Source organism: Rhizobium sp. SL86 (genome assembly GCF_026672545.1).
Taxonomy (GTDB): Bacteria; Pseudomonadota; Alphaproteobacteria; order Rhizobiales; family Rhizobiaceae; genus Neorhizobium.
Genome location: NZ_JAPPRJ010000005.1, coordinates 56,802 through 113,444, shown reverse-complemented (window position 1 = coordinate 113,444; position 56,643 = coordinate 56,802). Strand labels below are relative to the sequence as shown.

The 56,643-nt window shown below is 60.3% G+C and carries 54 protein-coding genes and 5 pseudogenes (2 of these 59 running past the window's edge); 39 read left to right on the top strand and 20 right to left on the bottom strand.

Features of this window, described 5'->3' with window-relative positions:
* The 7 genes and pseudogenes from OU993_RS18765 to OU993_RS18735 form a co-directional block, all read left to right on the top strand.
* Window positions 1-664: pseudogene (locus tag OU993_RS18765) on the top strand (ABC transporter substrate-binding protein); its annotated part reaches 17 nt to the left of the window's first position; the annotation flags it as partial.
* Window positions 665-795: 131 nt separating this feature from the next.
* Complete coding sequence (locus OU993_RS18760; protein WP_268160064.1) at window positions 796-1,548, top strand: FadR/GntR family transcriptional regulator; 753 nt, start codon at window positions 796-798, stop codon at window positions 1,546-1,548.
* A 67-nt stretch (window positions 1,549-1,615) separates the two neighbouring features.
* Window positions 1,616-1,945: a cupin domain-containing protein gene (locus OU993_RS18755; protein WP_268160062.1), complete on the top strand. Its 330-nt coding sequence runs from the start codon at window positions 1,616-1,618 to the stop codon at window positions 1,943-1,945.
* A gap of 176 nt (window positions 1,946-2,121) precedes the next feature.
* Complete coding sequence (locus OU993_RS18750; protein ID WP_268160061.1) at window positions 2,122-3,144, top strand: ABC transporter permease; 1,023 nt, start codon at window positions 2,122-2,124, stop codon at window positions 3,142-3,144.
* Window positions 3,144-4,028, top strand: a complete 885-nt coding sequence (locus OU993_RS18745) for an ABC transporter permease (protein WP_268160059.1) — start codon at window positions 3,144-3,146, stop codon at window positions 4,026-4,028. Before OU993_RS18750 ends, OU993_RS18745 begins: the two co-directional genes overlap by 1 nt.
* A 4-nt stretch (window positions 4,029-4,032) precedes the next feature.
* Entirely contained in the window at window positions 4,033-4,869 is an 837-nt protein-coding gene (locus tag OU993_RS18740) for an ABC transporter ATP-binding protein (protein WP_268160057.1), read from the top strand.
* The gene (locus tag OU993_RS18735) at window positions 4,869-5,630 is read left to right on the top strand and encodes an ABC transporter ATP-binding protein (RefSeq protein ID WP_268160055.1); all 762 of its coding nucleotides are present in this window, start codon (window positions 4,869-4,871) and stop codon (window positions 5,628-5,630) included. The genes OU993_RS18740 and OU993_RS18735 overlap by 1 nt, the downstream gene beginning before the upstream one ends.
* 22 nt (window positions 5,631-5,652) lie before the next feature.
* On the opposite strand, the gene OU993_RS18730 is transcribed toward OU993_RS18735, so the two are convergent.
* The 4 genes from OU993_RS18730 to OU993_RS18715 all read right to left on the bottom strand — a co-directional run bounded on the left by OU993_RS18730 (window position 5,653) and on the right by OU993_RS18715 (window position 9,807).
* On the bottom strand, window positions 5,653-6,186 hold the full coding sequence (locus OU993_RS18730) for a hypothetical protein (protein ID WP_268160054.1): 534 nt from the start codon (window positions 6,184-6,186) through the stop codon (window positions 5,653-5,655).
* A gap of 156 nt (window positions 6,187-6,342) precedes the next feature.
* Window positions 6,343-7,941, bottom strand: a complete 1,599-nt coding sequence (locus OU993_RS18725; RefSeq protein ID WP_268160052.1) for an ABC transporter substrate-binding protein — start codon at window positions 7,939-7,941, stop codon at window positions 6,343-6,345.
* Window positions 7,942-8,022: 81 nt separating this feature from the next.
* Window positions 8,023-8,652, bottom strand: coding sequence for an SGNH/GDSL hydrolase family protein (locus OU993_RS18720; protein ID WP_268160050.1), 630 nt, complete (start codon window positions 8,650-8,652; stop codon window positions 8,023-8,025).
* A gap of 6 nt (window positions 8,653-8,658) precedes the next feature.
* A complete protein-coding gene (locus OU993_RS18715) occupies window positions 8,659-9,807 on the bottom strand; it encodes a mandelate racemase family protein (RefSeq protein WP_268160048.1) in 1,149 nt (382 codons plus the stop codon).
* A gap of 393 nt (window positions 9,808-10,200) precedes the next feature.
* Between OU993_RS18715 and OU993_RS18710 the strand changes: the two genes are divergently transcribed.
* Window positions 10,201-11,229, top strand: coding sequence for a four-carbon acid sugar kinase family protein (locus OU993_RS18710; RefSeq protein WP_268160046.1), 1,029 nt, complete (start codon window positions 10,201-10,203; stop codon window positions 11,227-11,229).
* A 1-nt stretch (window position 11,230) separates the two neighbouring features.
* Entirely contained in the window at window positions 11,231-11,938 is a 708-nt protein-coding gene (locus OU993_RS18705; protein ID WP_268160045.1) for a FadR/GntR family transcriptional regulator, read from the top strand.
* A gap of 30 nt (window positions 11,939-11,968) precedes the next feature.
* Here OU993_RS18705 and OU993_RS18700 read toward each other — a convergent pair whose 3' ends face one another.
* From OU993_RS18700 to OU993_RS18690, 3 genes are read right to left on the bottom strand one after another with little or no spacing between them, the layout of a single operon-like run.
* Window positions 11,969-13,087, bottom strand: a complete 1,119-nt coding sequence (locus tag OU993_RS18700; RefSeq protein WP_268160043.1) for an iron-containing alcohol dehydrogenase — start codon at window positions 13,085-13,087, stop codon at window positions 11,969-11,971.
* A gap of 3 nt (window positions 13,088-13,090) precedes the next feature.
* Window positions 13,091-14,047, bottom strand: a complete 957-nt coding sequence (gene pdxA / locus OU993_RS18695; RefSeq protein WP_268160042.1) for a 4-hydroxythreonine-4-phosphate dehydrogenase PdxA — start codon at window positions 14,045-14,047, stop codon at window positions 13,091-13,093.
* Window positions 14,044-15,240, bottom strand: a complete 1,197-nt coding sequence (locus OU993_RS18690) for a sialidase family protein (protein ID WP_268160040.1) — start codon at window positions 15,238-15,240, stop codon at window positions 14,044-14,046. Before OU993_RS18690 ends, pdxA begins: the two co-directional genes overlap by 4 nt.
* Window positions 15,241-15,573: 333 nt before the next feature.
* On the opposite strand from OU993_RS18690, the gene OU993_RS18685 reads away from it, so the two are divergent.
* The 5 genes from OU993_RS18685 (at window position 15,574) to OU993_RS18665 (ending at window position 21,563) form a co-directional block, all read left to right on the top strand.
* Complete coding sequence (locus OU993_RS18685) at window positions 15,574-17,085, top strand: ABC transporter substrate-binding protein (RefSeq protein ID WP_268160039.1); 1,512 nt, start codon at window positions 15,574-15,576, stop codon at window positions 17,083-17,085.
* A 90-nt stretch (window positions 17,086-17,175) separates the two neighbouring features.
* Window positions 17,176-18,090, top strand: a complete 915-nt coding sequence (locus tag OU993_RS18680; protein ID WP_268160037.1) for an ABC transporter permease — start codon at window positions 17,176-17,178, stop codon at window positions 18,088-18,090.
* A 75-nt stretch (window positions 18,091-18,165) separates the two neighbouring features.
* The gene (locus OU993_RS18675) at window positions 18,166-19,032 is read left to right on the top strand and encodes an ABC transporter permease (RefSeq protein ID WP_442793008.1); all 867 of its coding nucleotides are present in this window, start codon (window positions 18,166-18,168) and stop codon (window positions 19,030-19,032) included.
* A complete protein-coding gene (locus tag OU993_RS18670; protein WP_268160033.1) occupies window positions 19,025-20,659 on the top strand; it encodes an ABC transporter ATP-binding protein in 1,635 nt (544 codons plus the stop codon). The genes OU993_RS18675 and OU993_RS18670 overlap by 8 nt, the downstream gene beginning before the upstream one ends.
* 4 nt (window positions 20,660-20,663) lie before the next feature.
* Complete coding sequence (locus OU993_RS18665) at window positions 20,664-21,563, top strand: dihydrodipicolinate synthase family protein (RefSeq protein WP_268160031.1); 900 nt, start codon at window positions 20,664-20,666, stop codon at window positions 21,561-21,563.
* Window positions 21,564-21,656: 93 nt separating this feature from the next.
* Here the strand turns inward: OU993_RS18665 and OU993_RS18660 are convergent.
* Window positions 21,657-21,833 (bottom strand): annotated as a pseudogene (locus OU993_RS18660) (transposase); the annotation flags it as partial.
* A gap of 240 nt (window positions 21,834-22,073) precedes the next feature.
* On the opposite strand from OU993_RS18660, the gene OU993_RS18655 reads away from it, so the two are divergent.
* The 5 genes and pseudogenes from OU993_RS18655 to OU993_RS18635 all read left to right on the top strand — a co-directional run bounded on the left by OU993_RS18655 (window position 22,074) and on the right by OU993_RS18635 (window position 25,637).
* Window positions 22,074-22,211, top strand: a complete 138-nt coding sequence (locus OU993_RS18655) for a hypothetical protein (protein WP_268160029.1) — start codon at window positions 22,074-22,076, stop codon at window positions 22,209-22,211.
* Window positions 22,212-22,359: 148 nt separating this feature from the next.
* Entirely contained in the window at window positions 22,360-23,073 is a 714-nt protein-coding gene (locus tag OU993_RS18650) for an IS6 family transposase (RefSeq protein ID WP_268160028.1), read from the top strand.
* Window positions 23,074-23,128: 55 nt separating this feature from the next.
* Window positions 23,129-23,923 (top strand): annotated as a pseudogene (locus tag OU993_RS18645) (L-idonate 5-dehydrogenase); the annotation flags it as partial.
* Window positions 23,924-23,950: 27 nt separating this feature from the next.
* Window positions 23,951-25,292, top strand: a pseudogene (gene gndA / locus OU993_RS18640) (NADP-dependent phosphogluconate dehydrogenase); the annotation flags it as partial.
* The gene (locus tag OU993_RS18635; protein WP_326493853.1) at window positions 25,278-25,637 is read left to right on the top strand and encodes a hypothetical protein; all 360 of its coding nucleotides are present in this window, start codon (window positions 25,278-25,280) and stop codon (window positions 25,635-25,637) included. The pseudogene gndA and the gene OU993_RS18635, both read left to right, overlap by 15 nt.
* A gap of 115 nt (window positions 25,638-25,752) precedes the next feature.
* On the opposite strand, the gene istB is transcribed toward OU993_RS18635, so the two are convergent.
* The 5 genes from istB to OU993_RS18610 form a co-directional block, all read right to left on the bottom strand.
* Window positions 25,753-26,511, bottom strand: coding sequence for an IS21-like element helper ATPase IstB (gene istB, locus OU993_RS18630; RefSeq protein ID WP_268160026.1), 759 nt, complete (start codon window positions 26,509-26,511; stop codon window positions 25,753-25,755).
* Window positions 26,508-28,004, bottom strand: coding sequence for an IS21 family transposase (gene istA / locus OU993_RS18625; RefSeq protein ID WP_268160024.1), 1,497 nt, complete (start codon window positions 28,002-28,004; stop codon window positions 26,508-26,510). The genes istB and istA overlap by 4 nt, the downstream gene beginning before the upstream one ends.
* A gap of 297 nt (window positions 28,005-28,301) precedes the next feature.
* Window positions 28,302-28,757: a periplasmic heavy metal sensor gene (locus OU993_RS18620; protein WP_268160022.1), complete on the bottom strand. Its 456-nt coding sequence runs from the start codon at window positions 28,755-28,757 to the stop codon at window positions 28,302-28,304.
* A 20-nt stretch (window positions 28,758-28,777) separates the two neighbouring features.
* Complete coding sequence (locus OU993_RS18615) at window positions 28,778-29,167, bottom strand: hypothetical protein (protein ID WP_268160020.1); 390 nt, start codon at window positions 29,165-29,167, stop codon at window positions 28,778-28,780.
* Entirely contained in the window at window positions 29,154-30,080 is a 927-nt protein-coding gene (locus OU993_RS18610) for a sigma-70 family RNA polymerase sigma factor (protein ID WP_268160019.1), read from the bottom strand. The genes OU993_RS18615 and OU993_RS18610 overlap by 14 nt, the downstream gene beginning before the upstream one ends.
* Here OU993_RS18610 and OU993_RS18605 point away from each other — a divergent pair.
* From OU993_RS18605 to OU993_RS18595, 3 genes are all read left to right on the top strand, one after another.
* Window positions 30,071-30,307, top strand: a complete 237-nt coding sequence (locus OU993_RS18605; RefSeq protein WP_268160017.1) for a hypothetical protein — start codon at window positions 30,071-30,073, stop codon at window positions 30,305-30,307. The two genes, OU993_RS18610 and OU993_RS18605, sit on opposite strands and share 10 nt — an antisense overlap.
* Window positions 30,300-30,938, top strand: coding sequence for a DedA family protein (locus OU993_RS18600; protein ID WP_268160015.1), 639 nt, complete (start codon window positions 30,300-30,302; stop codon window positions 30,936-30,938). The genes OU993_RS18605 and OU993_RS18600 overlap by 8 nt, the downstream gene beginning before the upstream one ends.
* Window positions 30,939-31,004: 66 nt before the next feature.
* Window positions 31,005-32,279 carry a PHB depolymerase family esterase gene (locus OU993_RS18595; RefSeq protein WP_268160013.1) on the top strand — a complete coding sequence of 425 codons (1,275 nt, stop codon included), beginning with the start codon at window positions 31,005-31,007 and terminating at the stop codon, window positions 32,277-32,279.
* 62 nt (window positions 32,280-32,341) lie between these two features.
* Here the strand turns inward: OU993_RS18595 and OU993_RS18590 are convergent, their stop codons facing one another.
* From OU993_RS18590 to OU993_RS18560, 7 genes are all read right to left on the bottom strand, one after another.
* A complete protein-coding gene (locus tag OU993_RS18590; RefSeq protein ID WP_268160012.1) occupies window positions 32,342-33,112 on the bottom strand; it encodes a hypothetical protein in 771 nt (256 codons plus the stop codon).
* A gap of 54 nt (window positions 33,113-33,166) precedes the next feature.
* A complete protein-coding gene (locus OU993_RS18585; RefSeq protein WP_268160010.1) occupies window positions 33,167-34,063 on the bottom strand; it encodes an alpha/beta hydrolase fold domain-containing protein in 897 nt (298 codons plus the stop codon).
* A gap of 100 nt (window positions 34,064-34,163) precedes the next feature.
* On the bottom strand, window positions 34,164-35,468 hold the full coding sequence (locus OU993_RS18580; protein WP_268160008.1) for a TRAP transporter large permease: 1,305 nt from the start codon (window positions 35,466-35,468) through the stop codon (window positions 34,164-34,166).
* Window positions 35,465-35,932, bottom strand: coding sequence for a TRAP transporter small permease (locus OU993_RS18575; protein WP_268160007.1), 468 nt, complete (start codon window positions 35,930-35,932; stop codon window positions 35,465-35,467). Before OU993_RS18575 ends, OU993_RS18580 begins: the two co-directional genes overlap by 4 nt.
* 42 nt (window positions 35,933-35,974) lie before the next feature.
* Window positions 35,975-36,955 carry a TRAP transporter substrate-binding protein gene (locus OU993_RS18570; RefSeq protein ID WP_268160005.1) on the bottom strand — a complete coding sequence of 327 codons (981 nt, stop codon included), beginning with the start codon at window positions 36,953-36,955 and terminating at the stop codon, window positions 35,975-35,977.
* Between the two features lie 90 nt (window positions 36,956-37,045).
* Entirely contained in the window at window positions 37,046-38,248 is a 1,203-nt protein-coding gene (locus tag OU993_RS18565; protein WP_268160003.1) for a LysR family transcriptional regulator, read from the bottom strand.
* Window positions 38,239-38,901: a DUF1932 domain-containing protein gene (locus tag OU993_RS18560; protein WP_268160001.1), complete on the bottom strand. Its 663-nt coding sequence runs from the start codon at window positions 38,899-38,901 to the stop codon at window positions 38,239-38,241. The genes OU993_RS18565 and OU993_RS18560 overlap by 10 nt, the downstream gene beginning before the upstream one ends.
* A gap of 380 nt (window positions 38,902-39,281) precedes the next feature.
* On the opposite strand from OU993_RS18560, the gene OU993_RS18555 reads away from it, so the two are divergent.
* The 17 genes and pseudogenes from OU993_RS18555 to OU993_RS18475 form a co-directional block, all read left to right on the top strand.
* Window positions 39,282-40,028: a PIG-L deacetylase family protein gene (locus OU993_RS18555; RefSeq protein ID WP_268160122.1), complete on the top strand. Its 747-nt coding sequence runs from the start codon at window positions 39,282-39,284 to the stop codon at window positions 40,026-40,028.
* A 49-nt stretch (window positions 40,029-40,077) separates the two neighbouring features.
* Window positions 40,078-41,040 (top strand): VOC family protein, encoded by a 963-nt coding sequence (locus OU993_RS18550; RefSeq protein ID WP_268160120.1) that lies wholly within the window; start codon window positions 40,078-40,080, stop codon window positions 41,038-41,040.
* A 2-nt stretch (window positions 41,041-41,042) separates the two neighbouring features.
* On the top strand, window positions 41,043-41,714 hold the full coding sequence (locus tag OU993_RS18545) for a 4-carboxy-4-hydroxy-2-oxoadipate aldolase/oxaloacetate decarboxylase (RefSeq protein WP_268159999.1): 672 nt from the start codon (window positions 41,043-41,045) through the stop codon (window positions 41,712-41,714).
* Window positions 41,707-42,774 carry a 4-oxalomesaconate tautomerase gene (locus OU993_RS18540; protein ID WP_268159997.1) on the top strand — a complete coding sequence of 356 codons (1,068 nt, stop codon included), beginning with the start codon at window positions 41,707-41,709 and terminating at the stop codon, window positions 42,772-42,774. Before OU993_RS18545 ends, OU993_RS18540 begins: the two co-directional genes overlap by 8 nt.
* 317 nt (window positions 42,775-43,091) lie before the next feature.
* The gene (locus OU993_RS18535) at window positions 43,092-43,730 is read left to right on the top strand and encodes a TetR/AcrR family transcriptional regulator (protein WP_268159995.1); all 639 of its coding nucleotides are present in this window, start codon (window positions 43,092-43,094) and stop codon (window positions 43,728-43,730) included.
* A 177-nt stretch (window positions 43,731-43,907) separates the two neighbouring features.
* Complete coding sequence (locus OU993_RS18530) at window positions 43,908-44,756, top strand: 3-keto-5-aminohexanoate cleavage protein (protein WP_268159993.1); 849 nt, start codon at window positions 43,908-43,910, stop codon at window positions 44,754-44,756.
* A gap of 31 nt (window positions 44,757-44,787) precedes the next feature.
* Entirely contained in the window at window positions 44,788-45,921 is a 1,134-nt protein-coding gene (locus OU993_RS18525; RefSeq protein WP_268159991.1) for an alpha/beta hydrolase family protein, read from the top strand.
* Window positions 45,922-45,937: 16 nt separating this feature from the next.
* Entirely contained in the window at window positions 45,938-46,249 is a 312-nt protein-coding gene (locus OU993_RS18520) for a subunit of meta cleavage enzyme (RefSeq protein ID WP_268159989.1), read from the top strand.
* Window positions 46,237-47,091 carry a 2,3-dihydroxyphenylpropionate 1,2-dioxygenase gene (locus OU993_RS18515; RefSeq protein ID WP_268159987.1) on the top strand — a complete coding sequence of 285 codons (855 nt, stop codon included), beginning with the start codon at window positions 46,237-46,239 and terminating at the stop codon, window positions 47,089-47,091. The genes OU993_RS18520 and OU993_RS18515 overlap by 13 nt, the downstream gene beginning before the upstream one ends.
* Window positions 47,084-48,208, top strand: a complete 1,125-nt coding sequence (locus OU993_RS18510; RefSeq protein ID WP_268159985.1) for an FAD-dependent monooxygenase — start codon at window positions 47,084-47,086, stop codon at window positions 48,206-48,208. Before OU993_RS18515 ends, OU993_RS18510 begins: the two co-directional genes overlap by 8 nt.
* Before the next feature lie 4 nt (window positions 48,209-48,212).
* Window positions 48,213-48,989 carry an alpha/beta fold hydrolase gene (locus tag OU993_RS18505; protein WP_268159983.1) on the top strand — a complete coding sequence of 259 codons (777 nt, stop codon included), beginning with the start codon at window positions 48,213-48,215 and terminating at the stop codon, window positions 48,987-48,989.
* A 46-nt stretch (window positions 48,990-49,035) separates the two neighbouring features.
* Complete coding sequence (locus OU993_RS18500) at window positions 49,036-51,387, top strand: xanthine dehydrogenase family protein molybdopterin-binding subunit (RefSeq protein ID WP_268159981.1); 2,352 nt, start codon at window positions 49,036-49,038, stop codon at window positions 51,385-51,387.
* Window positions 51,384-51,824: a CoxG family protein gene (locus OU993_RS18495; protein ID WP_268159979.1), complete on the top strand. Its 441-nt coding sequence runs from the start codon at window positions 51,384-51,386 to the stop codon at window positions 51,822-51,824. The genes OU993_RS18500 and OU993_RS18495 overlap by 4 nt, the downstream gene beginning before the upstream one ends.
* A 26-nt stretch (window positions 51,825-51,850) precedes the next feature.
* On the top strand, window positions 51,851-52,336 hold the full coding sequence (locus OU993_RS18490; protein ID WP_268159977.1) for a (2Fe-2S)-binding protein: 486 nt from the start codon (window positions 51,851-51,853) through the stop codon (window positions 52,334-52,336).
* Window positions 52,337-52,355: 19 nt separating this feature from the next.
* Window positions 52,356-53,156, top strand: coding sequence for an FAD binding domain-containing protein (locus OU993_RS18485; protein ID WP_268160118.1), 801 nt, complete (start codon window positions 52,356-52,358; stop codon window positions 53,154-53,156).
* A gap of 70 nt (window positions 53,157-53,226) precedes the next feature.
* Window positions 53,227-54,498, top strand: a complete 1,272-nt coding sequence (locus OU993_RS18480) for an MFS transporter (protein ID WP_268159975.1) — start codon at window positions 53,227-53,229, stop codon at window positions 54,496-54,498.
* A gap of 673 nt (window positions 54,499-55,171) precedes the next feature.
* Window positions 55,172-56,643: pseudogene (locus OU993_RS18475) on the top strand (ISL3 family transposase); it runs 213 nt beyond the window's last position.

Genomic DNA, 56,643 nt, shown 5'->3' with positions numbered 1-56,643 from the left:
CTTCACCACGCCCTATAACGAAAAGCAGGCGAGCTATTCCTTGGAAGCAAGTGCTGCGATGAAGGGGGATCCGGAAGCCCTTTATCTCGTCAGCACGCCAGTGGACGGTGCGACGATCCACTGTGCCTGGCTGTCCGGCGGCGGAGCGGCTAAGTTTCTGCTGAACGACGGCATGAACTCGAAGGATTTCATCGACAGCGTCGGCGCGCAGTACCTGAACGATGCCTATGGCACCTCTTCCGGGACGCGGCCGACGAAATCGACGGAATATTTCAACGGCGCCTATGAGAAGTTCTCCGGTGGCATTTCTCCGTCTGCGCCGGCTGCCGACCGCTCGTATGATGCCGGTGCCATCGTGGCACTCGCCATTGCCAAGGCTGGCAAGGCCGACAAGGCAGCCATCAAGGCCGCAATCCCGGAAGTGGTGGCGCCGGGCGGCGAGCCGATCTATGCCCGCAAGGCAGAGTTCGAAAAGGCGCTGAAACTGATCAAGGATGGCAAGCCGATCAAGTATGAAGGCGTGATCGGCCCCGTTTCCTTCGACAAGTACGGCGACATCACCGGTCCCTTCCGCCTGTGGAAGATCAAGGATGGTGAAGTCACCACGATCGGCCAGATGGAAGCTGATGCCGTGTCGAAGCTGAAGGCGTCACTCGCGCCCTGACGCCGCGACAACGGACCCGGTGCCCCGTCGCACAAGACGGCAGGGCACCATCTTCATGTTGCACAACCTCTTGGCAGTCTGCTGCGAACTGGCTACACTTACCAGACAACTATCAGTCCGGTGGAGATGGAATGGCAAGCGACGCCCAAGCAGAGGTCCAGCAGGGGCAGTCTCTTGCATCGAAGATCAGTTCGGCTCTTCGTCATGATCTCATTTCGGGGGTGTTTCGCCCCGGAGACAGGCTGCCCAGCGAAAGCACGCTGACGCGCGAATACTCCGTCAGCCGTACCGTTGTGCGCGAGGCCATCGCCATTCTCCGCGCCGATGGGCTGGTCGAAGCGCGCAAGGGCGCCGGCGTTTTTGCGCTCGAAATCCGTCGCGAAGCGGATCGTCCGTTCAACGACCTAGCCACGCAGCGCATCTCGTCCGTCATCGAACTTCTGGAACTGAGAACGGTCTTCGAGGTCGAATCGGCCGCGCTTGCGGCCCTTCGTCGCTCTGCAGCGCAGATCGAGGAGATCTACGAGGCGCATCGCATCGTCGCGCAGTGTCTGAAGGACGGTGCGCCAACGCGCGACGCCGACTTCAATCTGCATCTCGCCATCGCAGAGGCCACGCAGAATCGCCGTTTCCCTGAGTTCTTGCAGTTGATCCGCACCGGCATCATTCCACGCGGCGACCTGCAGGGAGAGGCACCCGGTTCGCGGCCCAAGGACTATAACCTGCATCTGCAGGAGGAGCACGGCCTGATTGTTGATGCCATTATCGAGGGCGACGCGGATGCTGCACGCGTCCACATGAAGGCGCACCTGCGCGGAAGCCTGGAACGATACAAGGCACTGCTCAGGAGCCAGCGTGCGGAGCGAGCACCCCAACCAGCATGATCGATACCCTTGTCAGATAGATTTCCGAGCATGTATGATGCCATCATCATTCATGCAGGAGACTTTCATGTCATTGCCCATTTTTCCCGCCGCCACACCCGATCCCGGCGTCACCCGCCGCATTCTGGCCGAGAACCCGGACCTGATGGTTGTCTCGTTCCGTTTCGAGACTGGCGCTAAGGGCAAGCTTCACAGCCATCCGCATGTGCAATCCACCTTTGTGGCAAGTGGGCGCTTCGAGTTCTTTCGCGATGGTGTGACCTATCATCTCAAGCCCGGCGACAGTCTCGTCATCCCAGGCGGTGTCGAGCACGGCTGTTGCTGCTTGGAAAGCGGCGAATTGATCGACAATTTTACGCCTCGCCGCGACGATTTTCTGGCCGCTGCCGCAACCTGAGCGTCGGCACAGGTGAAACCGGCCTGGCGCTCCGCTTGTCAGGGCGCAAGCGCCGCCCGGTGTCGGATTGAGAAAGGCAGGCTTGACACTCCACTCGGCCTGTGACAGGTTCCGGATAGTTGTCTGACAGGACGGGAGCCTGTCGTCGCCTCGCTGCGGTCGCGTCTGGAGGAACCATGTCATTGCCTCGCCTGCGTCTTGCCGGTGCTGCCGGCCAGCTCGGCAGTATCGCCGTTACCCTTCTCGGCCTGTTGATGCTGACCTTCTTCATCGGCCGGTTGATGCCGGCCGATCCGGTCCGCGCAATCGTCGGGGAAGATGCCACGCGAGAAACCTATGAGCAGGTCTACACCTCGCTTGGCCTGGACCGACCGCTCTACGAGCAGTTCGTCTATTACCTCGGTGATGTGCTGACTGGGGACTTTGGCACTTCGATCCGCACCGGCCAGCCAGTGATCGAGGACATCCTGCACGTCATGCCCGCCACCATCGAACTGGCCACCTTCGCCATCTTTATCGGCGCCACGCTCGGCGTGTCTATGGGCGTGCTGGCGGCTGTCAACAAGGATCGCTGGCCGGATCATGTGGTGCGTGTGTTGAGCCTGTTTGGCCATTCCATGCCGATTTTCTGGACCGGCATGATCGCACTCATCGTGTTCTATGCGCATCTGGGGCTGGTCGGCGGCAGCGGTCGCATGGACCAGTTCTACATAGGCCTCGTCGACGATCGCACCGGCTTTCTGCTGGTCGACAGCCTCCTGGCCGGCGAGATGGATGTCTTCTGGTCAGCCCTCAACCACCTGATCTTGCCGGCGGCGCTGCTCGGTTATTCCTCCTCCGCCTATATCACGCGCATGACCCGCAGCTTCATGCTGGACCAACTCGGCCAGGAATATGTGACCACAGCCCGGGTCAAAGGCCTGTCCCGGCATCAAACCATCTGGCTGCACGCCTTTGGCAACATCCGGGTGCAGCTGGTCACGATCATCGCGCTCGCTTACGGGTCTCTGCTCGAAGGTGCCGTGCTCATCGAAACGGTCTTCGCCTGGCCGGGTTTTGGCCAGTACCTGACGAGCAACCTGATCATCGGTGACATGAACGCCGTGATGACCTGCGTGCTGATTGTCGGCGTCATCTTCATCGGGCTCAATCTTCTGTCCGACATCCTCTACCGCATCTTTGACCCCAGGACACGCTGATGACTGCTGATACGCACCCACGCAGCATGCCCGGCTGGCTGATCGCCCCGAAAAACATCCTCGTCTTCCTGCTGCGCAGCCCCACATCCGCCTTTGGGCTCGCCGTGCTCGCCCTCCTGATTTTGACGGCGATCTTTGCGCCTCTGTTGGCCACGCACGATCCTTATGTCCAGGCGCTCGGCAATGTGCTGAAGCCGCCGGGTGACGGACATCTCTTCGGCACCGACGAGCTCGGCCGCGACATCTTCAGCCGATTGGTCTACGGCGCGCGCATCACGCTCACCATCATCTTTCTGGTGTCGATCGTCGTCGGGCCGATTGGTCTCGTCATCGGCACCTCGGCCGGCTACCTGGGCGGCAAGTTCGATACGGTGATGATGCGCATCACCGATATCTTCCTATCCTTTCCAAGCCTCATCCTGTCGCTCGCCTTCGTGGCCGCCCTTGGTCCCAGCCTCAACAACGCGATCATCGCGATTGCACTCACCTCCTGGCCGCCGATCGCGCGTCTGGCCCGCGCCGAGGCGATGACCTTCCGCAATGCCGATTACATCGCCGCGGCCCGCCTTCAGGGTGCCTCTGCCACCCGCATCATCGTTAAGTCGATCATGCCGATGTGCCTGCCCTCCGTGCTGATCCGCCTGACCCTCAACATGGCGACCGTCATCCTGACCGCCGCGGGTCTCGGCTTTCTCGGCCTCGGCGCCCAGCCACCCATGCCGGAATGGGGCGCCATGATTGCCACAGGCCGCCGTTATATGCTCGACAGCTGGTGGCTTGTCACCTTCCCAGGGGTCTCGATCCTGTCGGTCAGCCTGGCCTTCAACCTGCTCGGGGATGGGCTGCGTGATGCGCTCGATCCCAAACAGATGAACCGGAGGTAGGTTGATGGAAAAGACCATTCTGGACGTCCGGAACCTTCGCATCCGCTATGGCGGATCACCCGTCGAAGCGGTTCGCGGCGTCTCCTTCACGCTCGGGCGCGAACGGCTCGGCATTGTCGGCGAATCCGGTTCCGGCAAATCCACCGTGGGGCGGGCAATGCTGCGCCTTCTGCCGGGAGCAACCATCACCGCGGACATGCTTCGTTTTGAAGAGACGGACCTTCTCGCGCTGAGCGAAAAGGAGATGCTAAAGGTGCGCGGTCGTCGCATGTCGATGATCCTGCAGGATCCGAAGTTCTCGTTGAACCCGATCCGCCGGGTCGGCGATCAGGTGGCTGAGACCTATCTGCGCCACTTCCAATGCAGCCGCCGCGAGGCGCATGACAAGGCGGTCGCCATGCTGGAGGCGGTGAAGATCCGCGATCCGGAACGAGTGTTCCGGCAATATCCGCACGAAATTTCCGGCGGCATGGGCCAGCGGGTGATGATCGCCATGATGCTGCTTGCCGATCCCGACCTGGTGATTGCCGACGAGCCGACCTCGGCGCTCGATGTGACGGTGCGCCTGCAGGTTCTCAACATTCTGGATGGCCTCGTGCGGGACCGTGGGATTGGTTTGATCATGATCAGCCATGACCTCAACCTCGTGCGCAATTTCTGTGATCGCGTGTTGATCATGTATGCCGGTAAAGTGGTCGAGACCCTGAAAGCCAGTGATCTCGACCATGCGCAACATCCCTACACGCAAGGACTTCTGGCGGCCCAGCCACGCATCGGCGGCACACGCCAGCCGCTTGCCGTGCTGGACCGCAAACCTGAATGGCTGGAGGAGAGTCTCTGATGTCCGTTTCCGTCGATGTGTGCGATCTCTCGATCAGCTTTGGAAGCGGTGCCACAGCCGTCAAGGTCCTGCCCGGCGTCTCCTTCAGCGTCAGGAGCGGGGAGTGCTTCGGGCTTGTGGGCGAATCCGGCTCCGGTAAGTCGACCGTGCTTCGTTGCGTGTCGATGCTGACCGATTTCTGGAAGGGCGAGGTTATGATCGACGGACGCTCGGTGCGCGACCTCCCGCTCATCGAGCGGTGCCGCACGCTGCAGATGGTGTTCCAGGACCCTTATGGCTCTCTGCATCCGCGCCAGTCCGTTCGTACGGTTCTGAATGAACCGCTGGTCATCCACAAGCTCGGCGATCGGGAAGAGCGCATGCGGCGTGCCATCACCGATGTCGGTTTGCCGGTCTCGTTCCTGGACCGGTTTCCGCATCAGCTGTCGGGTGGACAGCGCCAGCGCGTTGCGATCGCACGCGCGCTGATCCTCGAACCTTCCCTGCTGCTTCTGGATGAACCGACCTCGGCGCTCGACGTCTCGGTGCAGGCGGAAATCCTCAACTTGCTGCAGCGTTTGCGCGCAGAACGCGGTTTCACCTATATCATGGTGACCCATGATCTCGCGGTGGTCGACCACATGTGCGACCGGTTTGCCGTCATGCTGCGCGGTGAAGTGACCGAGATCCTTCCGCATGAGGCGATCGCCACCAACGGGGCAACTCACCCCTACGCCCGCGAACTGATCGGTGCCTCGCTGGAATACGAGGGCGTGCGCTGAAAAACGCGCCGCAGCCATGGGCTCAAAGGCTGTCGCTGGCAGCAAAAGGTTCCAGTTCCGCGTCAAAAGGAACCTCGACCACGTTATTGAAGATCGCCGTTGCCAGCATGATCCCTGCCAGGGCGACGAGATCGACCAGAATTTTGGCCTCATACCTCACCTTGAGATCGGTCCAGATCTCCGGCGGGATGGCGCGGGAATTGCGCACGATCGCCCGGCCAAACCGGTCCAGTAACCGGTCCACTTCACGCATTTCGAGCGCATCCGGATCGGCTCCGGACAGTGTGATGGCGCGGCGGAAGAAGGTCACCGCGATCTTCGAGCCGGCGTCCTCCGAAATGGCGCGGCAGAACACCTGGATCGCGCGATCATCCACATGCGGCAGCAGTTCTGCCCGCAGCGTGAACCATTCCGCATAGATGCGATGCGCCTGCGGCGAATGAAGCAGCGTGCGCTTCATGTTCGTCATGCGGCCGCGCAGGCGCAGTTCCTCGTCGTGCGCATCACGAATGGCCTGCGACGCGCCGTCATAGTCGATCATCGGAATGTGCGACATTGAAAATCCTGCCGGTTCAATCGGTGCAGAGACTAATCGCTCCGGCGTTTGTCGCAAGGCAACCGGCAGAAGGAAAGGTGCGGTATCAACACGAAAAGGGGCGCGTGTTGCCACGCACCCCTCTCGTGAACCGCCGCGGAGGAGGATATCGGCGGTCTATCGGGCTTTCGTCACGCCTTCGAAGCGCGACAGCCAGGGGCTGACGATCATGCCTTTCACATCGCTGCGGAAGGCTGCCGTATCGATGACCTCCGAGAAGGGCTGGATCGGCATGACAAGCTCGTCCATGTAGGCCTGGAGCTCCTCGTAGAGCTTGGTCTGCTTGGCGGGGTCGCGCTCCACCAGAGCCGTCTCGATCATCTTGTTCAGTTTCTCGTCGTAGAAACTCGTGCGCCAGCTCTGGTAGTTGGTGAGCTTCGCCTCGTCCGAATTGTTGGGATTGTAGGCCATGGAACGAAGGTTGTTGTCCGGATGCGGCTGCTGGCCACCGCCGCCGCGCCCCACGAGAAGCTCGAACTTGCGCTCGCGCATGGCGCCATAGATCTGGTCGCCCGAACCGCTGATCAGGTTCGCCTTGATGCCGGCCTGGGCAAGCGTGTTCTGGATCGCGGTTGCCGCCTTCAGGAAAGGGTCTTCCGACAGGACGCGCAACGTTGTCTCAAAGCCGTTGGGATACCCCGCTTCCGCCAGAAGCGCCTTCGCCTTGGCAATGTCGAGCCTATAACCCTGGTTCGGCAACGATCCCATGACGCCGGTGCTGAGGGAGCGCTGGTGCAGCTTGCCGTAGAACGGCATCACCGCCTGATCCAGCCCCTTGTAATCGATCAGATACCTCAGCGCTTCGCGCACCTTCTTGTTGGCGAAACGCTCGTCCTTCATCGAGACGGCCAGATAATAGAAGCCTGAGCCGGGGACGGATTCGATGGAAATCGCATTGTCTGTCTCCAGCGCCTTCAAGTCCGGCGCTTGCAGCGAATAGGCGACGTCGATGTCGCCCTTCTCGATCATCAGGCGCTGTGACTGGGATTCCGGCAGGTGTCGCATCAGGACGCGGCGCATGGCAGGCTTTTCACCCCAATAGCCGTCGTTACGGGTGAGGATGATGAACTCGTTGGACTTCCACTGTGTCAGCGTGAACGGGCCGGAACCCGCAGAATTGGTGGTAAGCCAGGCGCCGCCGAGATCGCCATCCTTTTCATTCTGAAGTGCGGTCTTGCTGTCGATGATCGAGCCCGGGCCGTTCTGGGCGAGGATCATCAGGAGCAGGTTCGGATCATCGGCGCCCGGCAGGTTGAGAACGAAGGTATGGGCATCCTCAACGACAAAGTGCTTATCGGCGGCTTCCAGCTTGAAGCCGCGCGTCTTGAGGAACGAGGACTGGGCGAGATTGCGCACCAGCAGGCGCTTCAGGCTCCAGGCGACATCCTGTGCAGTCACCGGATTGCCGGAGGCAAACTTGGCATCCTTGCGCAGATGGAAGCGGATCGACTTGCGGTCTTCGGAGATCTCCCACTTTTCCGCCAGCCGCGGCTGAATGCTGCGGTCCTCAGGCGAAAGCATCACCAGGGTATCGTAGACATTGTTCAGGACCTGCACTGTCTCACGGCCGGTAATGGCGGCGGGATCAAGCGTCAGGATATTGCTCATGGTGGTCGCTACCACCAACTGATCCTTCGGCGTTTCGGCCAAGGCGACCTGCGGCGAAACGCTCGCCAGCAGCGCAACAAAGGCTGCGGATATGAGAAACGACTTCATGCTTCCTCCCTTTCGGCCCCATTCCAGCATGGCGGCCAGTGACGTAATGAACCGGGCTCCTTCTCCTCGAGGAGGACCGGATCAGGCAAAAATGGTCCTGACTGGCGCAGCAAGCGCCTTCCCGATGGCCTGCGTGTCCTCGGCACTCAAGTGAACGCCATCGATCGGCGAGGCCTGCGCGACAGTGCCCGCATCGAAAAACGCATGGCCAAGTTCTGCCGCGAGTGCTTCGTAGAGCGGGGCAAGCCGAGCAGATTCTGTGATCCTGCGACCGGCGGCCGGCGTGCCGGAAGGACCGGCCACGCACGGTGGCGGCGCCACGATCAACAATCGCGGGATGGCCGTCCTCGGTTTGTAGGGGAAGGTCTCGACGATCTGAGCCAGCCGGCGCATGCCCGAGACGGCTGGTTCCGCCTGTCCCCCAAAGACCGGCTTCAGATCATTGGTGCCGAGCATGATGATGACGAGGTCGAGTGGCATATGGCTGGCGAGGGCGACCTGAAGCGCCTTGGCACCGTTGCGGCAACTCGGGCCGGTATGATCGTCGTAGCAGGTAGTGCGCCCGCCGAGCCCTTCGCCGATGACGCGTACCTCGCCGCCAAGCTCCCGTCCCAGAACGTCCGGCCAGCGAAATTCTGGCGGATGCCGAAGGGCCGTGGCCGGATCGGCGCCCCAGGTCAGACTGTCCCCAAAGGCCAGGATCGTTTTCATGGCACGTCATCCGATCCGGTTGTTCTCGATGAAGTCGAAGTCGATCTCCTCGCCGAGACCTGGTCGGTCCGGTACATGCACGTAGCCATCGGCATCCATCGGGTCGGATAGAGATTTCAGGTAATCGTGGCCGTCATCGTATTCTAGGAAGGGATGCAGCAGGCCGCGCTCGTACCAGCGGCAGTTCTTGGAGGCGGCGACCACATGCAGGTTCATGGCGGTATTGCCGTGCACCTCGCAGTCCATGCCGAAACATTCCGCCATGCGCATGGTCTTCAGTGCCGGCGTGATGCCGCCGACATCGTTGACGCCGGTGCGCAGGATATCGCAGGCGCCTGCCTTCACCCATTCGGCGCGGTGCCAGTGTTTGCCGGCCGCACTTTCCGGACCGACCACCGGAATGTCGAGATTATCCGCCAGCCATTTGTAGGAGGACATGGACTGCTCATCCATCGGCTCCTCGATCCAGTCGAAGCCGAGCTTTTCCAGCCCGCGGCCAAGCGCCAGCGCATCGGTGCGCGAATACCAGTGGAAGGCATCGATCATCAGCCGGATATCGGGCCCGACGGCCTCACGAACCGCAGCGCAGGCCTTCAGGTCCATCTTCACATCCGGTGCCCAGCTAACCGGCGGCATCCAGGTGTGCAGCTTGATGCCTTTGTAACCGCGCTTGACGAGCGTCTCGGCAAAGCGGCCGTAATCCTCCGGTGTCGCAAGCCCGCCTTCCAACTCATCGCCACACATGATCGACCCGTAAGCAAGGACCTTGTCGCGATAGGCTCCGATCAACTTGTATACAGGTGTGTCGAGCGCGCGTCCGGCCAGATCCCACAATGCGCAATCGACGACGGCGAGCGTGCGGTCGGTCAGCTGCGCCGCCGAACCGCGCTGCCAGTGGGCAAGATCCTGCCACAGCCGCTCGCGATCCCTGTGATCCTCGCCGATCAGAACCTTCTTGACGAATTTTTCGATGACATGCGGACGGACGATTTCCGGCGCCGTAAAGGAATGACCTTCGTGTCCGTCTTCTGTTCGAATGGTCAGCAGGGCCTGTTCGACCTGATGCGGCGGGCCGGGATGTGCATGGCCGGCGCTGTCAGAATGACGGCGCGTGGTGGTGCGGAACCGCCGCACGGAGACATCGGTAATGATCATCGGTATTCCTATTTGCCTACCAGGACAGCAGAGCGATACATGTCAGATAAGTTTAATCATTATCCTGGTATCTTGTCAAATCTGTAATACAGATAATGCCGGATAAGGCTGTGCCGAAGAGGTTTCGTTGTGTGTTGGCTGACGAAGTGGATTGCGTCGCGCTGCCTGCCAAGGAAGTTCCTTGGATAGAAGGCGCTCACCTACGTCTGTCATTGCTCTGTTGCGTAGCCTGAGAGACGTACTTCATGCGTCGAAACCGATGTCTGTGTCGCAGACTTCGGGTGTTTTTTCCAATCTTTCACGGCGCATAATTTGCAATCAGTTGGAATTATCAAATTGAAAAATAGAATTTTTCTCGGTAGTAATAGATAACAACAAAGTTGAGGATGAAGCGTGCTTTGCATTCTGGCCGATGATCTGACGGGTGCGCTCGACTCCGCAGCGCCGTTCGCCGATCGCGGGCTGCGCACCGAAGTCGCGTTGACGCCTAAAGGGCAAACGTCGGCACTGGCCGAGCGCCCCGATGTTTTATCTGTGGATCTGGCCTGTCGCGAGAAAACGGAGCAGGAAACGCGTTCAGTTGCGGCAGATGCCATTCGCGCGCTGCCGGCGGGCACGAGGCTCCTCATCAAGATCGATTCCCGTCTCAAAGGACATGTGCCGGCTCTGCTGGATGTCGTGCCCTTTGCCCAGGCGCTGGTTGCGCCAGCCATCCCGGAGTTCAATCGCGTCGTCCGCAACGGTGCCGTCTGCGGTTTCGGCGTGGACACTCCCATCAACATCGCGACTTCGCTTGGTCGCCACGCCGTCAAATGCCTTATTCCGGATACGGTATCCCAGGCGGACATGGATGAAGCTGTCGCACAGGGCGATCAAGCGGGTGTTGATCTCTTGGTCGGTGCACGCGGTCTTGCTGAAGCGCTTGCGAAAACGTGGAGTGGCAGACAACAGCGAGCTGCGGCGGAAATCCCCGCAGGACGGGCCCTTTTTGTCATCGGCTCGCGCGATCCCATCACGCTGCAGCAGATAGATCACCTAACCAAGGCGGCGGACATCGATGATCGTCGTGCCGAAAATGGGTGCCTGACGAATATTGCGAAGATCGCGGATAGGGTCACTCTTGTTCGAGTTGTCGAGGGGCAGGGCACCTGTTCGGCGGAGGAAGTTTCCCGTCGACTCGCTGACGGCGTTGTGCCGCGGCTGACCGATCAGGTGGAGACTTTGCTCCTGTGTGGCGGCGCCACAGCCGAAGCGGTTCTGCACCGGATGGGCATCCATCGGTTGCGCCTGCTTGGGGAGTGCCTGCCGGGCCTCGGTCTTGCGCAGAGCGGCAGGCACTGCATCATTGCAAAATCAGGCGGTTTCGGGCAACCGAATACGCTGACGGACATCGCAACGACAATTCTCGGGAAGACGGACTGAGATGGGGCTGACAGACGGTGCGGCGCGCAAGGCGCTGCCGGATATCGTGTTCGAGCGGATGCACCGGGCGATCAAGTCCGGCGCCTACAAGCCCGACGAGCGCCTGCCCACCGAGCACGACCTGGCTGCCGAATTCGAAGTTTCGCGCCCCGTCATTCGGGAGGCTCTCCGACGTCTGCGCGATCAGGGTCTGATCTATTCGAGACGCGGTGCGGGCAGTTTCGTGCGGGCTCTCGGGTTGAAGGAGCCACTCGGCTTCGGCCAACTGGAGAACGTGGCTGACCTGCTGAACTGCTACGAGTTCCGCCTGACGTTGGAACCGGCCGCTGCGGCATCCGCAGCGCTGCGTCACGATGGCGGGAACCTTCTTGCCATCCGCCATGCGCTGGAACTGTTGCGCGATGCCACGAACCGTCAGTCACACCGGGAAGACGCCGACTACCAATTTCATCTGGCGATCGCCCGTGCTGCGCAAAACAATTATTTCTATACCGCGATGGAAGCCCTCAAGGACCACATTGCTGTGGGCATGAAGTTTCATGGTGCTTCGGTCAAACGAGAAGCGTCCGGCCTGTCGCGTGTCTTCGCGGAGCACGAAGCGATTGCCGAAGCCATTGCGGCTCGCGAGCCGGAGAGGGCGCGCCAGTTGATGCACGATCATCTGACCGGATCGCGCGAACGTCTCTTCCAGTCGCCGCCGCGGGACTGATGCCGCGGCGACGCGGGGCGTCATCCGCCTTCAGAAAGCAGCCTCATAGATTGCGACGACATCGTCGAGCGACATGTCGATGGGATTGTTATCCATGAGACGGCGAATGGCGTGGGCATCGGCGGCAAAACGCGAAATGTCGCTTCTCTGTGCGCCGTGGCTGGACAATGCCATCTCGATGCCAAGGTTCGTGCAGTAGCCGTAGGCGGCTTCCCGAAGCCTTTGCTGGTTCAGGTCACTGCCGAAGCCGAGCGCCTGTGCGATCTCCGCCGTCTTGCCCGGCACGGCTGGCTGGTTGAACGACAGCACGTGCGGAAAGACGATGGCGTTCGCCAGGCCGTGCGGAAGATGCAGCAGCGTGCCGAGCGGATAGGCGATGGCATGACCTGCCGCCGTGTTGACCGGGCCGAGACAGATGCCGCCGTAGTAGGAGGCGAGCATCATACCCTCACGCGCTTCCGTATCGCTGCCGTCGTTGACTGCGCGGGCAAGGTAACGCCCGACCAGTTGGATCCCCATCCGGGCAAACCCGTCGATCATGGGGTGTGCGCGGCGATTGGTGAAGGCCTCCACACAATGCGCCATGGCATCGACACCGGTTGCCGCGGTCACGGCAGGCGGAACCGAATAGGTCAATTCCGGGTCCAGAACCGCCAGATCCGCAATCAGGTGCGGGCTCTCGACGGCGATCTTGCTGCCCTTGGCGGGATAGGTGATCAAAGAGCGGATACCGGCCTCCGATCCGGTTCCGGCTGTCGTTGCCACTTGCGCCAGGCGGGTGGTACGGCCTGTCACGCGGTTCGGGCCGGCCACTTCGGTAAGTGTCTGCTGGCTATCCCAAAGTGCTGCGACGAGTTTCGCCACATCCATCACGGAGCCGCCGCCAAGCCCGACGACGAGATCAGGCTTCTCCGCGCGCGCAGCCGAGAGGGCGGCGTCGAGGGTCGCGATATCCGGTTCGCCAGGAATGGCGTCAAAGATGCGGATGCGGCCAGAGAGTTGCAACCGTTCGACGAAAGCCGCCGTGATTGGTGTGGCAATCACCAGCGTCGTGCCGACATCGCCTGCCCAGGACCCGACAGTTGCAACGGTGCCCGCGCCGATGGCAAGCTGACGAGGCTGATGAATGGTGATCGGAACGATGGCCATTGGTTACTCCTTGCCGTCTCGACCGGCGACCAGTCTGCGCGCATACGCAATGGCAGACAGCATGTTGCCATGGTTGGCGATTCCCTTGCCGGCAATATCGAAGGCCGTGCCATGATCGACGGAAGTGCGGTCGATCGGCAGGTCTACCGAGACGTTGACGGCGGTATCGAAGGCGACCAGCTTGATCGGGATGTGTCCCTGGTCGTGATACTGGGCAACCACAAGGTCGAAGGCGCCGGAATAGGCGCGGTGGAAGACGGTGTCGGCCGAAATCGGTCCGTGGACGTCGATGCCTTCTGCACGCGCGGCCGCGACCGCGGGTGCGATCTGATCATCGTCCTCAGTGCCGAACAGGCCGTTCTCGCCGCAATGCGGGTTGATGCCGGCAACGGCGATGCGCGGGCGCTCATAGCCGATACGCTTCAAATGCCGGTCGCCGGCCCGGATGGTAGCAAGCACACGATCAGTGGTGGCGCGCCGGATGGCCTCCTGCAGCGAAACATGTGTCGAGACATGGATGACCTTCAACCGGTCCGAAGCGAGCAGCATGTAGGCGGCGGAAGATCCGGTGAGGCTGCGCAGCATTCCGGTATGCCCGTCGTAATGATGGCCAGCCAGGTTCAGCGCCTCCTTGTTGATCGGAGCCGTGACGATGCAGCCGATCGAACCGGCTTCAGCATCCCGCACGGCCTTCTCAATGAAGCGGAAGGCTGCATCGCCGGCAACCGGAGACAGCGTTCCCCAAGCGATCGGCGCGCCCTCGACCGGGAGATCCACCACGTAAGGGGCAAGGTCGATGGAAACGCCGAGGGCCGAGCGGGCCGCCTCCAGCGTTTCGCGATTGCCGTAGATGCGGGTCAGCGCCCGCTCTTCATCCGGCATGTCCGACAGCGCACGTACCGTAATCTCCGGTCCGACGCCGCATGGATCACCCATGGTAATGCCGATGATCCTGCTCATGCCTGTCTCTCCTGTGCAGTGCTTGCCCAGCCGGGGGCAAGATGGACGTATTTGATCGCGCGTCTGTGGTAGGTATAGCTGATGTGAAGCCCGCCATCGGCATCTTCGAGCAGCCATGGATAGGACATTTCCTGATTGCGTCCATCCGTTGAATCATTCGACAGGCAGGTGCCCGGCCCGTTTTCGATCAGAATGCGGAGCGGGAAGCTCAGCCCGCCGTCTTCGGACAGGCAAACTGCAACCGGTGCTCGCGGCACGCCCCAGACCGGGATGCAGCCGCCGGTCGGATCAGCATCCGGGCGATCGTCGTCCACGCCGAGTTCGTCGTATAGCGATGCTCGTCTGTCGGCCGAGGCTGCCGCATTGACCGGATTGCAGATCATCGCGATCCGCCCATCATTCAATCGAATGACGGCGATCGAGGAATTGTTGTTCGGAACATCGGTCGGTTGCGGCGGCGACCAGGTGCGCCCGCCATCTATGCTGTCCGTCCGGTAGACGAAATCGGCTTGGCGGCGCCGAAAGAATGCCGCCTGCCGCTGTCCATCCAGCAAGATCGGGCTCATATGGACGCAGCCGATCGAGTGTGGCAGATCATTCAACATCCAGCTCTTTCCATCGTCCGACGAGACGCCGACGGCCGCTACGTCATGGCTTCCGTTCCACTTCTGGCCGGCTCGTTGCACGCAACGGAAGATCGGCAGGAGCCAGGCTCCATCATCTCGCAGCACCAGCGGCGCGCGGATGAAGCAGCCGCGAGGCAGGTCGAGATAACGGCCTTCGTCTGTCGTCAACCGCGTCGGGTCGGCGGGATCGCGGTGGACCTCCGCCATGCGGATGCGGCACTCATCCTGGTTGCCGGAGGGCTGGGAGGTGTGAAACAGAACCAGGCGACCATCCGGTGCGGAAAACAGAACCGGGTTCTGTTCCGAGTGCGCTGCATCGAAACTCAATTGCTGGGCCGGGCCCCAGGACTCTGCACCGGATGGGAGGATGCTTGCATAGATCGAGATGTCTGACTTTCCCTCCAGCGAACCGCCGAACCAGGCACAGAGCAGCGCGCCATCCTTTGTCGCATGCAGGAAGCTCGCGTGGTTCTGCACCATGGGCGATGGCAGAAGCGCTTCCCGGCGAGTTGCGCGCGCCGCATTGATCGCGCCGGTCATGCCGCTGGCTATGTCTTCAGGTGTCATAAGGCTCTCCTCTCACGGGCGAGGATTGCCGAATTTTCAAAGTTGTCAAGTTTTTATGATATTTTGTGCTCGGAAAAATGTCATTGAACATAAGAATAAACCATTGAAGTAAAACAATTTAATTCGGATTATAAATTTCTTTCGAGATCATGATTGGAAATAAATTGACAAACTTTGTCGGAAAGAAGATGGTTGCGCCATGAACCGCATGGCCGGTCGGCGGGGAGTCTGGGTCGGCCATCAGCACAAGCGGTCCGCGCGGCGCACCTCTTCAGGACATGGTGGTCTGCCGGTAGAACATGGCGATACGTCTCAACTTGGGAGGAGTATGACGTGACGAGATCCTTGATTTCTGGTGCCTTGATGGTTGGCGCCGCATTGTTGTCGAGCCTGTCGCCCGCGCTGGCGGGTTCCGGGCCGATTAAGATCGTGCTTCCCGAGGAGGCCGATCTTCTGGAACCCTGCATGGCGACCCGGTCCAATATCGGTCGTATCATCATGGAGAATGTCAGCGAGACGCTGACGGAACTGGATGTCCGCGGTAAGCAGGGGGTCATGCCGCGTCTTGCGGAAAAGTGGGAACAAAATTCAGATGGAAGCTGGCGCTTCCATCTGCGCAAGGGCGTCAAGTTCTCGGACGGTAGTGCGTTTGGTGCGAAGGACGTTAAGCACAGCATCGATCGCGTGATGAGTGACAAGGTGACTTGTGAGTCGAAGCGCTATTTCGGCGGCATGACGGTGAACGCTGCAGTCGTCGATGACAACACGATCGACATCAAGGTCAATCCGGTTCAGCCGATCCTGCCGCTGCTGATGTCGCTGGTGACGATCGTTCCGGAAAGCACGCCCATGCAGTTCGTGCGCGAACCGATCGGTACCGGGCCTTACAAACTGACGAACTGGACGCCGGGACAATATATCGTTCTGGAAAACCGGGCCGATTATTGGGGCAAGCAGCCGAGCGTGACAAAAGCCACCTATCTGTTCCGCGCCGATCCTTCGGTGCGCGCAGCAATGGTGCAGACAGGCGAGGCGGACCTCTCTCCTTCGATCTCGCAGATGGATGCGACGAACCCGAAGACGGACTTTTCTTATCTCGACAGCGAAACCGTCTATCTCCGCATCGACCAGAATATCCCGCCGCTGAATGACGTCAGGGTCCGCAAGGCGCTGAATCTTGCCATCGATCGCAAGGCCTTCCTCGGAACGCTGGTTCCGGAAGGTGCCGTTCTTGCAACCGCCCTGGTCCCGCCGACGACGCTGGGCTGGAACCCGGATGTCAAGCAGTTTCCCTTTGATCCCGAGGCTGCCAAGAAGCTTCTGGCGGAAGCGAAGGCGGCAGGCGCGCCGGTCGATACGCCGATCACCATCATTGCCCGCAGTGCCAACTTCCCGAACGTCACGGAAATCATGGAGGCCATCCAAGCACAACTGCAGGATGTCGGCTTCAATATCGAGCTGAAGTTCGTTGAGGTGGCCGAGCACGAAACCTATTACTCGAAGCCGTTCAAGGAAGGCCGCGGGCCGCAACTTGTGGCCGCCATGCACGACAATTCCAAGGGTGACCCGTCCTTCTCGATGTTCTTCAAATATGCCTCAAAGGGCACGCAATCCGGCTTCTCCGATCCGAAGGTGGACGATCTCATCCAGCGGGCATCCGCAGCCGTCGGTGAAGAGCGGGCAAAATTGTGGTCTCAGTTGATCGCCTATCTTCATGACGATGTGGTGGCGGACGTGCTGCTCTTCCACATGGTGGGCTATGCCCGTGTCTCCGAACGGCTGGATTTCAAGCCGACGATTGCGACGAATTCGATGCTGCAACTCTCGGAAATCGGCATCAAGTAAGTCAGCGGCGGACCACTGGATATCCGTCAGGCATCCAGGACCGTGCGGCGGCGGGGTTAACCCGCCGCCGGCAACTTTGGGAGGTCGATCATGCTCACGTTCATCCGCAAGCGATCCGTCGCCAGCCTATTCTCGCTGGTCGGATTGATCGTGATGGTGTTTTTTCTCTCCCGCATGACCGGCGATCCTGCCTCGCTTTTCCTGCCGGTCGAGGCATCGGCCGAAATGAAGCAGCAGTTTCGTGAACTGCATGGGTTGAACGACCCTATGCTGGTGCAGTTTGGCCGCTATGTGGGCGACGTGCTGACCGGCGACCTTGGTGAGTCCTATCGCAAGGCGCGTCCGGCGCTGGATGTCGTTCTGGAGGCCTTCGTCTGGACGCTGTGGCTCGCGGTCACCACGATGAGCCTCGTGACCTGCGCTGCCATCGTCGTCGGGTCGCTGGCGGCATTTCGCGCCGGTGGCTTTTTCGACCGCGCCGCGTCGATGCTGTCGCTGATCGGCGCATCCGTGCCGGATTTCTGGCTCGCCATCGTGGCCATCGTCATCTTCTCGATCAATCTTGCCGTGTTGCCGACCTCGGGCACAGGGTCACTGGCCCATTGGGTCCTGCCGATCGCGGTCCTGTTCGTGCGCCCCTTCGGCATCATCGTCCAGGTCGTGCGCGGATCGATGATCACAGCTTTGTCCTCAGCCTATGTGAAGACGGCGCGGGCGAAAGGCGTGCGCTCCGGGCCAATCATCTTCATCCACGCCCTGCGCAACGCCATGCTGCCCGTCATCACCGTCATTGGCGACCAGGCGGCCAGCCTGCTCAACGGTGCGGTGGTCGTCGAGACCATTTTCGGCTTCCCAGGCGTCGGCAAGCTGATGATCGATTCCATCCTGCAGCGGGATTTCAACGTGGTTCTCGCCGCCATCCTCGTGACGGCACTTGCGATTTTCTTCATGAATCTGCTGATCGATCTCGCCTATGCCCTGCTCGATCCGCGCATTCGCCACTGAGGAGGGAAGACCGTGACCGTTTCGTCCACCCGCACCGATAGCCTTTCTGCCGACGAGCCGGCTTTCCTTCGCCGCATGGGACGGATGCTGCTTGCCGACAAGTTTGCGCTGGTGGCGGCCGTGTTCCTGGTGGTCATGGTGGTACTTGCGATAGTCGGGCCTGCCTGGCTGGGAGAGGAGGCGCTCAAGCAGAACCTGCGCGGCCGCAATCTTGCGCCATTCGACTGGTCGCGCGACTGGTTCTGGTGGTTCGGTGCGGATGCGCTTGGTCGTCCTCTTCTTGCCCGCATCATCGTTGCGACGCAGAATACGCTGCTGGTGGCCGCAGGTGCCGTCCTCATTTCGGCGGTCATCGGCACGTTTCTCGGTCTGCTGGCCGGATTTTCGTCACCGCGTGTCAGTCAGGCGATCATGCGTCTGGCGGACGTGATCATGTCATTTCCTTCGCTGCTGATCGCCGTGATCGTCCTTTACCTGTTGGGTTCATCGATCCTCAATCTGATGCTGGTCCTGTCGATCACCCGCATCCCGGTCTATCTACGCACGACCCGGGCGGAGGTTCTGGAAATCCGCGAGCGGATGTTCGTGCAGGCCGCCCGCGTGATGGGCGCCTCCAGCCGGCGCATTCTTTTCCGGCACATCCTGCCGATCGTCTTCCCGACGCTTACCACGCTTGCGACGCTGGATTTCGCCTATGTCATGCTGGCGGAAAGCGCGCTCTCCTTCCTCGGCATCGGCATCCAGCCGCCGGACATCACCTGGGGCCTGATGATCTCGCAGGGGCGCCAGTATCTCACCAATGCCTGGTGGCTGTCCTTCTGGCCGGGGCTTGCCATCATTTTCACCACGCTGTCGCTCAATCTACTGTCGAACTGGCTGCGCATCGCGCTCGACCCGACGCAGCGCTGGCGGCTCGAAATGAGGGGGGAAACCCGTGGCTGAGCATCTGCTTGACGTCCGTGACCTGTCCGTCGAATTCCACACCGCAGCCGGTGTCGTGAAGGCCGTTTGCAATATCTTCTATCATCTGGATCGCGGCGAAACACTTGCCATCCTTGGTGAAAGCGGTTCCGGCAAATCCGTGTCGTCGGCAGCCATCATGAACCTCATCGACACGCCGCCCGGCCGGATCACTTCCGGCGAAATCTATCTCGATGGGGTGGATCTGCTGACGATGAGGCCGCAGGAGCGCCGGGAGGTGAACGGCAAGCGCATTGCCATGATCTTCCAGGATCCACTCAGCCACCTCAATCCGGTCTATACCGTCGGCTGGCAGATCCGCGAGGCGATGACCACACACGGACTTCAGAGCGAAGCAGCCGAGGCGGAAGCACTCCGATTGCTCGGACGCGTCGGTATTGCCGATCCACAGATCGCTCTCAAGAAATATCCGCACCAGTTTTCCGGCGGGCAACGCCAGCGCGTGATGATCGCCATGGCGCTTGCGCTCCGGCCCGATCTCCTTATCGCTGATGAACCGACGACCGCGCTTGACGTGACGGTACAGGCCGAAGTGCTGGCGCTGCTGAAGGAATTGCAGCGGGAGATCGGCATGGGCGTGCTGATCATCACCCACGACCTCGGCGTCGTGGCAGAGATTGCCGACCGGGTGGTCGTCATGGAAAAGGGTGCGCTGGTCGAAAGCGGCACGGTTGGCGATGTCTACAGGAACCCGAAGCATCCCTATACGCGAAAGCTGATCGCGGCCGCCCCTGGTCGGGGTGCGATGCATGAAGACGATCAGAAGGGTGACGTTCTGCTGCGGGTGCGCGATGTGCGCAAAAGCTACGGCGCATTCGAGGCGCTGAGGGGCGTTTCGTTCGACCTGATGGCCGGCCAGACGCTGGCGATTGTCGGCGAAAGCGGTTCTGGCAAGTCCACATTGGCCCGTGTGCTGCTGCGCTTGGAAGAGCCGGATACCGGCTCTGCGCTGTGGCAGGGCAGGGACCTTTTCCGCCTGCCGCCCAGGGAACTTTACCGTCTCCGGCGCGACCTGCAAATGGTCTTCCAGGATCCCAGCCAGTCGCTCAACCCACGCATGACGGTCTTCCAGCTGATTTCTGAAGCCTGGGTGATCCATCCGGACATTCTGCCACGGAGCAGGTGGCGGGAGCGGGTTGCCGAACTCCTGCAGCAGGTGGGGCTGTCACCCGACCACATGCGGCGCTATCCGCACCAGTTTTCCGGCGGCCAGCGCCAGCGGATCGCCATCGCGCGTGCCCTGGCGCTGGAGCCGCGCCTGATCATCTGCGATGAAGCGGTTTCCGCGCTGGACGTTTCCGTTCAGGCGCAGGTCATCGAACTTCTCGACAGGCTTCGCCAGGAAACCGGCATCTCCTTCATCTTCATTGCCCACGATCTGCCGGTGGTGCGCGATTTTGCCGACCAGGTGATGGTGATGCGGAAGGGCCGTATCGTCGAATTGGGCGGAGTCCGCCAGATCTTCGAAGCACCCCGCGAGGCCTATACGCAAGCTCTGCTCGCTGCCAGCCTCGATCCCGATCCGGATGTCCAGGCCAGCCATCGTGCCCGCCGCGCGGCATCGCCGTCCCCCTTGTCAATGGAGTAGCATCATGTCCGCAAAAGCCTTCGTGGCCCTCGTCACGTGCTTCAACGAAGACGAGACCATCAATTTTGAAGCGACGCGGGCGCAGGTGCGCCGTCAGGTGGCCGCCGGCAACAATATCATGTGTGCCGGCACCAATGGTGACTTCACGGCCCTTACCTTCGAGGAAAAGGTGCGGTTGACGGAAGAAGTGGTGGACGAGGTCTCCGGCAAGGCACAGGTGATCGTCAATGCCGGCATGCCGGCGACATTCGAGACGCTGAAGCTTGCCCGGGAATTCGATCGGATTGGTGTGGACGGGATCGCGGTGATCACGCCCTTCTTTATCGCCTGCACGCAGGATGGTCTCATTCGTCACTTTTCGACCGTCGCCGATGCCGTCGATACGCCTGTTTATCTCTACGACATCCCGGCTCGCACGCAGAACCACATCGAACCGGAAACGGCCAGGCATCTGGCGGGCCACGGCAATATTGCCGGCATCAAGGATTCCGGTGGAGCACAGCAGACGCTCGAAGCCTATCTGCAGGTTGCGCGGGATGTGCCGGGCTTCGAAGTCTATTCCGGACCGGACCACCTTGTTCTCTGGTCCCTGCAAAATGGCGCCGCCGGCTGCATTTCAGGCCTCGGCAACGCGCTGCCGCAGGTGCTTGCCGGCATTCTGGCCGGCTTCAATCGCGGTGATATGGCTGAAGCCGAACGGCAGCAGGCTATTTATACCGCTTTTCGTACCGACCTCTATGCGTTGGGCTTTGCGCCCGCCATGGTCAAGCGTGCGCTTTACCTGCAGGATGCGTCCGTAGGCGCCAGCCGGCAGCCGGCACTTCTGCCGGATCCGGTGCAGGACGAGAAGATCCGTGAGATTCTTGATCGCTACGGGATCGGTCAGCCAAGCGATGGAGGCTAAATTAGAAAGCCCGGATGGATCTTCCTCAGTTCCGACTGCAGCGTACGGAAAGCCTTGAAACGCTTATCGGGTCTGCCTCACTTTGTGTGGAGATCAGCCCAATTTGATGGGCATCATCCGCGCTCTGAGAAGCTCTACACCTGCTCGGCCATACATGGCGCGCTTGATCGTCTTCAGTCGATTGATCTGACCTTCCGTTTGACCATTGCTCCAAGGCATGTCGATGGCGTTACGGACAGCGTCGATATCGCGGCGAAGAACGCGGGCAAAGCGGGCTATCCTCGTCTGAACATGACCTAGTTTGATACATGCTCCGTCCAGCCAGCTTGCTTCGCGGCATGCCAGCGCATCAAAGCCGAATATGGCCCAAAGGCGATTTCGCTCACGGCATAATCAGATGCCGATCCCGAAACCGGCAACACCACATTGAGCGCAATCCGGGGTGGGCAACTGCCACCGCCGCCTTCGAACGTGCCGAACCCAGGGTTGGAGACAGACAGAAGATGCTAAATGTCCGATGAAGGCCCGGTCGCCAAAGGCAAAGAAGCACCCGTTTACGCCAAGGCATTAAAGCTTCTGTCGCTTCCTGAACCCGCACCATCCAATCCGGCATTCGCGCTGCCTGTCGAACGGCTGACCCGGAACTAGGAAACTGGGCGCGCCTTTTCCGTTGAGGGCACCCGGTTCGTGTCGACTGAACCGCGCCGAGTTTGCCGGAGTGCGGATTCCGATCTGAAGCCGACCGGATGGCGTCGCCTTAACCGATCAATGCTGATTGGCACGATAATGTGTCTACATGACTGAAGCCCCGCCCACCCGCTATAGACGCCATCGCTTTCCAGCCGAGATCATCGCCCATGCGGTATGGTTGTATTTCCGATTTCCGCTCAGCTTACGCGACGTCGAAGATCTGCTGGCCGAGCGCGGCATTAACGTCTCGTTCCAGACTGTCTCGGAATGGGCGGCGAAATTCGGCCTGAGGTTCGCTCAACAGCTCCGCCGGCGCTCGCGTGGCCACTTTGCCGACAAGTGGCAGCTTGATGAGATGGTGGTAACGATCAAGGGTAAGAAATACTGGCTGTGGCGCGCCGTCGATGCAACCGGTTATGTCCTTGATGCCCTGTTGCAAGGCCGAAGAAACAAGGCGGCCGCGCTGCGTTTGATGCGCAAGCTGCTCAAGAGCCAGCGCCGCGCCCCGCGCGTGATGGTGACCGACAAGCTGCGTTCCTATTCGGCTGCAAAGTCGGAGTTGATGCCGGGCGTCGAGCACCGCTCGCACAAGGGATTGAACAATCGCGCCGAGAACTCTCATCTTGCTGTGCGACGACGAGAGCGACGCATGATGCGCTTCAAGTCCGCGCGGCAATGTCAGCGTTTTGTCTCAACTCACGGCCAGATCGCCAATCTTTTTCTTCTTCACCGGAAATTCCTGTCCGCCGCAGACCATCGCCAGCTTCGTGCTCACGCCTTCTCGACCTGGCGGGAAATCGCTTTGTCGATTGCAGCGTGAAAATCAGACCAAAGGGTGTTGCCGCGACTCGAACTCGGTTAAGGCGACGCCACCGATCGGCGATCGTGTCGCGATTTCGCCGAGCCGCCCCTGCAATGAATGTGACTACTGCCTCGAAGGTAAGCAGAACCATTGCTGCAACATGCGCTTTTATGGTTCGGCTATGCCAATGCCGCACATCCAGGGAGCCTTCCGTCAACGACTGGTCGCGGAAGCTTGGCAGTGCCATCCGGTCGATGATGGGATACCCATCTATGAGGCAGCCATGGCAGAACCTTTTGCCATGGCACTGCATGCGGTAAAGCGCTCGGGATCCTTGGCCAACAAACGCGTGCTGGTCACGGGCTGCGGCCCGATCGGGGCGCTTGCGATCATTGCCGCACGCGCCCATGGGGCTAGCGAGATCGTCGCGACAGATGTGATGGACGAGGTACTGAAAAAGGCGCTGAAGGTGGGCGCCGATCGTGTGATCAACAGTGCCGAGAACCCTGAACGACTTTCAGACTATGCTGCGAACAAGGGCTACTTCGATGTGCAGTTCGAGGCCTCCGGCAACGAGCGTGCCATGCTCTCGGGGCTGGAAGCGCTCCGGCCGCAGTCGACCCTGGTGCAGCTGGGTCTAGGGGGCGACATCTCCTTCCCGCAGAACATGGTGGTGACAAAAGAGATCGAACTTAAGGGCACGTTCCGATTCCACGAAGAGTTTGGATTGGCAGTTGATCTGATCAACCGACGTCGAGTTGATCTCTCGCCTCTCCTCACGGGGGTCTATCCGATTGATGAGGCCGTGCGCGCCTTCGATATTGCCGGAGATCGAACCCAATCCATGAAAGTTCAGCTTGCGTTCTGATCGCGCTGAGAAATTGAGATAGGCATTATGCAGCAAGCGGAAATCGGACTGATCGGTCTCGGAGTCATGGGCTCAAATCTGGCGCTCAACATTGCCGAGAAAGGCAATCGCATCGCGGTCTTCAACCGGACGCCGGCGCGCACGGATGAATTCCTCGGGGAAGCCGGGGATCTGGCCGGCCAGATCATCGGTTGCCATACGATTGAAGAGTTTGTCGCCGCCATCCGTCCGCCGCGCCCGATCATCATCATGATCAAGGCCGGCGAGGCCGTCGACCAGCAGATGGCAGCCCTTCTGCCGCATCTCGCCAAAAACGACATCATGATCGATGCCGGCAATGCCAATTTCCGCGACACGGTTGCACGCTTCGAAAAGCTCGCCGGAACCGACGTGACCTTTATCGGCATGGGTGTGTCCGGTGGCGAGGAAGGCGCCCGCCACGGTCCCTCGATCATGGTTGGCGGCACGGAAGAGAGCTGGAAGCGCGTCGAGCCGGTGCTGACCTCGATCGCGGCCAAGTTCAACGACGAACCTTGCGTTGCCTGGCTCGGCACCGATGGCGCAGGTCACTTCGTCAAGACGATCCATAACGGCATCGAATATGCCGACATGCAGATGATCGCCGAGATTTACGGTATCCTGCGCGACGGCCTCAAGATGTCGGCTGCCGAAATCGGCGACATCTTCGGTCAGTGGAACAAGGGCCGCCTCAACTCCTACCTGATCGAGATCACCGAAAAGGTGCTGAAGGCCACCGATCCGGAAACCGGCAAGGCGATGGTCGACGTGATCGTCGATTCTGCCGGCCAGAAGGGCACAGGCAAGTGGTCGGCCATCGAGGCGCAGAACCTCGCGGTTGCTGCATCCGGAATCGAGGCCGCGGTTGCCGGCCGCGTGCTTTCCTCGCTGCGCGAAGAGCGTATCGCTGCCGAAAAGCTCTTCGGCCTGCCGGGACTGCCGGAGGCGCCTAAGGACAAGGCCGCCTTCATCGCCGATCTCGAGAACGCGCTGCTCGCTGCCAAGATTGCGGCCTATGCGCAGGGCTTTGCCGTGATGTCCTCGGCCTCGGAAGAGTTCAACTGGTCGCTGCCCATGCCGACGATCGCCAATATCTGGCGCGCCGGCTGCATCATCCGCTCGCAGTTCCTTGACGAGATCACCGCGGCCTTTACCAAGGATCCTGATGTGGCGAACCTCGTCGTCACGCCGGCCTTTGCCGCCATGGTCAAGGAAACCGACGGGGCACTTCGCCGCGTGGTTGCCCATCCAGTCCTGTCCGGCCTGCCGGTCCCGGCGCTGGCCTCGGCGCTCTCCTACTTCGACACCTATCGTCGCTCAGGGAACGGCCACCCTCTTGAAGGCGAACCAGCCCGAAGGTTTCGATTGTCCCGGCTGCGCCTGGCCTGACCCAACGCATACGTCATCTTTCGAGTTCTGCGAAAACGGTGCCAAGGCGATCACTTGGGAATCCACCGCCAAGCGCGTCGGCCCCGATTTCTTTGCCGACCACACCGTTGCCGAGATGTGGAATTGGACCGATCACGAGCTTGAGAACCAGGGGCGCCTCACACACCCGCTGATCTATGACGCAAGCATCGATCGCTACCAGATTATCGAGTGGAATGAAGCCTTCCGCCTGATCGGCCAGGAGCTGAACGCTCTTGAAAGCCCGAACCAGGCCGAGTTCTACACCTCGGTGTCAACGGCGGAGTAAAAACCGGCCATGCGGCGGCGCAAAAGTCGGCCACTGTGGCGCGCGCATGAGACCGCCGGGAGGGCGTAGCCCGAGCGGTGGTCTCATGCGCGCGTTGCGATTTTTTTGAAGGGTTTCAGCCGGCCTTTCGGGCGCGGCTTTGGGCGAGACGATAGCTATCGCCGTTCATTTCAAGGATGTTGACGTGGTGGGTGATTCGATCGAGCAGCGCGCCGGTCAGGCGCTTTGACCCCAGAGTTTCCGTCCATTCGTCAAACGGAAGATTGCTGGTGATCAGCGTGGCGCCCCGTTCGTAGCGTTGCGAGATCAACTCGAACAGCAATTCCGCCCCGGTCTTTGACAGCGGCACAAAGCCCAGTTCATCGATGATCAGCAGCTTGTAGGCGGCCATCTGTTTCTGGAAGCGGATGAGACGGCGTTCGTCACGCGCCTCCATCATCTCGCTGACCAGAGCGGCGGCTGTGGTGAAACCGACGGAGAGGCCCTTTTGGCATGCCGCCAAGCCGAGGCCTAGAGCCACATGGGTCTTGCCTGTGCCGCTGGGCCCAAGCGCGATGACGTTCTCGCGACGCTCGATCCATTCGCAACGGGCCAGGTCCAACACCTGCATCTTGTTGAGCTTGGGGATGGCGGCGAAGTCGAAGCTGTCCAGGCTTTTGACGACCGGGAACCTGGCCGCCTTGATGCGACGCTCGACCTTGCGGCGATCCCGCTCGATCATCTCCCGCTCGGCAAGCCGGAAGAGGTATCCGACATGATCAATGCTTTCGGTGGCGCATAGCCGGGCCAGCTTCTGGTGCTCACGCTGGAACGTCGGCAGCTTCAGGACTTTGAGATAGTGCGCGAGAAGGATCTCGGGTGCTTCTGTGCTCATGCCGCTTCTCCAGCATCCGATGACAGCAGGCGCATGTAGGCCTTCGCCGAGGTCGTCTCGACCGTCGCCCGTGGCAGGTAGGGATAGATCGCCAGGTCCAACCGCGGCGGCCGGCGCTCCACACGGCACAGGATCAGATGCTTGACGGCGTCGAAGCCAATCGCGCCGAGCTGGATGGCCTGCTTTACGGCCGCATGCAGGTCCGCAAGGTCGAAGCTTTCCAGCAGGCGAAGAACCTGCACATATTCCCGCCGGCCATGCTTGGCCATTCTGCCTTCCATCAGCCGGCGCAGCGTGGCGAATTCGTCCGGCAGGTCCCATCCTTGCAGAGGTGCGGCCTGATCCAGAGAATTTATCTTATGCTCGATCAGCGGCAGATAATGAACAGGGTCGAAGATGACGTCTTCGCGCTCCCAGCACCGCGGATGGCGGGCGATGATCGCGCCTCGGCAGCCGATCACCACTGCATCGACATAGCCCCGGACCCAAACATCCTGATGCCCATAGGCAACCGGCACGGAATAGTCGTTGGTCTTGTAACGCACCAGCGACCGGGCCGTCACAATGGCGCTGGCATGGTCGCAGGCGTCAAACGGCGACGCCGGCAAGGGGCGCATGGCAGCCAGATCGCGCTGTAGCCGTTCTCCGATCGTCTCGCTCTCGCCGCGCAGCCGGTCGCGCTGGCGTTTGCGGCACTGCTCTTCCAGAAAGGTATTGAACGCATCCCATGCCGGAAACTGCGGGATCGGAACCATGAAGTTGCGCCTGCTATAACCGACGAGACCTTCGACATTGCCTTTATCGTTGCCCTTCCCCGGACGGCCATAGCGATCACGGATCAGGTAATTAGACAGAAATCCGCTGAACAGTGTTGCCCGCTTGCGTGTGCCGTCGGGCAAGATCTTGGCGACGAGGCAGCGATCATTGTCATAAACGATCGATTGCGGCACGGCCCCGAAGAAGGCGAATGCATGGACGTGGCCGTCGATCCAGGCCTCGGCCACCGCCGCCGGATAAGCCCGCACGTAGCAGCCGTCGCTATGCGGCAAGTCGAGCACGAAGAAATGAGCCTTCTGCTCCACGCCGCCAATGACCACCATCGCCTCGCCGAAATCGGCCTGCGCGTGGCCGGGCGGATGCGACAGCGGCACGAACACTTCCCTGCGACGCTGATCCCGCTCGCGAATATAGTCCTTGATGATCGTGTAACCGCCCGTGAAACCGCACTCGTCACGCAGCCGGTCAAACACTCGCTTGGCCGTATGGCGCTGCTTGCGCGGCAGCTTCACGTCCTCGTCAAGCCAGTGATCGATCGTCGAGATAAACGCATCAAGCTTGGGCCGCCGGATCGGTGATTGCCGCTGATAGCCGGGTGGCGTCGAATAGGACAGCATCTTGGACACGCTGTCGCGCGAAATGTTGAAATGCTTTGCAGCTTGACGCCGGCTCATTCCTTCAGAGCAGGCCAGACGAACCTTCAGATATAATTCCACGGTATAGATCCCCAGGCCCTCCTGCATTCGTCGCAGAAGGAAAATAGGTGGCCGACTTTTACGCCGCCCGAAGCGGGACTATCCCGCCGCTACCGTGGTCTAATTTTGCACCGCCGCTCTCAATCGAAATCAGAGAGGTCAAGAACTTGAAGGCGGGAGACAGCCTCAAGATCGGGATTGATCCGAGCAGGGCTCTCCTGTTCCACGCGTCCAGCGGCTTGCGTATCCGGTGAGGCTAATGTCAACGACAGTAAAGAAATGTCTTGTAACTTTCGCGTGTGGTGAAGGTCTGCTGTGCTAGGGACGACGTCCGAGTCTGTCGGCGACCTGAAGGCGCTCTTGTTGCGTGACTGCGGCCAGTCGCGCGACCAATGCGGTCTGCAGGACGCTTTCGGCGCTTTTCATGCGCCCCGACTTCTCCGACAACAACCGATCGAGAGCAGCCGGATCGAAAGGTTCCGCCGTCAGGATGGCCCGAAGATCGGCAATATTACTGTCGGACAGATCGCGAAATGCCGGATTGTTGCGCAGAAGGTGGACGACCTCGTCCCGATAGGGAGCAGGCAGCGCGTCGAACAGCATGTTGCGCGAGACCTCGACTGAGCGCAGCGGCTTAGGCGGGTGGATGAACAGGGCATCGCCGATCATGAAACCGATGATTAGGGCGTTGAGGCTCAGCGAGCCGATGAAGATCCGCCGATGTATCCGCGAAGGGATGGCCTCGATGAGGCGGTTGGACAATCTGTCGGTCATCTGCTGATCCGTTTCGTAATTCACTCGGTCATGCCTTCGGGTGTTGCGATGAGTTCCGATGGGTTTTCGGGCAGGTCTAAGGTGATCGCCGGGCTGTCGAGGCCAAGGCCGGGCAGCAACATCGCGGGATCACTGCCGAGCGCACCAAACCAGATGCCGCAGAACAATGAAGCAGTCATGCCAAGCGCGGGGCGCCATCCGCCGATCAGGCCAAGGATATCTTCGGCCATGAGGCGAAGAGAAAAGCGGGTAGGCTGGTCTGCCAGGCGCTCGCGCTTAGCGGCCAATTCATCACTTTCACGTTTTGCGTCAGCGATAAGCCTTGCTGTCAAAACGTCAGACGGGGCCGCCTCAATGCTGCGCAGATCGGCAAAAAAAAGCGCGTCCAGCCGGTCATCATTCATCTGCATAACCCAGGGCCTCCTTCTTCGACGCTAACGCAGCGGCAAGGGCGCGCTTGCCACGCGCGGTGAGCGACTCCACCGCCTCGACGCCTATATCCATGATCGCGGCGATTTCCGGATTGCCGAGCCCCTCGATAAAACGCAAGGACACGGCCAGCGCCTGGCGTTCGGGCAGTTCGCCCAGCGCCCGGCGCAGCGCATCCAGTCGCGCCTCCTGTTGCAGCGACGCGATGATGGCGGGATCGCCCGCGGTCATTTCACCCGGAACGGCATCGAACGGTACTGAGTTTCGGCGGCCCCGCAGGCGGTCCAGGCAAAGATTGGCCGTCACGCGATAGAGCCATGTGCTGACTTTGGCCCGCGCTTGCCAGGTCGGAGCCGCCCGCCACAGCCGGAGCATGGCCTCCTGCGTCATGTCCTCTGCTTCCGATCGGTTGCCGAGCAGACGAAGCGCCTGGGCGAGCACCCGAGGCGACAGCCGCTCGATGAGCTTTTGCGCCGCGCGGCTATCGCCGGTGGCGAAGGCTTTGAGCAGAGATGCATCTTCGTCCTGCAAGCGGGCGCAGTTCCTCTTTTCGGTCGATGCCGGCGCCAGCGACCGTATCGCCGGCATGGCCGGCATCAAGCGTGCCGGACAAAATAATACAGGACTGATTTCTCCCGGCGGCGTCAAGGTGATCACCCAAGCACTCACGAAGGTTGGCGACAAGAACTGCCTTCTTGAACGGTCGTGAATAGATTTTCCGTCGGAGGGCCGATCTTTCTCATTGGAACCGCGACGGAAACGACGTGAGCTTCCGTTCAAGCGCCAATGCAGTTGCCAGGATAACCCATGCGCTTCTTCCGATTTCTTCTGACCCGGCATCCATTGCCGATCGGCGTATTGGTCATCGCCCTTGCCGGGCTTACGTGCTGCCACGCGAGGTGATCATCCGCGAGATGCAGCTCGAACCCGATCACAAGCAGCCGACGCTGGCCGATGTGGTCGAGCATATGGGCATCACGTTGCCGGAGCTCGAGGCGCGGATCCGCCAGGCCAAGGCTGCGCTCGAAACGGAGCGGCGGCGGCATCACGGTGGGCGCGAGGACATATCGCCCGGTCTGGAGCATGGACGCGGCGAGGCCGGGGCTGGCGACCATGACTGATATTCTGCTGGGGCTCGTCCCGACCTATGGGCTGTGGCTCATAATGGGTGCCTTGCTGCTGTCATGCCTGGCGCTGCCGGTTCCCTCCTCGATCCTCGTGATGACCGCAGGCGGCTTTGCCTCCAGCGGCGATCTTGTGCTGTGGCAGGTTCAGATCTCAGCCTTTGGCGGGTTCGTGATCGGCGACCAGCTCGCCTATGGGCTGGCGCGCAAGGGTGGTGCACCGCTTTTGGCAAGGCTGCGTCGGCATCCGCGCATGGAAGGGCTGTTCGGGAAGGCCGAGGCGCTGCTCAACCGCCGGGGACCGGTGGCGGTTTTCTTGAGCCGCACCGTGTTCAGCCCGCTTGGTCCCTATATGGGATATCTCTCGGGCGCACTGTCTCTTCCCTGGGCCTCCTTCACGCTTGCTGTCGTTCTCGGTGCCGTGTGCTGGTGCTGCGGTTACAGCCTGCTCGGTTATGTCTTCGCCAGCCAGATCGCCCAGGTCGCCTCGCTCATCGGCAATGCGATCGGCATCGTGCTGCTCGGAACCCTGGTGCTGGCGACCGGCTTCCATCTCTGGCGCAGCTGGCGGCGCGAGCGAGGCGAGCCTTCCTTGAAAAATTCTGAGACCGGCGACGGAAACGTATGAGGGCGCCGTTCAACAGGCAATCAATCCATGGCCATTGTGGCCGCTTCCACGACATTGGAGCACACCATGAACAGACGCACATTCCTCGTCAGTCTTGCGGGCCTCGGTCTTGCCGCTGCCACGCCTCGTCTTGTCCTTGCCGTCGAGGGCGGCGCTGGTATTCAGGCGGTGACCGCCATCACGCAGGTCTTCGGCAATGGTCAGCGGCTAACGGCGCTGGCGCTCGATTACGGCACGGAGATCGAGACGGCCGCTCTGTCTCCTGACGCATTTGCTGTTGTCGACCGCACGGTAACCCGCGTCTATGCCAACACGACGGCAGATCTTTCCACCGAGGGAGGCAACGGCCGCTTCGTCATTGTTGAATTGTCGCCCAAGGATGCGGCAGCGCCGACCTATATCCAGGTGAAGCGCGACATCGTTCACAAGAAAGCCGAGGCGAGTGTAGTTCAGGCCAAGGCGGTGAAGACGGTTGCGGGCGATGAGATTGCTGCAAATGATACGCCTGTGACGAACACGGCCCAGAAGAACCTGATCGTCGACGAGTTCAAGCCGCTCGTCTATACCGATCCGGCGACCGGCAAGACGCTTGCCTACAATCTCTTCATTCCCCGCGACTACGACCCATCGAATCGCTATCCGCTCGTCAATTTCATGCATGACGCGGGCGTGACCTCGACCGAGGTCGACCGCACGCTGGTGCAGGGGCTGGGCGCAGTCATCTGGGCCGATCCAGCGGAACAGTTAAAGCGTCCCTGCTTCGTCGTGGCACCGCAGTTTCCCGAGCAGTTCGTCAACGACCAGTCGGACGAATCGCCCTATCTCGACCTCGTGGTCGGGCTGGTGAACTCCGTTGTTGCCGAGTATTCGATTGACCCGAACCGGCTCTACACGACGGGCCAGTCGGGTGGCGGCATGCTGTCGATCGCGATCAACATCAAGTATCCAGACCTGTTTGCAGCGTCCTTCCTCGTCGCCTGCCAATGGGCACCGGAACTCTGCAAGCCACTCGCCACCGACAAGATGTGGGTCGTGGTCAGCGCCGGCGACGTCAAGGCCTATCCTGGACAGAACGCCATCATGCAGGTTCTCGAAGCCGAAGGCGCCAAGGTCTCGCGGGCGGAATGGAATGGTCGGGCGACGCCCGCAGACCTCTCAGCGGCGGCTGCGGAACTGGAGAAGACCGGCGGCACGCCGATCCTCTATGCGCATTTCGCCACCGGCACGGTGCATCCCGAAGGGCAGGAGGACAGCCCCGGCGCCAACCACGTTAACACCTGGCGGATTGCCTACGAGATCGGGCATATCCGCGACTGGTTGTTTCGGCAGGTCAAGGTTTGAGCATGCCGCGCAATACGCTTTGAAGTTGAGGCATGCTTGTCAGAGATGCCTCAACTTCAGGTTCAGCGCGCTGCCGGATCACCGGCGTCCTCCAGGACCCTTGCGAGCCAGGCATAGGCCTCCGTGACGTCGTAGTCACCGCTATGAGGAGCCATCCAGGGCATGCGGAAGTCGACCGAATTGACGTCGTTATCCATTCGAACGGCTGTAGCCAGCGCAACCTCTACCGCGAAGGACGTGTCCCGGTCGATCATGCCGTGGCGGATGTACCAATAGGGTGCCGCCTTTGCATCGGTCCGAAGATAGGTCATCGGATTGATCAGGCGAATTTGTTCCGCCAGCGTTGCCCCAGCCCCAGCCCCAGCCCCAGCCCCGTCACCGGCAGTGTAGGCAAGCCAATCCTGCCCCGTGTCGTCGGCGCCAGAGCCGTCGCCTTCGACTTCGTTGTTGTCCCATCCGAACGCGCTGAAGTTTGAATAGGGCTGTGCTGCGGCACCGAAAAGCGAGTTCTCGCCGTCTGTCCCGACATTGCCGCTGTTGGCGGTTCGATCAAAGGCTGGAACGTTCTTCAACGCTGCCGTCTTGGTGACGAAACGCAGATAGGCGTCGATGTCAAAAGCGGTGACGGCGCCGTTATCGACGGTCACCCAGTCGTTTTCGATCTGCAGCTTTTGCTCGCCATCGCGTTGGCGCAGGGTAATTTCGAAATTCTGGCCGCGTGCGGGAACAGTGCCGCCAGACGCCAGGTGGCGCTCCACCTCTCGGCGCACCTCTCCGGCAATGGTTGCCTTCATATTGGCCGAGGTCAGGGGCGTCGCATCGGCAAGCACCAAGTTCAGGCTCGCGAGGTAGGCGGGATATGCCTCGGCGAGAATGGCAGAGGCGCGTTAGGCCGCGGCGCTCCAGCTGTTGCTGGCCGTGTTGTCTGAGGTCCGAATGCCCCGATACAGCCATTCATAGGCCATGTCCGCATTGGACAAGTCGGTAATCGGGCAATAGGCGATAACGGCGAAAACGTCGTCGTTGAGCGTACTCTTGGCATCCTCGCCGACACCCGCTGTGCCAATTTCGGCAAGGAGTGGCAGATAGTCGGGGCTGTTGCCACTGGCCGCGACCACAGATGACAGGCCGCCGCCGCCCGAGGTCCCCGTGATCACGATCCGCTCGGCCGAACCGGCCAGAGCGGCATCATTGAGCCTCAAGAAGCGAATGGCGGCCTTCGCGTCGATGACAGCGGCTGGAGCCTTGCCGGGCAATGTGCCGTCTGCCGCGACGATGCCGCGTCCGCGAGTGCCGACGTCGATATAGACATAGCCCGCCGCCAGCGCCGCTCCTACCTTGTCGGTGTCATTGTCCGATCGATAGGTGCCCCCCTGCTCGATGTCTTCCTTCAACTCGCTGGCGAACCAGCCGCCATTGTTGACGTTGAGGATCATGGCGGAGCCCGGCGTGGCGGTCTCAGGCACGAAGATCGCCAGTTTCTGATAGGTCGACGGGTCCGCCAGCGCCTGCGTATCGGCGCCGGACGGACTGCCTCCTGGTCCCATGCGTCGGGCGGGTTGCTGCTTGGCCATCTCGATCGGTTTCGCGACATAGACTGCCTCATAGCGCTGCAGCTGCACGGACTTGCCGTCCACAGTGACGGTCATGGACGTGTATGCCGAGGGATCGATCTTCAGCTTCTCGTCAAACGCACCCTGTGCCATGGCATTTCCGGCTCCCAATGCGATGATCAGCGAAACGCCACCGACCAACCCATGCATTCCAACTGACTTGTCTTTCATGGAGAAATCCTTCCTCGCGGCACGAGTTCTCATGATGCCTCAATGGTATCAATGTAAGGTGGCTTTAGTCTGACTCGAAACCTCCGGCTTTACCCGGTGGTCAACCAAACATCGAGTTCGGCAGAACGAGTGCAATCTGCGGGAAGATGATGATCAGCAGCAGCGCGACGATCATCGCCAGCAGAAACGGCATGACCCCCTTGAAGATGGTTGCGAGCGGGACATCTCCTGCGACGCCTCGGACGACGAAAACGTTCATTCCGACCGGCGGTGTAATCATGCCCATTTCGATCACGATGACCGCCACCACGCCGAACCAAATCGGGTCAAATCCGAACGACATCATGATCGGGTAGACGATCGGAATGGTGACGACCAGCATGGCGAGGCCGTCCATGAACATGCCGAGGATGATGTAGGCGAAGATGATCACGGCCAGCGAGCCGTAGGCTCCCAGACCCAGACCCTGGAGCCCTTCTCCCAGCACTGCGGGAATCCGGGTTACGGCGAAGAAGGGATTGAGGATATTAGCACCGATGACAATGGTGTACAGCATGGCTGAGGTGCGTAACGTGTCCTGAACCGCTCTCCAGAACCCTGCAACAGAGATCGAGCGCGTTGCGAAGGCGAGCAAAATCACCAGGGCGGCACCGATGCCGGAGGCTTCGACCGGCGTGAAGACGCCGACATAGATACCTCCGATCGACAGGACCATGACGCCAAGCAGTGGAGCGGAGCGTTTCACGGTGCCCAGCTTCTCCCGGAGCGTCATCGGTTCACCCCGAGGTCCAGCCTCCGGATTGAGCGTGGCGACGATCCAGACGACAATGACGAACAGGCCGGTCAGCAACAGACCAGGGACCACGCCCGCCATGAAGAGACGACCGATGGATTGCTCGGTCAGGATTGCATAGAGAACGAAACCCGTTGAGGGAGGGATCAGGAAGCCGAGCGTTCCGCCCGCGGCAATGGCACCCGTCGAGAGACCGGGTGCATAGCCGAGCCGTCGCATTTCAGGAAGTGCGACCTTGCCGAGCGTGACGGCTGTTGCAACCGACGAACCACAGACGGCCGCGAAGGCGGCACAGGCGATGACCGAAGCCGAGGCCAGTCCGCCGCGGAACCGTCCAACCCATGCATAGGCTGCATCGTAGAGGCCAGCGCTGAAGCCTGCCGCAGACGAGACGTTGCCGAGCAGGACGAACATGGGTGCTACAATCAGCGAGTACGAGGCCACTGCGGAAAAGCTTTCCGTCACGACCACGCCGCCGGCAGATCTTAAGCCCTCAAGGGCCCACATTCCGAAGAACCCGACGCACATCATGGCGAAGGCAACGGGCATGCGCAGCAGCATCAGGATGAACAGGCTGGCGATGCCGATCAGGCCGATTGTCATGGGGTTCATTTTTCAGCCTTTCCTGTCACGATGAGCAGGATTTCGATCGCAAAGACGAGGGCGCACAGGGCAACGCCGGCGGCCAACATGCCGTAGAATGGCCAAAGCGGCAGGCCGAGCATGTTGGTGGTGTCTTCGAACTCACGCGCATCCAGGAGCTTGTCCCAGGCACGAGACACCAGGATCAGCAAAACAACCCCAGAGAGGAGACGTGACAACACGTCGCCCAGACTACGCCCGGCGCGGCCCAGCCATTCGTCGAAGATGTCGACGCGCACATGTGCGTTGCTCCGCGTGGCATAGGGCAACGCAAGCATGACAAGGCCGACCCCGGTCATCTGGACGATCTCATCGACACCTGTGATCGGCATGTTCAGAAGATAGCGGGTCATCACGCCGAAGGTGATGGTTGCCATCATGAACAGCAGGCTGATCCCGGCAAGCACCGAAAGGGCACGGGTGGCGCGGTCCATGAACCGCGCCAGGGGTGATCGCTCAACCGCAACCATGGCCGGTCACTTCACCGCAAGGGCGTCGACGAGCGCCTTGGCCTCAGCACCGGTTTCCGCAACAATTTTCGCGGTCACTTCGGCAGCGATGGCGTCGAAAGGGGCTGCCTGCTCGGGTGTAAGCCGGATCACTTCCTTGCCCGGCATGGCTGCGATTGCCTCGATGCCCGATGCAGCCACCTTGAGCTGGCTTTGCTGCCCATTAAGCGATGCCTGTTTCCCGGCTGCTTCGACGGCAACCTTCTGCTCATCGCTGAGACCCTGCCAAGAGTCGCGGTTCATGACGATGAAAAAGGGTGAATTGGTCGTCTTCATACCGAGCGTCACATAGTTCGCGACCTCGCCGAGCTTGAAGGCCTTGGTCGCCGTGCCATCGATCATGGCCGCGTCGATGACGCCGGTCTGCAGCGCGTTGTAGACCTCGCTCACCGGCATCGACACGGGCGTTCCGCCCCAGGCCTCGACGAGAAGACCGGAGTTGCGCGAGGGAACACGGATCTTCATCCCCTTGACGTCGTCGATCGTCCGGATCGGCTTCTTGGCGCTGTAGAGAATGTTCTCGGCGCTGGACCACAAGGCAACGAGCGGCGTCCGCTTGTATTCGGATTTCAGCAGGTCAAGGTGGTTCCAGAGTTTCTCAGTGCCATCTGTCTCTGCCAGGACGCCCGGAAGCTCGGCGACAAGCGTCAACGGGAAGTTGGAAGCGGTGTAACCCGGAAGACTGATTGACAGGTCCGCAACGCCGTCAACGGCGCGGGCATATTGCTCGGCGGGTCCGGCCCCCAATTCTCCACCATTGTAGAGCTGGACCTTCACTTCGCCCTTGGTGGCCTCTTCCACGGCCTTTGCAAAAGGCTCGAAGGTCGAGGCTACATAAGGATGCGTCGGGGCCATGAAGTTGGCGAACTTGAGGGTTTCGGCCTTCGCCGCCGTCAGGCCGAGCCCGAGGCCCAGGAAAGCCCCAGCTATTGCAGTCATCTTGCGCATGTCTTCCTCCCAAATGAGACAAGATTGATGGTGCCGGCCCAACTCTTGCCGTCTCAGGGGCTGCCATACCAATTCAAAGCCGAGGGAGTGCTATAAGGTTTGGCTATGCTGCCTGGCCGGAGCGGACACTTCGGACAACAGATCCAGCATCAGCTTCTGCGGTTTCGTCGGCGACCATGTGTGCCGGGTGGTGATCCCGATCGGCCGGACGAAATGTTCAGTCGGAAACGGCAGCATGAACAACAAGCCATGGTCGGCCTCACGTTCGGACTGGTGGCGGGAAATGCAGCCCAGATGTTGGCGGTCGGCGAGGAGCTCGCGCATCAGGAGCAGGGAGCCAGACTCGATGATGCGCTCCGGCGGATCTCGGCCATTCTCTATGAATAGGGATTGGAACTGCTCCCTGGCCGGCGTGCCGCTACGCGGCACCACCCATGGAAAACTCAAGAGATCATCGAAGCTCGGTGTTCGCAGTCCAACCAGCGGATGTCCCGAGCCTGCGATCAGGGCGAGACGATCGTGAAACAGGGTTTGCTGGACGACATCGCCGATCGGCAGGGGTTCGCGCAATGCGCCGATCAAAAAATCGATCGTACCCCGGCGCAGGCCACCCAGTAGTTCGTCGTAAGGGCCGTCCAGAATGGAGACGGGATAGGTGGGACGTGCCTGCCGGAAGCGGCTCAAGGCGCGGGGCAGGAGCGTCGAGCGGGCGAGAGGCATGGCACCGATCACGATTCTGCCGGCTTCTCCCCCATCAAGTTCGGCCAGCTCGACATCGGCCTGATCGAGCTCGTACATCGACAGACGGGCGGCCTGAATGGCTGCCTGGCATGCGCGCGTGGGGATGATGCCGAATGAAGTGCGCTCGAACAGGCGCCGCCCGGCTTCCAGCTCGACTTGCGTCACCGCGCGATGAACGGTCGGTTGCGCCAGTCCGAGTTTATTGGCCGCCAGAGTGAAGTTTTCAAACTCCCCGACCGCAACGAGGGAGAGCAACTGGGCATAGCTCAGCGTTATCTTCAGTCGTGGGGAGATATCGGCAAGGGCGGGATCGATAAGCGAGAAGGCTGCTTCGATTCTATGGTGCAGGAGAGTGCCTCTGTCGGTGAGGAAGAAGCCGTGCGGCGTGCGGGTAAACAGCGCACCGCCGGTTTCTCGTTCCAGTTTTCCAATCGCCTGGGTGACCGCCGGCTGGGAGATGTTGAGGGCAAGGGACGTTGCCGTCAGTGATTTTAGGTCCGCAACTGCTGCGAACAGCCGCAAGTGGCGTAGATTACGCGAAATCAGAGGCATTCGAGGATCCTGTCGGCCCGGACCGTCAGGCTATTCGCTCCAGCCTCGACGTCCAGATCCGCGAGCTTCCGCTGCCATTCGATGGTGCTCCGGCTCATCCAGTCAGGAAGGCCCAAGGCTTTCAGCGTCTTGCAAACCTCTTCCATCTCGGCTGCACGCCGTTCGCCGTGTAACAGCATCCGCTCTAGATTGTAGGAGGCCCTGGCAGACCAGTCGATCCCGGGGTCTGATGCCTTCAGGGAGGCCAGTACCGCGTCTTCCACGCCGGCGCGGCGCGCTGCAAGGAAGCATTCGCCCGTCAGGGCTTCCAGCCCTTTGATCATGACTGAACGCAGCATCTTGATTGTGGATGCGTCGCCGACGCGCGTGCCAGCAATCTCGGGCCGCATGCCCAGTTCCAGAAGAAGATTTCGGGCAGGTTCAGCCATTTTGCCGGCGAGCAGGATTGGTACCTCATGCCGCCGGGGATAGACCGGCGCCATGACCGCCATGTCGACATAGCTGCCGCCCACCGCTTCGATCACAGCTGCTGCCTTGATCTTCGTTTCAGGCGCGCACGAATTTCCGTCCAGCCACAGGCTGCCCGGTTCGAGATGGGGGGCGCATGCGATGGCAGCCGCAAGCGCTTCGTCTGCCGTCACCAGCGAAATCACGAGACCGGCACCCGCGAGAGCCGATCTGGGATGATTGTTTTGGCTCGACCCCGGCTTCCGCGCATCGAGCGCGGATGAGGTCACGATTTTCGGGGTTTTCCAGTCCGCGATCATAGGTGCGCAGGCTGGACCGCCCGTTGTGGCGCCAGCTTGACGCAATGGCATTTGCGGCCTCGCCAAATCCGATCATGGCGATGTCTGGAAAGGCCGTCGAGTGCTCCGTCATTTCATCCTCCTGGCAGACAATGCAACTTGGCAAATCCGACGTTTGAATTCCATCCGTTATAGCTCCAACTTATGGCTTGGCGCTGCCTTTCGATTTGATCTCGACGGGTGCGAGCGCGCATCCCTGTGACCGGGAAAAATCGGGAGTCTGTAAGATGTCCAAGGAGAGTAACGTGGCCAAAACAGCACTGGTGATCAGCGCGCATGCGGCGGATTTCGTGTGGCGATGCGGCGGTGCGATCGCGCTCCATGCAGCGATGGGATACAAGGTCACCGTCGTCTGCCTGTCTTTTGGTGAAAGGGGCGAGTCGGCAAAGCTCTGGAAGCAGCCGGGCATGACACTGGACAAGGTCAAGGCGGCGCGCCGGGCTGAGTCTGAAAAGGCTGCCAAAGCGCTCGGTGTTCACGATCTCATCAGCTTCGACCTCGGAGACTATCCTCTCAGGCTGACCGACGAAGACAAATATCGTCTGGTCGACGTCATTCGTGAGGTTCAGCCGTCCTTCATGCTCAGCCATTCGCAGTATGACCCCTACAATACCGATCACATGTATGCGACGCAGGTGGCACTTGAGACTCGGATGATCGCGCAGGCCTGGGGTCACAACCCCGGCCAGAAGATTCTCGGTGCGCCGCAGCTCTACCTCTTCGAACCGCATCAGACCGAGCAGATGGGATGGAAGCCCGATGTTTTCCTCGACATCACCTCGGTCTGGGACAAGAAGCGTGCCGCGATTGAGTGCATGGAAGGTCAGGAACATCTCTGGGAGTTCTATACCCGGGTGGCCGAAAATCGCGCCAATCACTTAATGCGCAATTCCGGCGGACAGTCTGGTGGACGGGCGGCAAAATACGCCGAAGGCTTCCAGTCGGTGTTCCCGCGCACCGTCGACGAACTCTAGGATCCCGAGCGCGGATCCTGATTATGCCGGGAGGAGATGATCTATGACCATGCCGACAAACCCATCCTTCGACATTGCGCACCTGGCGCATGTCGAAATGTATACCGACAAGTTCGAGGAGAGCCTCGATTTCTTCACACGTGTCTACGGTCTGAAACTGTCCGGGAGCGACGAAACCTCTGCCTATCTACGGGCCTGGGACGACTACGAATACTGCTCCCTTAAGCTTACCCGATCCGATCGCACGGGGCTTGGTCACGTTGCCTATCGGACCTCCAGCCCGGAAGCTCTGGAACGACGCGCAAAGATTATCGAAGCCTCGGGTTTCAAGGTCATCGGTTGGGTCGAGGGTGATGAGAGCCATGGCCGGGCCTTCCGCTTCGAGGATCCCTTCGGTCATGTCTTCGAGATCTACTGGGAAACAAGGTGGTACGAAGCCCAGGATACGGGCGAGAAGGCGGCACTAAAGAACACGGCTTCTTCCTTCACCGGTGCGGCTCCCCGCCGACTCGATCACCTGAATCTGTTGAGTTCCGATGTTCGGGAGTTTCGCCGTTTCATGGAAACATGCCTTGGTGCGCGCGTCACCGAAATCATCCAACTCGACAACGGACGGCTCGGTGGATGCTGGTTCACCATCAACAACAAGACCTATGACCTTGCCTGCACCGAGGAACACGGCGGCGGCGTCGGCCGTCTGCATCATGTGACCTATGCGACCGATCAGCGCGAGGATATTCTCCGGGCAGCGGACATCTTCCTGCAGAACGGCGTGCACATCGAAACCGGCCCCCACAAGCACGCGGTTCAGGGCACCTTCTTTCTCTATGTCTGGGAGCCGGCCGGCAATCGCGTCGAGCTCGCCAATGCCGGAGCACGCCTCATCCTTGCGCCCGATTGGCAGCCCATCGTCTGGACCGAGACAGACCGGAAGAAGGGGCAGGCCTGGGGTCTCAAGACGATCGAAACATTTCATACCCACGGCACGCCGCCGGTAAAGAAGGAGCATTGAGCATGGCTGTCGTCGTCCAGAACATCGAACGCGTTTCGCGTGAGGTCATCGACAGGCTCGCTGGCGCGGGCGTTGCGACCGTGCACGAGGCGCAAGGGCGGAAAGGGATGCTGGCGAGCTACATGCGGCCCATCTATTCGGGCGCTCAAATTGCCGGTTCCGCCGTCACCATTTCTTCCCCACCAGGGGACAACTGGATGCTTCACGTGGCGATCGAACAGTTGAAGGATGGCGATATCCTGGTGCTCGCACCGACCAGCCCCTGCGACAACGGCTACTTCGGCGATCTCCTGGCGACCTCGGCCACGGCGCGCGGATGCCGGGGACTGGTGATCGATGCCGGTGTGCGCGACATCCGCGATCTCACTGCCATGGGGTTTCCAGTCTGGTCCAAGGCCGTTTCGGCCCAGGGTACAGTGAAGGAAACGCTGGGCTCGGTGAATGTTCCCATCGTCTGTGCCGGATGCCATGTCGAAGCGGGTGACGTGATCGTCGCGGATGATGACGGCGTCTGCGTGGTCAAGCGCGCGGAAGCCGAGACCGTTCTGGCTGCTGCCAAAAAGCGGCTTGCCAATGAGGAGGCGAAGCGGCAGCGTCTGGCTGCAGGAGAACTCGGCCTCGATATCTACGACATGCGGGGAACGCTGGCTGCCAAGGGGCTGAGATATGTCTGAAGGGCAGGGGATCCCCTGTCTCTGGATGCGGGGCGGCACATCGAAGGGGGCCTATTTTCTGGGTCAGGACCTGCCTGCCGATCCCGCAGAGCGCGATGATCTCCTGCTGCGCATCATGGGATCACCCGACTCCCGGCAGATCGACGGTATCGGCGGCGGAGATCCGCTGACATCGAAGGTCGCCATTCTCTCGGCCTCGACCAGAGACGATGCCGATGTTGACTATCTGTTCCTCCAGGTTTTCGTCGATCAGGCGCTCGTCAGCGATGCGCAGGGATGCGGCAACATTCTCGCAGGCGTCGGTCCAGCGGCCATCGAGCGCGGCCTCGTTCCCGTCACTTCCGATGAGACGGAGGTGCGCATCCACATGGTCAACACCGGCGAGATCGCGCTTGCGCGGTTGCAGACCCCGAACGGTCGCGTATCCTATGAGGGAATGACGGAGATCTCCGGTGTGCCAGGGCGCCACGCAGCGATCCCGCTGCTGTTCCAAAACACGGCCGGCTCCATGTGCGGCAGTCTGCTGCCAACGGGGCAGGAGCTCGATGTCATCGAGGGTGTTGAAGTGACCCTGATTGACAATGGAATGCCGTGCGTGATCATGCGCGCTTCGGACTTCGATCTGTTGGGAGCGGAAGTTCCGGAGGAACTTGAGAAGAACCGGGTGCTGAAGGAGCGCGTCGAGGCCATTCGGCTGCTGGCTGGCCCGATGATGAACCTCGGCGATGTCAAGGCGGCCTCCGTTCCCAAGATGGTCTTGGTCTCGGCGCCGACCGGCGGCGGAGTGATCTCAACCAGAAGCTTCATTCCCCACCGCGTTCATACGAGCATCGGCGTCTTTGCGGCCATCTCGGTGGCGACTGCTACGCGTCTTCCGGCAAGTCCAGCCTATTCGCCTGCGCGGCAGCCGTTCGACGGCCGCTACCAGATCGAGCATCCGACGGGCTCCATGGAGGTATTTCTGGATATCGACGCCACTGGCACGCAACAGGCCGCTGGCTCTGTACGGACGGCACGCAAACTGCTGGATGGACTGGTATTCCCGCGACCTTCTGTATAGCCTTGCCACAACAGCGTCAGGCGGGATTATTTTTTTTTGACATTCTAATACCCAAGTTGCGGCACTTTTTTAAGTCTCCGAGCAACTTGGCTCCCGCGATGCATTTTGCCGCTACTCAAGTCGCGTACATGAGAGCGCCTCCGCATAATCGTCGAGGAGCTTTTTGTGTTTGGAATCAGTCAGCGGCGGCCACCCAAAAGCGCCCCAAGCGCCAAATGTCAGTTCCGGCTACTCCTGTGGGCCCCTTGATCATTGTGTTGCCGGACGCATACTGGTGGCGAGGTTTCCTGCCTGCGATGAAGTGTTTTGGAGTGTTCATGATACGTGTGAGCCTGCGTGAGAAAAACAAAGAAGATAAGCTTCTCCGTATCAAGAAAGCTGCTATCGACCTGTTTTTGTCCAAGGGATTCGACGATACGACAACCCGTGAGATCGCCGCGCAAGCCGGTGTCGGCATGGGAACGGTGTTCGTTTATGCAGAAACAAAACGCGACCTTTTGTTCCTGATCGTCAACGACGGGCTTGAAGCCTGTGTGGCGGCGGCCCGCGCCACGATCCGCCCAGAATATTCACTGTTGCGCAATCTGTTGATCATCCTGCGACGGCATTACCAGTATTTCGCGGAAAATCCGGTGCTGTCGCGGGCGGCATTGCGTGAGATGTATTTTTACCAGTCCGGCAAGCAGGCGGAACGGTTTAACCGGACACGTCACGCCCTGCGTCATCTGCTGATCGATCTCATTCGTGAAGCGCTGGAAACAGGCATCATCACGTCTACGGAGGAGCCGGAGTTGATCGCCCAGACCGTGTTTGCCATCTACCAGGTCGATCTGCGCATCTGGCTGTCTGAGGATCGGCTGGATCTCGAAGGGGGTACGGATCGGCTGCGGCGGCAGATTGAAATCGTGTTGAAAGGCCTTTCTCCCCAGCCCTCAGCACTGGCGCTTCCCGGATAATTACGCCGTCAATCCGTCATTCTCAAAAAATGAGCATGATCAAATTGACAACGGAATTGCGTTATGCAATTTTTGATCACGCTCAATTTTCTGATGGAGGTCGGAGATTGAGGTGATGCCGGAACGCCATGTTCCGGCGGCGGGACACAAGGAGCGTGTCCCCTCGGGAGGATATAAATGAACACGTTGTATGCGGCGGCCAGCAATGGCCGTGGCGCCGCGATTGCGGTTGCGCCCAATGGTGGGCGTCGGCTGAAAGCCGATCATCCGGCCTTGCCGCTTTCGTCTGCGGAGCTTGCGGAATGCGCTGCGGAATGCCTTGAGGCTGGCGCAAGCATGATCCACATCCACGTGCGCGATGATGCCGGGCGTCATTGTCTGGATGTGGAGCGCTACCGCGCCGCCATTGCCGCCATTCGCGCAAGAGTGTCGGATCGTCTGATCATTCAGGTGACGACGGAGGCGCTGGGTCTTTTCACGCCTGCCGAGCAGGTGGCACTGGTGCGCACGCTGCACCCCGAAGCCTGTTCCATTGCGTTGCGCGAAATCGTGCCGGATGCCACGCATGAACGCGATTTTGCGCAATTGCTGGAATGGATGAAGCGCGAGCGTATCTTGCCGCAAATCATTCTCTACGACCGGGCAGACCTTGAGCGGCTGGAAGAGATGCTGCGGCGTGGGCTGATCCCAGCGCAGGATATTCCGGTTCTCTTCGTGCTGGGGCGTTACACAAAGCACCAGCAATCCAGCTCGGCCGATCTTCAGGAATTCCTCAAAGCATCACACAGCTTTGCCCATTGGAGCATGTGCGCATTCGGACAGGATGAGGCCGCCTGTGCGGTCAGCGCCGCGCTTTTGGGTGGCAATGTTCGCCTCGGCTTTGAAAACAACCTTCTTCTGCCCAATGGTACCGTGGCGGCAAACAACGCGGCGCTGATTACGCCTGTGCGGGAAAGCTTGCGCCTGTTGGGCCGCAATCTTGAAACAGCTGAAATGCAGCGTGCGGCGCTGGAGACGATCTGGTGACTGCGACCAAACACAATCATGGAGAATGCTGATGTCGGCACCGACTGGTGAATTGACAGGACCACGATCACTGGAAAACGCAAAGGCTTGGATGCGCGATCGTCTTGCCAAGCGCATCCATCCGCTGGGGCTGACGGATCCGCAAGCCACGCTGCAAACCATTGATACACTGGAAGGGCTGGATGGGGCGCGCTGGGCAAAGGCATGGATCGCCACCGGAAATGCCTTTAAGGCGAAGGCAGACGCTTTGCTTTCCTCCGGCGATACGGCTGCCGCAAGAGATGCCTATTATCAGGCTTACGGCTTCTACTTCCTTGGTCGCTTTCCCTGCCCGAACCACCCGGGCAAGGAAGAAAGCTACCGTCTGGAGCTTGAAGCCTACGCCAAATTTGGCGCGCTGGCCGATCCGCCAATCAAGCCGGTCAGCCTACCCTTCGATGCGCCAGACGCACTTTCCAACGAGATCCGGTTTTATCTGCGCAAGCCAGCCGGTGTCGAAAAGCCACCTGTCGTCATCATGTGGGGCGGTGTGGATGCCTGGAAGGAGGAGATGACCGAGCTTTCCAACCAGCTCGTCGCGGCTGGTATTGCCACCATTGCCATGGATAATGTCGGGACCGGCCAGTCGCCGATCAAGGCGCGTCCCAATGGCGAGATCCAGTTCGCGCCGGTCATCGATTGGGTCATGCAGGCGGCAGATCTCGATGGAAGCCGTATTGCGCTGATCGGGCGGTCTTTCGGTGGGCACTGGGCCACCAAGCTTGCGCATCTCATGCCGCAAAAGCTGCGTTGCGCGGTCAACTGGGGCGGCGGCGTGCATTACATGTTCCAGCCGGAATGGGTGGAAGCATCCCGTTATCCTGACAGTTACCTGATGGAACTGGTGGAAACCCGCAGCCGCATGCTGGGGGCGAGGAATGATGCCGAATATGTGGAAGGCTTCCGGGTTCTTTCGCTGCTGGATCAGGGACTTCTTTCGCAGCCTTGCGCTCCGCTTCTGCTGGTGAATGGCAAGGAAGACAAGCAGTGCCCGATTGCCGACATCCACCTGCTGCTGGAGCACGGCAGCCCGAAATCCGTTCGCTTGTTCCCAGGCGGCCATATGGGCTTTGGCCCGCACACGGTTCCCACGATTGTTTCGTGGGTCGGCAATTACCTGAAATGATGGGAGGGAGACTGCCATGAGCAATTGGCGGCTGATGATGCCAACCACGGAGGCCTATCTGCTGGATAAGGTTCTCTACGAACTCCACCACAAGCCCGATGATCTGGCTGCCTACAATGCGGATAAGGATGCCTATCTGGCGCGCTTCAAGCTCACCCCGGAAATGGCGGCCATGATCAGCGGCAATGATGTGGCCGGTCTCTATGAGGCAGGGGTTAATCCCTATTTGCTGCGCGCCCACTGCATCGGTGTGCGCATTCCCGAAGATGTATCGCTCGCGGCTCTGCGCGGCCTGATGAAAGAAGGAGATGACAAATGGCTGAACTGACCGGAATCTACACGGCAAGCCATACGCCCGTCATGCTGAATTTCCCGGATCGTATTCCGGCGGATCTGCGCACCGAAATCTTCGGAGCCTATGAGGCCATGGGCCGCGATTTCGAATCCGGCAAGCCGGATGCACTGGTTGTTCTTTCCAATGACCATCTGCACAATTTCTTCCTGAATAACTTCCCGGCTCTGTGCATCGGCGTGGGTGAAAGCTATGAGAGCCCGATCGAGCATTGGTTGAAGGCCAAGCGGCGGGTGTTTGCCGGAAATCAGGCCTTTGGTGCCTATCTTCTGCAGGAGGCCCTGCAGGCGGATTTCGATCCTTCCTTCTCCATGGAAATGGTGCTGGATCACGGCTCGCTCACCCCGCTCGAACTTGCGGGGCTGGACCCGGATCTGCCGATCGTGCCGATCCTGTTCAATTGCGTGCAGCCGCCCATGCCAACCATGCGACGTTGCTACCAGTTCGGAAAATTCCTTGGCGATGCGATCCGCCGCTATGATGGCGTGGAGCGCGTGGCCATTCTGGCGACCGGCGGTATCAGCCACGATATTGCCACGCCGCGCATGGGCATGGTTAACTGCGAATTTGATGAAACCCTGCTCCAGCTTCTCGAAGCAGGCGATCCGGATGCCGTGGTCAAATATGCGACCGAGCAGGTCCACACAGCGGGCAATGGTGCAGAAGAGATCCGCATGTGGATGGCGGCGCTGGGGGCCGCTGGGGGCCTTCCCTTCCGGCGTGCCTATTATCGCGCCGTGAATGATTGGTACACCGGCATTGGTATCGGTCATTTCGGCCAGAGCGAACTCGCAGCCGCGACGGGCAACCATGGCTGAGAAACGCAAGGCGCTCATCATCGGCGGCGGTATTGCCGGCATGTCGGCAGGTATTGCACTTTGCGAGGCAGGCCTTGCCGTCGATCTCTGCGACCAGGACCCGCAATGGCGGGTCTATGGGGCGGGTATTACGATTACCGGCCCAACGCTTCGCGCCATGGGCAGGCTCGGCATTCTCGATGCGGTGCTTGAACATGGCTACACCGCCGATGGCATCGACATCTGCTCTGCCGATGGCAAGCCGCTGTTCAGCATCGATACGCGCAACGACGCCCTTGGCGATATTCCGACGGCCGGCGGTATCCTGCGGCCCACGCTTCATCGCATCATGTCCGAGCGCTTTCTGGCCCTGAACCCCACGGTCATGCTTGGCGTCACGGTGGAAGCAATCGAGTGGCATGGCGATCTTGCCACTGTGCGGTTGAGCAACGGTGCGTCTGCTGCCTACGATCTGCTGGTGGGGGCCGATGGCATCTATTCGCGAACCCGTCAGCAAATGTTCGAGACGGCGCCTTTGCCGCGCTATGCGGGGCAAATGTGCTGGCGCCTGATGATGGAGCGCCATCCCTCCATCGTGCGGCGCACCTTCTTTCTCGGTGGGCCTGCGAAGGTCGGTCTCAATCCGGTCGCGCCGGATCAGATGTACATGTTCTACCTTGAGGCCCAGCCAGAGCCGGTCTGGCGTAACGAGGCGGATCAGTATTTGGTGCTTCGTGAGTTGTTGCAGAGCTATGGCGGCATTCTGCGCGAGGTGGCGGAGGGTCTGCATGAGCGTTCCAACATCATCTGCCGGCCGCTGGAAACGGTTCTCGCCGGTGAAACCTGGGTTCGGTCGAACACGGTGCTGATTGGCGATGCCGCCCATGCCACGACGCCGCAGCTGGCATCCGGTGCCGGAATGGGCATTGAGGATGGCCTTGTGCTGGGCGAGGAAATAGCCCGCCAGTCACATGTTCCCACTGCGCTTCAAAGCTTCATGCAGCGCCGTTACGCGCGCTGCAAACTGGTGGTCGATTCCTCTCTGGAAATCAGCCGCCTGGAACGTGAACGCGCCGCCCCGCAAGCCCAGACGGCGGTGGTCGAAAAGGCGCTTGCCGCGCTGAATGAGGAGTTTTGAGCTTATGTTCGTTAGCGTCAACGATCACAATATTCATGTCGCGCTCCACGGTAACGCGCATGATCCGGCACTGGTTCTGCTGCATTCGCTCGGCACCTCGCATGAGGTGTGGCAGGAGCAGGTGCGCGCATTCAGCAGCACGCATTACGTCATCTGTCCGGATTTTCGTGGCCACGGCCTCAGCGATCTTTCCCGCACGCCTGTCACTATCGAAGTGCTAGCGGCGGATATAGTCGGCCTTTTATCGGAGCTTGGCGTGCAAAGCTTTCATCTGGCCGGTATTTCCATTGGCGGAATGGTTGCGCAATGCATGGCGGCCACGCTTGTGGAGCGTGTGCGCACATTGACCGTGTTCGATACCAGCATCGTCAGCCTTGCCCCGCAAATGTGGAACGACCGTGCGGCAAAGATCCGCGCCGATGGGCTGGCTTCTATCGCCGGTGGTGTTCTGGCGCGATGGATCACCCCGGCGGCGGTTGACACACCGCATGGCAAGGGGCTTGCCACCATGCTCGCCCGCATGTCTTCAGAAGGTTACGCTGCCGGTTGCGATGCACTTGCCATTGCCGATTGCCGTCAGCACGCCGCGCGCCTCACAATGCCGGTTTCGGTCGCCGTGGGTGAACTGGATGAAGCCACGCCGCCCACGGCGGGCAAGGCGCTGGCGGATGCCATTGCCGGTTCCCGGTTCACCATGATTGCAGGTGGCGCCCACATTCCACTTTTCGAGCGATCGGATGCCGTGAACGAGATCCTTGCGCAGTCAATCCGGCAGGCTTGAGTGCGCGAGGCAGGGCTTTGGACACGGGCAGCAGAGGGAGGAAACAATGACAATCGCAAAACCTGCATTGCGGATAGAGGACCGGCGCTTTCTGACAGGGCAGGGGCGATATGTCGATGACATCGCGCTGCCACGCCAATGTCATGCCGCCATGGTGCTGTCTCCACACGCGCATGCCGATATTGTGTCCATCGACACGAGTGAGGCCGAGGCAATGCCCGGCGTGCTGGCTGTTCTGACCGGGCATGACGTTGCGGCAGATGGGCTGGGCAGCGTGCCGCCATTCTTCATGCCTGAGCTTTGGGGCGGACCGCCAGGTTATGCAACCATGCGGCCTTTGCTGGTAATGGACCGGGTTCGCTTTGTCGGCGAGCGGGTGGCCATGGTCATTGCCGAAACGGCGGATCAGGCCCGCTCTGCGGCTGATGCGGTGATGGTGGATTATGCCGAGCGCCCCGCCGTGGTGGATGCGCAGGCGGCGCTAGACCCCAAAGCGCCCGTTCTGTGGGAGGATTGCCCCACCGGAAATCGATCCGTGACCCTGAAATTCGGCGATGCCGAGCAGACGGCAAAGGCTTTCGAGGCGGCACATGTCGTTGTTCAACGCCGTTTCGTCAGCGGCCGTGTTGCGCCGTTTTCGCTGGAGCCACGCGGCTGTATCGGTGACTACAATGCGGGCGAGGATCATTATACGCTGCATACCAGCTCGCAGGATCCGCACGGTTTTCGCCGTATCCTTGCATCGCTCGTCCTCAACATTCCGGAAGCGTCATTGCGGGTTATCTCACCCGATGTCGGCGGCGGCTTCGGTCTGAAGGCGCATATGCACCCTGAAGATGGGCTGGTTCTCTGGGCATCGCGGCGCGTGGGCCGGCCGGTCAAATGGATCGCGACACGCAGCGAAGCCATGCAGACGGATACGCAAGGACGGGGCCAGACGGCGCATGCCGAGATGGCGCTCGATGCTGCGGGCCGCATTCTGGGGCTTCGCGTTCGCGCCTATCACAATCTGGGCGCCTATTTCTGGGGCACCGCTACGCCGCCGCTTTTCTTTTCCATGCAGCTTCTGCCGGGCACCTACGTGATTCCCGCCGTCAATCTGGAAACCAATGCCGTCTTCACCAATATCGCGCCGCTCTCCGTCTACCGTGGAGCGGGTCGGCCTGAGGCGGCGTTTGTCATCGAACGGCTGATGGATGAGGCGGCCTCGACGCTGCGGCTCGATCCGCGTGAAATCCGGGCGCGCAATTACGTGTCTCCGGAGCAGATGCCCTATGCCAATGGGGCAGGGCTGACCTATGACAGTGGTGATTTTCCGCGCCTTGCCAATGAGTGCGCGGAGCTTGCCGATTGGGATGGCTTTGCCGCGCGCCGCGTAGCAAGCGAACGGGCGGGGCGTCTGCGGGGCCGTTCCATCACCTCCTATATCGAGGTGGCAGGCGTTATGAACGAGCGGATGGAGATCCGCTTTGATCCGTCCGGCACGCTGACGATTCTTGCCGGAACCCATTCGCACGGTCAGGGTCATGCCACCGTGTTCAGCCAGCTGGTGTCCGAATGGCTCTCCATTGACATGAAGGACATTCGCTATGTTCAGGGCGACACCGACAAGGTGCTGATCGGCCGAGGCACTTTTGCGGCCCGCAGCTCCATGCTGGGCGGCACTGCACTGCGCAAGGCGGCGGACGATCTCATTCTGAAGGCGTCAAAAATGGCCGCCGTTCTCCTGAAAGTGGAGGAAAGCGACATCGAGTTTGCCGATGGCCTGTTTCGCACGCGCAACTCCAACCAAACCATTTCGCTCAAGGAGGTTGCACGGTTCTTCTACCTGCCAGCCGGTCCCGTCATGCGCTTTTCACTGGGGCTTTACGGGGAGGGAACCTCGGCGGGCAAACCCGGCGCGCAGCCGAATTTTCCAAACGGCTGCCAGGTCTGCGAAGTCGAGGTGACGCCGGAAACGGGTGAGATCCACATCGATCGCTTCATATGTGTCGATGACGTGGGGCGAGCGCTCAACCCGATGATTTGTGAGGGGCAAATCCATGGCGGCTGTGCGCAGGGCATCGGTCAGGCGCTGTGCGAGGAGATGGTTTATGACGAGAGTGGGCAGCTTACCACCGGCTCGCTGATGGACTACTGCCTGCCGCGCGCAGAGCATATGCCGTTCATCCAATCCAAACTCATCGAAATTCCAAGCGCCACCAACGTGTTGGGTGTCAAGGGTATTGGCGAATCCGGAACCATTGGAACGCCTGCCGCTATCGTCAACGCCATTCTCGATGCCGTGCGCCCCCTCGGTGTCACCGATCTCCAGATGCCTGTGACCGCTGGCCGTCTTTGGGATGCGATCCATTCGGCTGCCAGCCAGCGCGATGAAATGAAAGGAAGACAATCATGAATCTTGAGGGAAGTTTCTTCGTACCCCGTCCGCGTGCGCAAGTCTGGGCGCTTATCAACGATCCCGAGGTTCTGCGCCAGGCCATTCCCGGCTGCCAGACGCTTGAGGCCGTCGATGACGGATATACGGCAACGGTTACGGTTTCCATTGGTCCGGTCAAGGCAAAGTTCAGCGGCCGGGTGCAGCTTCTCGATGTGCAGGCACCAGAAAGCTACCGTATCGCTGGTGAAGGAAATGGTGGAATAGCAGGCTTTGCCAAAGGCGGCGCCAATGTTCGCTTGCAAGAGCAGGACGATGGCACCATGGTACATTACGCGGTTGATGCAAGTGTGGGCGGAAAGCTCGCGCAGCTCGGTGGACGGTTGATCGAATCCACATCCCGCAAGCTATCCCAGCAATTCTTCGATCGCATTTCCGACATCGCCACAGCAGCGTGAGAGCGACCCCGGGAGGAGGAAAATCCATGTCTGACATTGAACTGTCCATCAATGGCAAAAGTGTCCGCCGCGCTGTTGAGGATCATCAGCTGCTGGTTTCCTTTCTGCGGGAGGATCTCGGGCTGACGGGCACCCATGTTGGCTGCGACACGACGCAGTGCGGCGCTTGCGTGGTTTCTGTGGATGGTGACACCGTGAAGTCCTGCACCATGCTTGCCGTGCAGGCGCATGGGAAAGCGGTAACGACCATCGAGGGCGTGTCAAATGGCGTGACACTTCATGCGGTACAAGATGCTTTTCACCGACATCATGCCCTGCAATGCGGTTATTGCACCGCTGGCCTGGTGATTACCGCCATTGACCTGATCGAACGCGAAGGCAGCCGGCTGACGCGTGAGACGGTGGCCCATGCGCTCAAAGGCAATCTGTGTCGTTGCACGGGTTACCAGAACATCATCACCGCCATTCTGGATGCTGCGGGCTGTCTCAGTGCGCCCGAGCAGGTGGCATAATGACAAGCGGAGAAAGAGAATGAGACCGTTCACCTATCACCGCCTTGTTTCCCATGAACACCGGCGGGCCATTCTGCAAAGCTGCGATGATGCAAAATATATCTCCGGCGGCATGACCCTTCTGCCGTCGATGAAGCTCGGTCTTACCTTGCCATCTGACCTTCTCGATGTAACGAGCCTTCCCGGCATGTGCGATGTTACGATTGAGGGGCGTCGGGTGAGCATCGGTGCCGCTGTCACACATGCCCGGATTGCCGAAGATGCCGCCCTGCGGGCCATCTGCCCGGCTATCTGCGATCTCGCCCGCCAGATCGGCGACCGGCATGTGCGCAATCGTGGCACGATTGGCGGCTCGGTCGCCAATAATGACCCGGCAGCCGATTACCCGGCGGCACTGGTGGCACTCGATGCGAGCATTCACACCGAAACCCGCTCCATCGCGGTGGCTGATTTTCTCTGCGGTATGTTTGAAACTGCGCTGGATGAGCATGAACTGGTGACCGCTATCAGCTTTGGGGCGCCAGACGCAGCGCGTTACGAAAAGTTTCCTCATCCGGCATCCGGCTATGCCATGGCGGGCGTATTCATCGCCCGCACCGGCGGCTTTTACCGGACAGGGATTACCGGGGCATCGGGTCAGGGGGCGTTTCGCTGCGAAGATATGGAGCGATTGCTGAACGCCGGTGCACCGGTGGAAGAGCTCGCCAGCCTTGGCTTTGATGATCTCGACATATTCGAGGATCGCTTCGGTTCGCGCGCCTACCGCGAAAACCTTATTCGGGTTCTTGCGCACAGGGCGGTCGTTCACCTGAAAAGCTGATGGAGAAAAAGGCCGCGGGACTGGCCGGCCCATTTGCCAGTCCATCATTTGTCATCGGGAGGGAGACAATATGACCAACAATGCAATTGCAGCCGCGCCGGGGAGTGGAGGGGTTCCCCTGTTGAAAGACACAAGCCGTCAGGCCATCGGCGCCACAACAGCGGCCACCGTGGGACTGGTGTTCGGCCCAAGCACCATTCTGCTGTTTTTGTTCGGTGTGTTCGTCGAACCTTTGTCGCGCACGTTTGGCTGGTCGAAACCATCGATTCTCTTTGCCGCAACCATCGTGTCTCTGATGATCATGGTAATTTCACCCATTCAGGGCTACCTGATCGATCGCTTCGGCACCCGGCCGATCGTTCTGGCATCAAGCGTTACGTTCGCGCTTGGTTTGGGCGGCATGTATTTTCTCTCCGGCAATGTTACCGGCTTCTACATCATGTATGCAGTCTTGCCGCTGCTGGGCATCGGTTTGTGGCCGGTCTCCTATCTGCGGGTGGTCAGCACCTGGTTTGAACGGCGGCTCGGCTTGGCTATCGGCATCGCCAATGGTGGTATTGGCCTGGGTGCGGCTCTGCTTCCACCGCTGATCACGTTTGCTATCCTCAACGGCTCGGTGCAATTGGCCTATGTCAGCCTCGGTATCATCGTGGCGCTCGTGGTGCTGCCCATCAATGTCCTATTTCTCCAGGAAGCGCCGGCCGCCATAGCTTCGGGTCGCCAACAGGCGGCTGGGGCGGGGGATGCGGCTGACTTCAGGGCGCTCGCCAAAACACGCGAATTCATCGTTCTGGCGCTCGCTTTTTTCCTGCTTGGCTTCGTCAATACCGGGCTCGTCACCAACCAGATCTCACTTTTGATCGATGGTGGCCTGACACCGCAAAACGCCGCCTTCGTGCAATCCGTCTTTGGTATCGCAGTCTTGCTCGGTCGCTTCCTCTCCGGCGTTCTTCTGGATTACCTGCCGGCAAAGCGTCTGATGAGCGCCGTCTGCATCGGCGGTGCGGCCGCGTGCCTCATCTATGCCTCCGGACCAGCAGGCGGTCTGGTCTTTGTCTCCGCCATCCTGATCGGCCTGGTCTATGGGGCGGAGTTCGATGTTTTGAGCTACATTATCAAGCGCAATTTCGGTCTGGCGGCGTTCGGTCGAATCTACGGCACCATCTTTGCGGTGTTTCAATTCGGCGCTGCACTTGGCGCAACGCTTCTTCCACTAAGCCGCGCGCATTTGCAGAGTTATGGGCCCGGGTTGGTGATTTATGCGGCAGCACTTCTGGCCAGCGGTGTCCTGTTTATCCTGCTGCGAAACAGGTCGACTGGCCAACGTTCAGTTCCAGAATAGAGCTTGGTTTGACCATACCCGATGAAGATGCCCTTTGGGTATGGTCGAGGCGGGACGCTCACGCCCTAAATAGTCGTTGCTATGGCGCAGCTTGATTGCCGTCACTACCGAGATGGCCCTGGCATCAGGACCCGCGCATTATGTGACCACGCATGTTCAGCAGAGTATCGAGGGCGCCCATTCAGGGTAAAGAAGAATAGGGGGCAAATCGCAGATCTGAAATCGTTCATCACATCGCGTCGAACAAGCTCCGGCTTCGACGCGATGCTCTCGCTGGGGAAGGGTTTTAGCTTCAAACGCGGCTGAATCGCCAATAATCAGAAGGATCTGCTTCCCGCATCTTCGGACCACCATAGCTTACCAAGACATGAAAATCCAAGCGGTCATCAGATATCGCGGCCCGCGAAACATTTTGCAACACGCTCCAGGCAGCTCTCCTCAAATTCCACGTAATTTGCCGATTTAGGGCTCTGGCGTCGCTTAAGGAAAGGCTGCCACGGCTCTCTTCGTCAGAGGATAGTTTTACTTGAGTTCAGCTATCATGTTATTCGTGCTGTCGGTTGGCAGTTAACCGTGAGAATGCGGCCGCTTTGAGCCAGATTGGCAGTTAACGGGGTCTGCCTGACTTTGTGTGGTTAACAGATCGTTAGCAGGCACTTCGCTATTGGCGGGCATGAGAACAAAATCAAAATGGTCGCCCGGTCCGGGCATCAAGGTGCAAGACGTCGTATCCAACGGCGATGGTAATTGGGCGGTGTCTGCTTGCGGACCATCTTCGGGCACATGTCCAGATTGCCGTAAACAGAGCAGAAATCGGCATGGCTGGTCGCACCGCAGTCTTCAGGACCTGCCGATCCAGGGTAATGAAGTGACGGTAAGGCTTCGGTTGAGCCGCTGGCGTTGCACATATCGGCAGTGCAAGCGGCAAACTTTCACCGACTCGATCCCGGAGATCGCATCGCCATACGCCCGCAGGACAACGAGGGTCGCGAAGCTAGTCGGCCTGCTGGGTCACGGCACGGGTGGACGCCCAGGAGAGCGCTTGATGAACCAGCTTGGGATACCGGTCAGCGACGACACCATCCTTCGGCACTTGAAGCGGAGTGCTTCACAGGCCGACGACGAACCTCCTGCACGGATCATTGGCATTGATGACTGGAGTTGGAGGAAATCGTGGCGCTACGGCACGATCATCGTTGATCTCGAGCGCCGAAAGGTCATGGACATTCTCGAAGATCGTAGCGTGGCAGCGTTTCACAATGGTTGAAGCGGCATCCCACCATTGAGGTGGTCAGCCGAGATCGATGCGGGCTTTACGCGCAGGCTGCTCGTGAAGGTGCCCCGCAAGCATCTCAGGTGGCTGACCGTTTTCATCTCTTCCAGAACCTGCGTCTTGCGATTGAGGAACAGATGAGCCTTTCCGGCCGAGCTACAGGCAGGGCACTGCTGCCAGACGAGGATATCGAGACTGATCATGACGATCGAGCTTTGCATGAGGAGGCTCCTGGAATGCTGTTGCGCAATCAGCTTCGACGGACACATAGGCAGTCCCGGAAGGAGGTGTTCGAGAAGGTGTACGCCTTGAGCAAAGAAGGCCTGACCTGCTCGGAGATTGCGGGTCGCACGGGATACGGCCGTCGCAGCATCGCGAAGTGGCTGACATTTGAAACGCCACCCGACCGACGCAGGGGAGCGTTACAGCCGACATCTCCCCTGTACTTCGAAGCCTTTCTCACCCAATGCTGGGAGGACGGCAATCGCCGTGGGCGGCATCTGTTTCATGACATCAAGTACCGCGGGTACACCGGCAGCTTTTCCAATCTTGAACGCCTCCTGGCAACCTGGCGGCGCGCCGAGAGGCCGGAAGCGGATGAGAGTGAGGCGGCGCCCTCTGGTAGTAGACTCACCGACGGCTCATATGACGATGCGCCTGTGCGTGATCCGCACACTGGTCATTTGATCTCACCGATTGTCGCCGCTACTCTTTGCATCAAGCCGCGCGGCGCGCTGACCAACAAGCAAGCAGGGAAGGTGGACGCCCTCAAACAGGGATCACAGACGTTCGCGATTTTGCGTAGCTTCTCCATGCGATTTCGCGGAATATTTCATAGCCGAAAGTCGGCGAGGCTCGAAGAATGGATTGAT

Excerpts from the sequence above, each read along its gene's own strand:
- OU993_RS18760 (WP_268160064.1), top strand. The coding sequence starts at position 796 with ATGGCAAGCGACGCCCAAGCAGAGGTCCAGCAGGGGCAGTCTCTTGCA.
- OU993_RS18755 (WP_268160062.1), top strand. The coding sequence starts at position 1,616 with ATGTCATTGCCCATTTTTCCCGCCGCCACACCCGATCCCGGCGTCACC.
- OU993_RS18750 (WP_268160061.1), top strand. The coding sequence starts at position 2,122 with ATGTCATTGCCTCGCCTGCGTCTTGCCGGTGCTGCCGGCCAGCTCGGC.
- OU993_RS18745 (WP_268160059.1), top strand. The coding sequence starts at position 3,144 with ATGACTGCTGATACGCACCCACGCAGCATGCCCGGCTGGCTGATCGCC.
- OU993_RS18740 (WP_268160057.1), top strand. The coding sequence starts at position 4,033 with ATGGAAAAGACCATTCTGGACGTCCGGAACCTTCGCATCCGCTATGGC.
- OU993_RS18735 (WP_268160055.1), top strand. The coding sequence starts at position 4,869 with ATGTCCGTTTCCGTCGATGTGTGCGATCTCTCGATCAGCTTTGGAAGC.
- OU993_RS18730 (WP_268160054.1), bottom strand. The coding sequence starts at position 6,186 with ATGTCGCACATTCCGATGATCGACTATGACGGCGCGTCGCAGGCCATT.
- OU993_RS18725 (WP_268160052.1), bottom strand. The coding sequence starts at position 7,941 with ATGAAGTCGTTTCTCATATCCGCAGCCTTTGTTGCGCTGCTGGCGAGC.
- OU993_RS18720 (WP_268160050.1), bottom strand. The coding sequence starts at position 8,652 with ATGAAAACGATCCTGGCCTTTGGGGACAGTCTGACCTGGGGCGCCGAT.
- OU993_RS18715 (WP_268160048.1), bottom strand. The coding sequence starts at position 9,807 with ATGATCATTACCGATGTCTCCGTGCGGCGGTTCCGCACCACCACGCGC.
- OU993_RS18705 (WP_268160045.1), top strand. The coding sequence starts at position 11,231 with ATGGGGCTGACAGACGGTGCGGCGCGCAAGGCGCTGCCGGATATCGTG.
- OU993_RS18700 (WP_268160043.1), bottom strand. The coding sequence starts at position 13,087 with ATGGCCATCGTTCCGATCACCATTCATCAGCCTCGTCAGCTTGCCATC.
- pdxA (WP_268160042.1), bottom strand. The coding sequence starts at position 14,047 with ATGAGCAGGATCATCGGCATTACCATGGGTGATCCATGCGGCGTCGGA.
- OU993_RS18690 (WP_268160040.1), bottom strand. The coding sequence starts at position 15,240 with ATGACACCTGAAGACATAGCCAGCGGCATGACCGGCGCGATCAATGCG.
- OU993_RS18680 (WP_268160037.1), top strand. The coding sequence starts at position 17,176 with ATGCTCACGTTCATCCGCAAGCGATCCGTCGCCAGCCTATTCTCGCTG.
- OU993_RS18675 (WP_442793008.1), top strand. The coding sequence starts at position 18,166 with ATGGGACGGATGCTGCTTGCCGACAAGTTTGCGCTGGTGGCGGCCGTG.
- OU993_RS18665 (WP_268160031.1), top strand. The coding sequence starts at position 20,664 with ATGTCCGCAAAAGCCTTCGTGGCCCTCGTCACGTGCTTCAACGAAGAC.
- OU993_RS18655 (WP_268160029.1), top strand. The coding sequence starts at position 22,074 with ATGTCCGATGAAGGCCCGGTCGCCAAAGGCAAAGAAGCACCCGTTTAC.
- OU993_RS18650 (WP_268160028.1), top strand. The coding sequence starts at position 22,360 with ATGACTGAAGCCCCGCCCACCCGCTATAGACGCCATCGCTTTCCAGCC.
- istB (WP_268160026.1), bottom strand. The coding sequence starts at position 26,511 with ATGAGCACAGAAGCACCCGAGATCCTTCTCGCGCACTATCTCAAAGTC.
- OU993_RS18620 (WP_268160022.1), bottom strand. The coding sequence starts at position 28,757 with ATGACCGACAGATTGTCCAACCGCCTCATCGAGGCCATCCCTTCGCGG.
- OU993_RS18615 (WP_268160020.1), bottom strand. The coding sequence starts at position 29,167 with ATGCAGATGAATGATGACCGGCTGGACGCGCTTTTTTTTGCCGATCTG.
- OU993_RS18600 (WP_268160015.1), top strand. The coding sequence starts at position 30,300 with ATGACTGATATTCTGCTGGGGCTCGTCCCGACCTATGGGCTGTGGCTC.
- OU993_RS18595 (WP_268160013.1), top strand. The coding sequence starts at position 31,005 with ATGAACAGACGCACATTCCTCGTCAGTCTTGCGGGCCTCGGTCTTGCC.
- OU993_RS18585 (WP_268160010.1), bottom strand. The coding sequence starts at position 34,063 with ATGAAAGACAAGTCAGTTGGAATGCATGGGTTGGTCGGTGGCGTTTCG.
- OU993_RS18580 (WP_268160008.1), bottom strand. The coding sequence starts at position 35,468 with ATGAACCCCATGACAATCGGCCTGATCGGCATCGCCAGCCTGTTCATC.
- OU993_RS18575 (WP_268160007.1), bottom strand. The coding sequence starts at position 35,932 with ATGGACCGCGCCACCCGTGCCCTTTCGGTGCTTGCCGGGATCAGCCTG.
- OU993_RS18570 (WP_268160005.1), bottom strand. The coding sequence starts at position 36,955 with ATGCGCAAGATGACTGCAATAGCTGGGGCTTTCCTGGGCCTCGGGCTC.
- OU993_RS18565 (WP_268160003.1), bottom strand. The coding sequence starts at position 38,248 with ATGCCTCTGATTTCGCGTAATCTACGCCACTTGCGGCTGTTCGCAGCA.
- OU993_RS18555 (WP_268160122.1), top strand. The coding sequence starts at position 39,282 with ATGTCCAAGGAGAGTAACGTGGCCAAAACAGCACTGGTGATCAGCGCG.
- OU993_RS18550 (WP_268160120.1), top strand. The coding sequence starts at position 40,078 with ATGCCGACAAACCCATCCTTCGACATTGCGCACCTGGCGCATGTCGAA.
- OU993_RS18545 (WP_268159999.1), top strand. The coding sequence starts at position 41,043 with ATGGCTGTCGTCGTCCAGAACATCGAACGCGTTTCGCGTGAGGTCATC.
- OU993_RS18540 (WP_268159997.1), top strand. The coding sequence starts at position 41,707 with ATGTCTGAAGGGCAGGGGATCCCCTGTCTCTGGATGCGGGGCGGCACA.
- OU993_RS18535 (WP_268159995.1), top strand. The coding sequence starts at position 43,092 with ATGATACGTGTGAGCCTGCGTGAGAAAAACAAAGAAGATAAGCTTCTC.
- OU993_RS18530 (WP_268159993.1), top strand. The coding sequence starts at position 43,908 with ATGAACACGTTGTATGCGGCGGCCAGCAATGGCCGTGGCGCCGCGATT.
- OU993_RS18525 (WP_268159991.1), top strand. The coding sequence starts at position 44,788 with ATGTCGGCACCGACTGGTGAATTGACAGGACCACGATCACTGGAAAAC.
- OU993_RS18520 (WP_268159989.1), top strand. The coding sequence starts at position 45,938 with ATGAGCAATTGGCGGCTGATGATGCCAACCACGGAGGCCTATCTGCTG.
- OU993_RS18515 (WP_268159987.1), top strand. The coding sequence starts at position 46,237 with ATGGCTGAACTGACCGGAATCTACACGGCAAGCCATACGCCCGTCATG.
- OU993_RS18510 (WP_268159985.1), top strand. The coding sequence starts at position 47,084 with ATGGCTGAGAAACGCAAGGCGCTCATCATCGGCGGCGGTATTGCCGGC.
- OU993_RS18505 (WP_268159983.1), top strand. The coding sequence starts at position 48,213 with ATGTTCGTTAGCGTCAACGATCACAATATTCATGTCGCGCTCCACGGT.
- OU993_RS18500 (WP_268159981.1), top strand. The coding sequence starts at position 49,036 with ATGACAATCGCAAAACCTGCATTGCGGATAGAGGACCGGCGCTTTCTG.
- OU993_RS18495 (WP_268159979.1), top strand. The coding sequence starts at position 51,384 with ATGAATCTTGAGGGAAGTTTCTTCGTACCCCGTCCGCGTGCGCAAGTC.
- OU993_RS18490 (WP_268159977.1), top strand. The coding sequence starts at position 51,851 with ATGTCTGACATTGAACTGTCCATCAATGGCAAAAGTGTCCGCCGCGCT.
- OU993_RS18485 (WP_268160118.1), top strand. The coding sequence starts at position 52,356 with ATGAGACCGTTCACCTATCACCGCCTTGTTTCCCATGAACACCGGCGG.
- OU993_RS18480 (WP_268159975.1), top strand. The coding sequence starts at position 53,227 with ATGACCAACAATGCAATTGCAGCCGCGCCGGGGAGTGGAGGGGTTCCC.